Annotated in this window: 56 protein-coding genes (1 of these 56 cut by a window edge); 21 read left to right on the top strand and 35 right to left on the bottom strand. The window is 66.0% G+C overall.

Annotation, left to right across the window (positions count from 1 at the left end):
* Window positions 1–374 precede the first annotated feature (374 nt).
* Window positions 375–1,826, bottom strand: coding sequence for a ribosome biogenesis GTPase Der (der, locus tag C8N44_RS08165; RefSeq protein WP_107975700.1), 1,452 nt, complete (start codon window positions 1,824–1,826; stop codon window positions 375–377).
* Between the two features lie 562 nt (window positions 1,827–2,388).
* Here der and C8N44_RS08160 point away from each other — a divergent pair.
* Window positions 2,389–3,045: an invasion associated locus B family protein gene (locus C8N44_RS08160; RefSeq protein ID WP_107975699.1), complete on the top strand. Its 657-nt coding sequence runs from the start codon at window positions 2,389–2,391 to the stop codon at window positions 3,043–3,045.
* 63 nt (window positions 3,046–3,108) lie between these two features.
* Here C8N44_RS08160 and lpxB read toward each other — a convergent pair whose 3' ends face one another.
* The 12 genes from lpxB to C8N44_RS08100 all read right to left on the bottom strand — a co-directional run bounded on the left by lpxB (window position 3,109) and on the right by C8N44_RS08100 (window position 15,150).
* Window positions 3,109–4,281, bottom strand: coding sequence for a lipid-A-disaccharide synthase (gene lpxB, locus C8N44_RS08155; protein WP_107975698.1), 1,173 nt, complete (start codon window positions 4,279–4,281; stop codon window positions 3,109–3,111).
* Window positions 4,278–5,159, bottom strand: coding sequence for an LpxI family protein (locus tag C8N44_RS08150; protein ID WP_107975697.1), 882 nt, complete (start codon window positions 5,157–5,159; stop codon window positions 4,278–4,280). Before C8N44_RS08150 ends, lpxB begins: the two co-directional genes overlap by 4 nt.
* 4 nt (window positions 5,160–5,163) lie before the next feature.
* Complete coding sequence (lpxA, locus tag C8N44_RS08145) at window positions 5,164–5,949, bottom strand: acyl-ACP--UDP-N-acetylglucosamine O-acyltransferase (RefSeq protein WP_107975696.1); 786 nt, start codon at window positions 5,947–5,949, stop codon at window positions 5,164–5,166.
* Window positions 5,949–6,410, bottom strand: a complete 462-nt coding sequence (gene fabZ / locus C8N44_RS08140) for a 3-hydroxyacyl-ACP dehydratase FabZ (RefSeq protein WP_107975695.1) — start codon at window positions 6,408–6,410, stop codon at window positions 5,949–5,951. Before fabZ ends, lpxA begins: the two co-directional genes overlap by 1 nt.
* A gap of 66 nt (window positions 6,411–6,476) precedes the next feature.
* Window positions 6,477–7,136, bottom strand: coding sequence for an OmpH/Skp family outer membrane protein (locus tag C8N44_RS08135; protein WP_107975694.1), 660 nt, complete (start codon window positions 7,134–7,136; stop codon window positions 6,477–6,479).
* 4 nt (window positions 7,137–7,140) lie between these two features.
* The gene (gene bamA / locus C8N44_RS08130) at window positions 7,141–9,501 is read right to left on the bottom strand and encodes an outer membrane protein assembly factor BamA (RefSeq protein ID WP_107975693.1); all 2,361 of its coding nucleotides are present in this window, start codon (window positions 9,499–9,501) and stop codon (window positions 7,141–7,143) included.
* Between the two features lie 219 nt (window positions 9,502–9,720).
* Entirely contained in the window at window positions 9,721–11,064 is a 1,344-nt protein-coding gene (rseP, locus tag C8N44_RS08125; protein ID WP_107975692.1) for an RIP metalloprotease RseP, read from the bottom strand.
* Between the two features lie 30 nt (window positions 11,065–11,094).
* Complete coding sequence (gene dxr / locus C8N44_RS08120) at window positions 11,095–12,258, bottom strand: 1-deoxy-D-xylulose-5-phosphate reductoisomerase (protein ID WP_107975691.1); 1,164 nt, start codon at window positions 12,256–12,258, stop codon at window positions 11,095–11,097.
* Window positions 12,259–12,280: 22 nt separating this feature from the next.
* On the bottom strand, window positions 12,281–13,069 hold the full coding sequence (locus C8N44_RS08115) for a phosphatidate cytidylyltransferase (protein WP_107975690.1): 789 nt from the start codon (window positions 13,067–13,069) through the stop codon (window positions 12,281–12,283).
* A complete protein-coding gene (locus tag C8N44_RS08110; protein ID WP_107975689.1) occupies window positions 13,066–13,791 on the bottom strand; it encodes an undecaprenyl pyrophosphate synthase in 726 nt (241 codons plus the stop codon). Before C8N44_RS08110 ends, C8N44_RS08115 begins: the two co-directional genes overlap by 4 nt.
* A 130-nt stretch (window positions 13,792–13,921) precedes the next feature.
* The gene (locus tag C8N44_RS08105; RefSeq protein ID WP_107975688.1) at window positions 13,922–14,605 is read right to left on the bottom strand and encodes an anti-sigma factor; all 684 of its coding nucleotides are present in this window, start codon (window positions 14,603–14,605) and stop codon (window positions 13,922–13,924) included.
* The gene (locus C8N44_RS08100) at window positions 14,602–15,150 is read right to left on the bottom strand and encodes a sigma-70 family RNA polymerase sigma factor (RefSeq protein ID WP_107975687.1); all 549 of its coding nucleotides are present in this window, start codon (window positions 15,148–15,150) and stop codon (window positions 14,602–14,604) included. Before C8N44_RS08100 ends, C8N44_RS08105 begins: the two co-directional genes overlap by 4 nt.
* Before the next feature lie 90 nt (window positions 15,151–15,240).
* Between C8N44_RS08100 and cobS the strand changes: the two genes are divergently transcribed.
* The 5 genes from cobS to C8N44_RS08075 all read left to right on the top strand — a co-directional run bounded on the left by cobS (window position 15,241) and on the right by C8N44_RS08075 (window position 18,348).
* The gene (gene cobS / locus C8N44_RS08095) at window positions 15,241–16,227 is read left to right on the top strand and encodes a cobaltochelatase subunit CobS (protein WP_107975686.1); all 987 of its coding nucleotides are present in this window, start codon (window positions 15,241–15,243) and stop codon (window positions 16,225–16,227) included.
* Between the two features lie 391 nt (window positions 16,228–16,618).
* Window positions 16,619–16,870, top strand: coding sequence for a PepSY domain-containing protein (locus C8N44_RS08090; protein WP_107975685.1), 252 nt, complete (start codon window positions 16,619–16,621; stop codon window positions 16,868–16,870).
* A gap of 76 nt (window positions 16,871–16,946) precedes the next feature.
* Window positions 16,947–17,198: a cytochrome b/b6 domain-containing protein gene (locus tag C8N44_RS08085; RefSeq protein WP_107975684.1), complete on the top strand. Its 252-nt coding sequence runs from the start codon at window positions 16,947–16,949 to the stop codon at window positions 17,196–17,198.
* Window positions 17,195–17,614 (top strand): helix-turn-helix transcriptional regulator, encoded by a 420-nt coding sequence (locus C8N44_RS08080; protein WP_107975683.1) that lies wholly within the window; start codon window positions 17,195–17,197, stop codon window positions 17,612–17,614. Before C8N44_RS08085 ends, C8N44_RS08080 begins: the two co-directional genes overlap by 4 nt.
* 95 nt (window positions 17,615–17,709) lie before the next feature.
* Entirely contained in the window at window positions 17,710–18,348 is a 639-nt protein-coding gene (locus C8N44_RS08075; protein ID WP_107975682.1) for an alpha/beta family hydrolase, read from the top strand.
* Window positions 18,349–18,358: 10 nt separating this feature from the next.
* On the opposite strand, the gene C8N44_RS08070 is transcribed toward C8N44_RS08075, so the two are convergent.
* Window positions 18,359–20,200: a cation:proton antiporter gene (locus C8N44_RS08070; protein ID WP_107975681.1), complete on the bottom strand. Its 1,842-nt coding sequence runs from the start codon at window positions 20,198–20,200 to the stop codon at window positions 18,359–18,361.
* A gap of 91 nt (window positions 20,201–20,291) precedes the next feature.
* Window positions 20,292–21,452: a deoxyguanosinetriphosphate triphosphohydrolase gene (locus C8N44_RS08065; RefSeq protein ID WP_107975680.1), complete on the bottom strand. Its 1,161-nt coding sequence runs from the start codon at window positions 21,450–21,452 to the stop codon at window positions 20,292–20,294.
* Window positions 21,453–21,533: 81 nt separating this feature from the next.
* On the opposite strand from C8N44_RS08065, the gene C8N44_RS08060 reads away from it, so the two are divergent.
* Window positions 21,534–21,857, top strand: a complete 324-nt coding sequence (locus C8N44_RS08060) for a HesB/IscA family protein (RefSeq protein ID WP_107975679.1) — start codon at window positions 21,534–21,536, stop codon at window positions 21,855–21,857.
* A gap of 104 nt (window positions 21,858–21,961) precedes the next feature.
* Here C8N44_RS08060 and C8N44_RS08055 read toward each other — a convergent pair whose 3' ends face one another.
* The 3 genes from C8N44_RS08055 to C8N44_RS08045 all read right to left on the bottom strand — a co-directional run bounded on the left by C8N44_RS08055 (window position 21,962) and on the right by C8N44_RS08045 (window position 24,438).
* A complete protein-coding gene (locus tag C8N44_RS08055) occupies window positions 21,962–22,831 on the bottom strand; it encodes a DMT family transporter (protein ID WP_107975678.1) in 870 nt (289 codons plus the stop codon).
* Entirely contained in the window at window positions 22,828–23,883 is a 1,056-nt protein-coding gene (locus C8N44_RS08050; RefSeq protein WP_107975677.1) for a DUF6902 family protein, read from the bottom strand. The genes C8N44_RS08055 and C8N44_RS08050 overlap by 4 nt, the downstream gene beginning before the upstream one ends.
* A 75-nt stretch (window positions 23,884–23,958) precedes the next feature.
* Window positions 23,959–24,438, bottom strand: a complete 480-nt coding sequence (locus C8N44_RS08045) for a DUF6749 family protein (RefSeq protein ID WP_107975676.1) — start codon at window positions 24,436–24,438, stop codon at window positions 23,959–23,961.
* A gap of 328 nt (window positions 24,439–24,766) precedes the next feature.
* On the opposite strand from C8N44_RS08045, the gene xth reads away from it, so the two are divergent.
* From xth to grxD, 4 genes are all read left to right on the top strand, one after another.
* The gene (xth, locus tag C8N44_RS08040; protein ID WP_107975675.1) at window positions 24,767–25,549 is read left to right on the top strand and encodes an exodeoxyribonuclease III; all 783 of its coding nucleotides are present in this window, start codon (window positions 24,767–24,769) and stop codon (window positions 25,547–25,549) included.
* A 91-nt stretch (window positions 25,550–25,640) separates the two neighbouring features.
* Window positions 25,641–25,883, top strand: coding sequence for a BolA/IbaG family iron-sulfur metabolism protein (locus C8N44_RS08035; protein WP_107975674.1), 243 nt, complete (start codon window positions 25,641–25,643; stop codon window positions 25,881–25,883).
* Entirely contained in the window at window positions 25,880–26,128 is a 249-nt protein-coding gene (locus C8N44_RS08030; protein ID WP_107975673.1) for a hypothetical protein, read from the top strand. Before C8N44_RS08035 ends, C8N44_RS08030 begins: the two co-directional genes overlap by 4 nt.
* Window positions 26,125–26,496: a Grx4 family monothiol glutaredoxin gene (gene grxD / locus C8N44_RS08025; RefSeq protein ID WP_107975672.1), complete on the top strand. Its 372-nt coding sequence runs from the start codon at window positions 26,125–26,127 to the stop codon at window positions 26,494–26,496. The genes C8N44_RS08030 and grxD overlap by 4 nt, the downstream gene beginning before the upstream one ends.
* A 296-nt stretch (window positions 26,497–26,792) precedes the next feature.
* On the opposite strand, the gene C8N44_RS08020 is transcribed toward grxD, so the two are convergent.
* From C8N44_RS08020 to C8N44_RS08000, 5 genes are all read right to left on the bottom strand, one after another.
* Window positions 26,793–27,389, bottom strand: a complete 597-nt coding sequence (locus C8N44_RS08020) for an SCO family protein (RefSeq protein WP_107975671.1) — start codon at window positions 27,387–27,389, stop codon at window positions 26,793–26,795.
* A 12-nt stretch (window positions 27,390–27,401) separates the two neighbouring features.
* On the bottom strand, window positions 27,402–28,358 hold the full coding sequence (locus tag C8N44_RS08015; RefSeq protein ID WP_107975670.1) for a copper chaperone PCu(A)C domain-containing protein: 957 nt from the start codon (window positions 28,356–28,358) through the stop codon (window positions 27,402–27,404).
* Between the two features lie 90 nt (window positions 28,359–28,448).
* On the bottom strand, window positions 28,449–28,796 hold the full coding sequence (locus C8N44_RS08010) for a hypothetical protein (protein WP_107975669.1): 348 nt from the start codon (window positions 28,794–28,796) through the stop codon (window positions 28,449–28,451).
* A gap of 57 nt (window positions 28,797–28,853) precedes the next feature.
* Window positions 28,854–29,255 carry a cell division protein ZapA gene (locus tag C8N44_RS08005; RefSeq protein ID WP_107975668.1) on the bottom strand — a complete coding sequence of 134 codons (402 nt, stop codon included), beginning with the start codon at window positions 29,253–29,255 and terminating at the stop codon, window positions 28,854–28,856.
* Window positions 29,252–29,956: a hypothetical protein gene (locus C8N44_RS08000; RefSeq protein WP_107975667.1), complete on the bottom strand. Its 705-nt coding sequence runs from the start codon at window positions 29,954–29,956 to the stop codon at window positions 29,252–29,254. Before C8N44_RS08000 ends, C8N44_RS08005 begins: the two co-directional genes overlap by 4 nt.
* Before the next feature lie 234 nt (window positions 29,957–30,190).
* On the opposite strand from C8N44_RS08000, the gene tkt reads away from it, so the two are divergent.
* Both tkt and C8N44_RS07990 read left to right on the top strand, forming a co-directional pair.
* Window positions 30,191–32,233, top strand: coding sequence for a transketolase (gene tkt / locus C8N44_RS07995; protein ID WP_107975666.1), 2,043 nt, complete (start codon window positions 30,191–30,193; stop codon window positions 32,231–32,233).
* 412 nt (window positions 32,234–32,645) lie between these two features.
* Window positions 32,646–33,842, top strand: coding sequence for a PQQ-dependent sugar dehydrogenase (locus C8N44_RS07990; protein WP_107975665.1), 1,197 nt, complete (start codon window positions 32,646–32,648; stop codon window positions 33,840–33,842).
* A 64-nt stretch (window positions 33,843–33,906) separates the two neighbouring features.
* On the opposite strand, the gene C8N44_RS07985 is transcribed toward C8N44_RS07990, so the two are convergent.
* Window positions 33,907–34,875, bottom strand: a complete 969-nt coding sequence (locus tag C8N44_RS07985) for a DUF808 domain-containing protein (protein ID WP_107975664.1) — start codon at window positions 34,873–34,875, stop codon at window positions 33,907–33,909.
* An 84-nt stretch (window positions 34,876–34,959) separates the two neighbouring features.
* Window positions 34,960–35,862 (bottom strand): LysR family transcriptional regulator, encoded by a 903-nt coding sequence (locus tag C8N44_RS07980; RefSeq protein ID WP_107975663.1) that lies wholly within the window; start codon window positions 35,860–35,862, stop codon window positions 34,960–34,962.
* Between the two features lie 70 nt (window positions 35,863–35,932).
* Between C8N44_RS07980 and C8N44_RS07975 the strand changes: the two genes are divergently transcribed.
* The 3 genes from C8N44_RS07975 to C8N44_RS07965 all read left to right on the top strand — a co-directional run bounded on the left by C8N44_RS07975 (window position 35,933) and on the right by C8N44_RS07965 (window position 40,288).
* Window positions 35,933–36,853, top strand: coding sequence for a DMT family transporter (locus tag C8N44_RS07975; protein ID WP_107975662.1), 921 nt, complete (start codon window positions 35,933–35,935; stop codon window positions 36,851–36,853).
* Between the two features lie 279 nt (window positions 36,854–37,132).
* On the top strand, window positions 37,133–38,137 hold the full coding sequence (gene gap / locus C8N44_RS07970) for a type I glyceraldehyde-3-phosphate dehydrogenase (protein WP_107975661.1): 1,005 nt from the start codon (window positions 37,133–37,135) through the stop codon (window positions 38,135–38,137).
* 63 nt (window positions 38,138–38,200) lie between these two features.
* Window positions 38,201–40,288, top strand: coding sequence for a PAS domain-containing hybrid sensor histidine kinase/response regulator (locus C8N44_RS07965; protein ID WP_158274022.1), 2,088 nt, complete (start codon window positions 38,201–38,203; stop codon window positions 40,286–40,288).
* Window positions 40,289–40,292: 4 nt separating this feature from the next.
* Here C8N44_RS07965 and C8N44_RS07960 read toward each other — a convergent pair whose 3' ends face one another.
* Genes C8N44_RS07960 through purS form a run of 4 tightly spaced genes read right to left on the bottom strand, consistent with a single transcriptional unit; the run spans window position 40,293 to window position 44,383 of the window.
* On the bottom strand, window positions 40,293–41,627 hold the full coding sequence (locus C8N44_RS07960; protein ID WP_107975750.1) for a sigma-54-dependent transcriptional regulator: 1,335 nt from the start codon (window positions 41,625–41,627) through the stop codon (window positions 40,293–40,295).
* Window positions 41,628–41,635: 8 nt separating this feature from the next.
* A complete protein-coding gene (locus C8N44_RS07955) occupies window positions 41,636–43,378 on the bottom strand; it encodes a sensor histidine kinase (RefSeq protein WP_425352936.1) in 1,743 nt (580 codons plus the stop codon).
* A 57-nt stretch (window positions 43,379–43,435) separates the two neighbouring features.
* Complete coding sequence (purQ, locus tag C8N44_RS07950) at window positions 43,436–44,104, bottom strand: phosphoribosylformylglycinamidine synthase subunit PurQ (RefSeq protein WP_107975658.1); 669 nt, start codon at window positions 44,102–44,104, stop codon at window positions 43,436–43,438.
* 48 nt (window positions 44,105–44,152) lie between these two features.
* Window positions 44,153–44,383 (bottom strand): phosphoribosylformylglycinamidine synthase subunit PurS, encoded by a 231-nt coding sequence (purS, locus tag C8N44_RS07945; protein WP_107975657.1) that lies wholly within the window; start codon window positions 44,381–44,383, stop codon window positions 44,153–44,155.
* 144 nt (window positions 44,384–44,527) lie between these two features.
* Here purS and gatB point away from each other — a divergent pair, with 144 nt between their 5' ends.
* Window positions 44,528–46,036: an Asp-tRNA(Asn)/Glu-tRNA(Gln) amidotransferase subunit GatB gene (gene gatB / locus C8N44_RS07940; RefSeq protein WP_107975656.1), complete on the top strand. Its 1,509-nt coding sequence runs from the start codon at window positions 44,528–44,530 to the stop codon at window positions 46,034–46,036.
* A gap of 373 nt (window positions 46,037–46,409) precedes the next feature.
* Here the strand turns inward: gatB and C8N44_RS07935 are convergent, their stop codons facing one another.
* On the bottom strand, window positions 46,410–46,667 hold the full coding sequence (locus C8N44_RS07935; protein ID WP_107975655.1) for a BolA family protein: 258 nt from the start codon (window positions 46,665–46,667) through the stop codon (window positions 46,410–46,412).
* A gap of 75 nt (window positions 46,668–46,742) precedes the next feature.
* On the opposite strand from C8N44_RS07935, the gene C8N44_RS07930 reads away from it, so the two are divergent.
* Complete coding sequence (locus tag C8N44_RS07930) at window positions 46,743–47,381, top strand: J domain-containing protein (protein ID WP_107975654.1); 639 nt, start codon at window positions 46,743–46,745, stop codon at window positions 47,379–47,381.
* 202 nt (window positions 47,382–47,583) lie between these two features.
* Here the strand turns inward: C8N44_RS07930 and msrB are convergent, their stop codons facing one another.
* From msrB to C8N44_RS07915, 3 genes are all read right to left on the bottom strand, one after another.
* Window positions 47,584–48,057, bottom strand: a complete 474-nt coding sequence (gene msrB, locus C8N44_RS07925) for a peptide-methionine (R)-S-oxide reductase MsrB (RefSeq protein WP_107975653.1) — start codon at window positions 48,055–48,057, stop codon at window positions 47,584–47,586.
* Window positions 48,058–48,268: 211 nt separating this feature from the next.
* Window positions 48,269–48,820 (bottom strand): fasciclin domain-containing protein, encoded by a 552-nt coding sequence (locus tag C8N44_RS07920; protein WP_107975749.1) that lies wholly within the window; start codon window positions 48,818–48,820, stop codon window positions 48,269–48,271.
* A 117-nt stretch (window positions 48,821–48,937) separates the two neighbouring features.
* Complete coding sequence (locus C8N44_RS07915; RefSeq protein WP_107975652.1) at window positions 48,938–49,207, bottom strand: usg protein; 270 nt, start codon at window positions 49,205–49,207, stop codon at window positions 48,938–48,940.
* 194 nt (window positions 49,208–49,401) lie between these two features.
* Here C8N44_RS07915 and gyrA point away from each other — a divergent pair, with 194 nt between their 5' ends.
* The 3 genes from gyrA (at window position 49,402) to C8N44_RS07900 (ending at window position 53,115) form a co-directional block, all read left to right on the top strand.
* Window positions 49,402–52,146: a DNA gyrase subunit A gene (gene gyrA, locus C8N44_RS07910; protein ID WP_107975651.1), complete on the top strand. Its 2,745-nt coding sequence runs from the start codon at window positions 49,402–49,404 to the stop codon at window positions 52,144–52,146.
* 157 nt (window positions 52,147–52,303) lie between these two features.
* On the top strand, window positions 52,304–52,696 hold the full coding sequence (locus C8N44_RS07905) for a DoxX family protein (RefSeq protein WP_107975650.1): 393 nt from the start codon (window positions 52,304–52,306) through the stop codon (window positions 52,694–52,696).
* A 68-nt stretch (window positions 52,697–52,764) separates the two neighbouring features.
* Window positions 52,765–53,115, top strand: a complete 351-nt coding sequence (locus C8N44_RS07900; protein ID WP_107975649.1) for a DUF6614 family protein — start codon at window positions 52,765–52,767, stop codon at window positions 53,113–53,115.
* 87 nt (window positions 53,116–53,202) lie between these two features.
* On the opposite strand, the gene aroB is transcribed toward C8N44_RS07900, so the two are convergent.
* Window positions 53,203–54,342: a 3-dehydroquinate synthase gene (aroB, locus tag C8N44_RS07895; protein WP_107975648.1), complete on the bottom strand. Its 1,140-nt coding sequence runs from the start codon at window positions 54,340–54,342 to the stop codon at window positions 53,203–53,205.
* On the bottom strand, window positions 54,339–54,716 hold the 3' portion of the coding sequence (locus C8N44_RS07890; RefSeq protein WP_107975647.1) for a shikimate kinase. 192 nt of this gene lie beyond the right edge of the window; only the last 378 of its 570 coding nucleotides appear in the window; the start codon falls outside the window, past its right edge; it ends in the stop codon at window positions 54,339–54,341. Before C8N44_RS07890 ends, aroB begins: the two co-directional genes overlap by 4 nt.

Below are 54,716 nucleotides of genomic sequence, written 5' to 3'. Positions count from 1 at the left end.
ATGCGCCTCAACATCCGCGACGCCGTTAATGCCCTTCCGGTCAGACCGGGAGAGCGCGACGGCAGGCCCGCGCGGCTTCCACGACAGCTAGACGGGCGCCGGGCTCCGAAAATGCGCAGGGGAAGACAAGTCGGTATGAGCCGCGTTCATGAAACCGGACGCGCGCCGACCTCGGCGACCGCACGCCCCGAAGCACCGACGGGCGTGCCACGGGACGGCACGCCCGTCACGCGCGCCCTGCTTCTTTTCGCCTGAAATACCTCGGGGGAGTCCCGCAGGGACGGGGGCAGAGCCCCCACTTTTGCCTCCCCCTGATACAAGAAGACCGGCGCGGCCCCCGCCGCACCGGTCGCGCGCAGTGCCGGTGCAGCGCGCTATTTCTTCTTCTTGTCGAGGTGCTTGCGCAGGGCGCCCGCGTTCTTCTCGCGCTTGTTCTTGTAGGGGTTCTGCGAGGCCTGCGACCGCATGGTCAGCCGGATCGGCGTGCCCGGCATGTCGAAGTCCTCGCGCAGCCCGTTGACGAGGTAGCGGCGATAGCTCGTCGGCAGCTTGTCGGGGTGCGAGCACATGACGACGAAGCCCGGCGGCCGGGTCTTGGCCTGGGTCATGTAGCGCAGCTTGATCCGCTTGCCCTGCGGCGCCGGCGGCGGGTGCCGCGACACCATCCCCTCGAGCCAGCGATTGAGCTGCCCGGTGGTCACGCGCCGGTTCCAGACTCTATGCGCCTCGAGGATCGCCTGCTGCAGTTTGTCGAGCCCCTTGCCCGTCCGCGCCGAGATCGTCACCAACGGGGCGCCACGCAGCTGCGGCAGCACCTGCTCGAAGGTCGCCCGCATGTCGCGCAGCTTTTCCTGCTTCTCGGTCTCGGCATCCCACTTGTTGACCGCCACCACGACGGCGCGGCCCTCGCGCTCGGCCAAGTCGGCGATCTTCAGATCCTGCACCTCGAAGGGAATGGCCGCATCCAGAAGCACGACCACGACCTCGGCAAAGCGCACCGCACGCAGCCCGTCGGCGACCGATAGCTTCTCGAGCTTCTCCTGAACCCGGGCCTTCTTGCGCATGCCCGCGGTGTCGAAGATCCGCATCGGCACGCCGCCCCACTCGACACCGACCGAGATCGCGTCGCGCGTGATGCCAGCCTCCGGCCCGGTCAGCAGGCGCTCCTCGCCGAGAACCTTGTTCACCAACGTCGATTTGCCCGCGTTCGGCCGGCCAACCACCGCGATCTGCAGCGGCTTGTCGGCCGTGATAGGCCGCGGCGCGTCCTCGTCCTCGTCGCCCACGTCGACATCGACCTCGGGTGCCTCCGAGGCGGCCCGCTCTTCGAACCCCTCGGAAAGGGGCAGCAGCACCGCATAAAGATCCTCGAGGCCTTCTCCATGCTCGGCCGAGATCGCCAGCGGCTCGCCGAGCCCCAGACCCCAGGCCTCGATCAGCCCAGCCTCGCCCGCGCTGCCCTCGGCCTTGTTGCAGGCCAGGATGACGTGCTTCGCGCGCTTGCGCAGGATCTCGGCAAAGACCTCGTCCGTCGGTGTGATCCCGGTACGGGCGTCGATCACGAAAAGGCAGATGTCGGCCTCCTCGACGGCCCGCTCGGTCAGCCTGCGCATCCGCGCCGGCAGCGAATCGTCAGTAGCATCTTCAAGCCCGGCCGTGTCGATCGCTGTGAAATGCAGGTCCCACAGCTTGGCCTCGCCGTCGCGCAGGTCACGTGTGACGCCTGGCTGGTCGTCCACGATCGCGAGCTTCCGGCCGACGAGCCGGTTGAAAAGGGTGGACTTGCCCACGTTGGGCCGCCCGACGATGGCAAGCGAAAAACTCATGACGGCCTCCTGCCGCGGATCAAGAGCGCGTGTCTAGGGAAAAACGTCGTGGCTGTCCAGCAGGTCTCCTTCTTCATGCATCCGATCAGAAGTCCCCGGGAATACGTCGCATTCTACACAGCTAAGTCGCGGCCGCGCACCGCAGCAAACATGGATCCTTAACTCGCCGATGGCAGTGTGCCTGATGTCCGGGGCACATGTCCTCTCCTGCTCCGGGCTGACTTCCTCCCTGTCAGACTGGCCGCGCCCTCGGGCGCGGCTTTTTTGCGTCACGATGTGCTCGAGGCCTTGTGTAAAAGGATGTTGACCAGCAACAGATACTTTCGTAGCGTCGCACCAATGACAAAGTCGGCCGGTCCGACAGGGAGTGAAATCGAGAAGGGGCCATCTGGCCCCTTCTTCAATTCTCGGCCCTGAATTTGTCATCGTCTCCCACAAAATTCGACATCAGCGGCCCTGATTTCATCGCGGCGCCTTGCTGCCACCCGGAAAATTTGCCGACTGACACTGCTTGGCACCCGTGATAGCGATGCCGCTGAACGAATTTTCTCCAGAGGCTCCAATGACCAGAAAGCTCCTTCTTCTGACGACGTTCGCCCTGTTCTCGGCCGGGTCGGCGCTGGCACAGGACACAGGCGAAACCGCCGACACGTCCGATGCCGAGGCCCAGACGGAGACCGAGGCGCCGCACGGCGGTGGGATCGGCGGCGGGCTGGATCTTGGTGAAGACGCAGCTGCGGCCCCGACACAGCCGGGCAACCCGCAGCAGCCGGAAACCTACGTCCGCGACACCTACGATGACTGGGATCTCCAGTGCCTGCCCGTCGAGGACGGTGAGGATGTCTGCCAGATGTACCAGCTGCTGACGGACGGGCAGGGCAATTCCGTCGCCGAGGTGAGTATTTTCCGCCTGGCGGGTGAAGGTCAGGCCGTCGCTGGCGGTACATTTGTCGTGCCGCTCGAAACGCTTCTCACGCAGCAATTGACCGTCTCCGTGGACGGCGGCGCAGCGCGGCGCTATGACTTCGCGTTCTGTAACCGCATCGGCTGCTACGCCCGTGTCGGTCTGACAGCAGAAGATGTGGCGCGTTTCAAGGCAGGTGCCTCAGCACAGGTGCAGATCGTGCCGGCGCTTGCTCCCGATCAGCGCGTGACGCTCGACATGTCACTTGCCGGCTTCACGGCTGCGTATGACGAGGCATCCGAAGTAACGCCCTGAATCAAGCGCAGTTGAGCAAGGTCGGGGGCCCTGCACCGAATTGGAGCCGGGCCCTTTTTGCGTTCAGTGATAACCGCCCTTGCTACCTGCTCGTGCGAGCCCATCAAGGACGGCGCGCGCGGCGCGGTCCCCGGGGTGAGGTCCGCCGCGCCCGAGACTTTCCATGGTCCGACGCATCGCGGCGCGCTGCGCTTCCGGGGCCTCCAGCACCTCGAGAAGCGCCCCCGCCACACGGTCAGGTCGACAGGCGGGACCAATGAACTCGGGGATTGTCCGGGTCTGATCGACGAGGTTGGCGAGGGTCACGCTGTCCACGCGCAACAGCCGTCCGATGACCTGCCGCGAGAGCCAGCCCATGTCGTAGGCAATGACCATTGGCGTGTCCGACGCGGCAAGTTCGAGCGAAACCGTCCCCGAGGCCGCCAGCGCCACATCTGCCGCCCCGAAGGCGGCCCGCTTTTCGGCACCTTCCTGGTCCTCTCGCGGGTCGATCAGGACTGGCGGGTGTTTCCAGCGGGCCACGACCTCGGACACGGCGGACGCGACGGGCCCGGCGGCTGGCAATACCAGCCTCAGATCGGGCCGGGCCTGCCTGAGCTTTTCTGCAGCCGCCTCGAAGATCGGAAGCAGGCGTTGGATTTCGGACCGGCGCGATCCGGGCAGCAAGAGCGCGACCGGGGCCTCTCCGATGCCGTGCCGATCGCGAAAGGCCTGCGCCTCGCACTTTGTCGCCACCGGATCCGTTACCACCGGGTGGCCAACGAAATCGCATTCCATGCCTGCTTCGCGCATGTAGGGCGGCTCGAAGGGCAGAAGCGCCAGGACTTGATCGACATGGGCAGCCATCTTTTTCGCCCGCCTCGGGCGCCAGGCCCAGACGGTTGGCGCGACGTAGTGGACGACCCGTATGTCGCTACGTTCTTTCACCAGCCGCGCAACACGCAAAGAGAACTCCGGAAGATCGACAGTCACCAGCACATCGGGTGCCGCCGCAATGACGGCATCAGCGGTCTGTCGGATGCGCGCCTTGAGATGCCGGTATTCGCGTAGGATCTCGGCGATCCCCATGATCGAGATCTCGTCCATGGGAAAGAGGCTCTGCAGTCCCTGCCCGAGCATCCGTTCACCGCCGACCCCGAGGAACTCGATCTCTGGTACACGGCTCCTGAGGCCACCCATGAGCGCTGCGCCCAGCCGGTCGCCAGAGGGTTCTCCCGCCGTGATGAAGACCTTCATGCGCCCCGCTCGCGCACCCAAAGGAAGCGACCGGCGCGGTTGAGCAACGCCACCGTCTCCTCCCTGTGCAGGACCATCACGCCCCTGTATTCGATGACCACGCCTGCCAGACCGGCAGCGATGACGGCCCGTGCCGTTCCCGGTCCGATCACCGGCAGGTCGGCACGCCGGTCCTGGCCGGGCTTTGGCCCCTTGTAGAGAAAGCCCTGCGGCGGTTCGCCTTGGCCCGACAACCAACCTGCCGCTGCACCGATCAGGTCACCGGCCGCATCGAGAGCCCGACTCAGCCGGTCATGACCGTCCCTGCCCGCCCCACTCAGGTCGGCCAGCATTGCGTCAGTGCCCCGCTCGTCCTCTCGGATGACCACCTCACCTTCCCTGAGCACGCAGGCCTGGCCGAGATCTGCGGTGCCCATCTCGGAAAGCGTTGCCTCGGCGAGCGGCAGATCCGCGGTCACGAACTCATCGGGCCCCTGCCCCGTCAGGACACCCGGCGCGGGCAATAGCGCGGGTGAAGCCTCATGCGCTGCAAGCACAGCAAAACCCGCGTCTTCGAAAAGCTCGAGTACCACCCGCAGGGCGCCATCGTCGCCCATCTGGATCGCGCGCTGGAACTGAGGCACGAGCGGCTGCGTCGCGGTATCGATCAGGCTGATGTCGAGTTCGGGCCGGGTGATCCTGCCGCACAGGCAGACCCGTGTCACTCCACGGGCGGCCAGCTTGGGAAAGAGGCTTCCGAGCTGCTCGAGCCGGAACCGGATATCGACATCGAGCCCGTCAGGCTCGAAGCCCTCCAACGCGCAGACGACCGGCCGGGGCCTGTGTTCCTTGGCGACGGCACGGGGAAGATCCCCGGCGCCACAGATGATAGCCAGCATAGGTTCAACCCGGTGTCAGGTAAGATCTGTCACTTTCGCCGAGGATGAAATCGACGATCTCTCGAACATAGTCGCTGGTGGTCTCGTTGCCCAGACGTCTGGCCCGATCCTGGAAGGCACCCTCGCCCTGCGCAAGCATCTGAAACGCGGCACGCAATGCGGTTATGTCAGCCCTGCTCACACCGCGCCGCTTGAGCCCGACAAGGTTCAGCCCGTCCAGCTTTCCGCGCGGGGCCTGGACAAGGCCATGGGGGATCACGTCGTTGGTCACCATTGTGACAGCGCCGATGATCGCGCCCTTGCCGATACGAACCCACTGGTGCACCCCGGACAGTCCGCCGACGATCACGTCGTCTTCCAAAACGCAGTGACCTGCGACCGCGGAGTTGTTGACGAGGATCACGCGGTTGCCGATCTGGACATCATGCGCAACGTGGCAACCCGCCATGAAGAGACCGTCGTCGCCAACGCGCGTTACGCCACCGCCGCCCTGCGTGCCGGTGTTCATCGTCACATGCTCGCGGATCCGGTTGCGCTTGCCGATGACCAGCGAGGTCTGCTCGCCCCGGAATTTCAGGTCCTGGGGGATTTCCCCGATGACGGCGAAGGAAAAGACCATCGTCTCGTCACCGATCTCGGTGTTGCCGGCGACAACCACGTGCGATTTCAATTCGACGCCACGGCCCAGTACAACGTCCGGGCCTACGTGGCAGAAGGGGCCGATGCGGCAGTCGGGGCCGATCTTGGCGCCGTCCTCGACCACCGCGCTGGGGTGGATGACCGCATCCATCACGCCGGAAGATCCATCATGGCGGAAAACTCCGCCTCGGCTGCGAGTTCACCGGCCACCTCGGCGCGGCCCTCGAACTTCCAGACCTTGCCACCCGGCTTACCGCGCAGGGTCTTGATGCGCATTTCCAGCACGTCGCCGGGAACGACCTTGCGGCGGAACTTGGCCTTGTCGATGCCCATGAAGTAGACAAGCATGTTCTTGTCCGCGAGATCCAGAGCCGCGCCGACCATCACCGCCGAGGTCTGCGCCATCGCCTCGATGATCGTCACACCGGGCATGACCGGCATGCCGGGGAAATGCCCTTGGAAATGCGGCTCGTTTATGCTCACGTTCTTGAGGCCGAGCGCGCTCTGCGTCCCGTCGATCTGTTCCACGCGGTCCACCAGCAGGAAGGGATAGCGGTGTGGAAGGATCCTCTGGATCAGCAGGATGTCCGCGGAAAGCAGAGTATCGGTCATCGGCGGGTTCCCCGTGTGTTGTTATGTCCCCGTGGGTAGCAACCCCTCAGACGGGGGGCAAGACGCTCAAGGGCTGGCCGGTAGCGCATCCCCCGGTTCCGGGGGGGCCGGCAACGCATTCTGGAGCGCCTCTGGGCCAGCTTCGGCGCCGTCTTCCTGGTCGTCAGGAGCGGGCAGTTGGCTGCCATCGCCGATTTCCGCGTCAAGCCGCGAGATTGCGAGGGAAGTCACATCGACACTGTCCGCCGCCACGAAGACGGCACGGCGCTCCAGGATGACGGCCGCTCCGCTCTCGCGCATCAGCTCGGTGAGAACCGGCTCCGCGGCAGTCGCGAAGCGACGCCGAGCGGATTCTCTGCGTTCTCCGATCTCGCGTGCCTTTGAATCCTGTTCATCTCTGAGCCGTGTAACTTTCTCATCAAACGCATTGGCCAGCTCACGAAACTCGTTGGGCGGAAGCTGTGCCCTTTTCTCGGTAAGCTCGCGCTCTTCGTCGATCAGTTCCGCCTCGATTCTGCGGTTCTCTGCCGCCACGGCTTCTCCGGCACTTTCGATTTCCCGAGCGACACGCTGCCCGAAAAGGCTGCGACTGAAGAGACGTTCGAAATCGATCACGAGTATCTCGCTCTGGATGGTGCCCGGATCGAGGTCACCGCCGATCTGCTGCGCCCCTGCGGCAGGCGCAATGGACAGCAGGACAAGACAAATGACAGTGCGGAGGCGCACGCGATCAGAACCGTGTCGAGATCGTCAAATCGAAGCTCTGGTCCTCGTCGTAGTCTTCCTTGACCAGCGCCTCCGAGAAATTGAGCCGAAGTGGCCCGATCACGCTATCCCAGAGGACGGAGAACCCGATCACGTGGCGTGCCGAGAAATCGTCCGAGACGATGCTGTTGCCAGCCGCGACGTTGGAAGTGCTGTCATCGCTCAGCCCCCAGACCGAACCGACGTCATAGAACAGACCGCCGGAGATACCGTATTCTTCGGGAAGACCCAGCGGGAACTCGGCCTCGAAGCGGGCGACAGCGAACATGTTGCCGCCCAACGGGTCGTCCACGCCATCACCGATTTCCCGCGGACCGATACCGCCATACTCGAAGCCCCGCATGATGCTGGGAGACGACTGGAAGCGGTCGATCACCCGCGAGTTTCCGTCGGCGTAGTTCAGAACACCGCCTTCGAGCGTCGCACGAAGCGTCACTTCCTCGTTCCAGACAAGCGTCTGCGCCACGGCCTTGACGCGTGTCTCGACGTAGGTGCTGTCCCCACCCAGACCGCCGAAATCGGTCCCGAACTCAAGAAGGATACCCGCGTTCGGATTCAGACCCGTCTTTCGGCTGTCGTAAGCCAGCGTGAAGCCAAGCGCGCTGTCGTAGCGTTCGCCCTCCTCCGCCTCGGCAGTGATCACGCCACCGACATCGCTTTCGTCGGGCACGGTGATGTCGGAATAGCCGAGCGTGTAGCGAAGCGACAGCGTGCTGCGTTCGGAAACCGGGAAACTCAATGACGGACGAATACGTCCACGCGCGGTATTGAAGTCCGAATTCAGCCGGTCCGTTTCACGGTAGCTGAGATCGATCCCCAGCGCCGTATCACGTCCAAGCACCGCGGGTTCAGTAAAGGAAAAGGCATACTGCGTACTGGACGATGCGGTATTCACGGTAAAGCTCAGCGCTTGCCCACGTCCGAGGAAGTTGCGCTCGGAGAAGGAAACCGCGGCGCCGAACCCGTTGGTCGTGGAGTAGGACCCGCCGAGGCTCAGGGAGCCCGTGGGCTGTTCCTCGACATCGACGTCGACGATGACCTGCTGGTCCGAGGTCCCTTCGCGGGCTTCGACATCCACATTGCTGAAGAAGCCAAGCGCTCGAATGCGTTCGGCCGATTGGCGGATCGCACGCGGGTTGAAAGGATCGCCCTCGACCACGTCGAACTGGCGCCGGATCACCCGGTCAAGCGTCGTCGTGTTGCCCTCGATGTCGATACGCTCAACGAAGACGCGCTCCCCACGGGTTAGCTGAAATTCGACATCCAGCGACAGGTCACGGTCATTGCGGGTGACGCGCGGCTCGACGCGGACAAAGTTCAGGCCCTCCTGCACCGCGAGCCTTTCCAGACGCGCGATATCGTTCTCGACCAGGCTGGGTGAATAGACAGCCCCGGGACGCACCTTGATCGCGTCGCGGAAAAGCGCCTCGTCCACCTCGGGCAGGTCGGACGTGACCGAGATCTGACCGAATTCGAACTGCTGGCCTTCCTCGACGTTGAAGGTGATGAAATAGCCATCGCGTTCCTGCGAAAGCTCCGCGTTCACCCCCGTGATGCGGAAATCGACGTAGCCACGGGAGGCGTAGAAGTCGTTCAGCAACTGACGGTCGAACTGGATTCGGTCCTCGACAAACGTGTCGCTGCGGATGAGACGGCGAAGAAGGCCGGCCTGCTTGGTCTGGAGCACCCTGCGCAGACGACGGTCTGAGTAGGCGTCATTTCCGACGAAGCCAATCCGCTCGATCTCGACGACCCCGCCTTCGAAAACCTCGAACACGAGGTCGACGCGGTTCTCGCTGCGGCGAATGACCTTCGGCTCGACGCGGGCGGCAATCCGGCCCTGCTGGGCGTAAGCCGAACTGATGGCCTGCGCATCGCTCTCTGCCTGCCGCGGGTTGAACACGCGGCGCGACTGGGACTGCACGATCTGCGCCAGTTCCTCGTCGCCGAGACGGCGGTTGCCTTCAAAGGCGATGCGGTTGACCGTCGGATACTCGACGACGTTGATCACAAGCGTTGATCCACGGGGCTCGATCTCGACGGTTTCGAAGAGGCCGGTGCCGAGGATCCGCTGATAGGCGTCATTCAGCTCCGCAGCGGAAACCGTCTCGCCCCGCGCGATGCCAGCGTAACTCAGGATCGTCGCGGGCTCGATCCGCTGCGCACCCTGAATCTCGACCGAGCTGAAGCTGTAGCTCTGTGCCACCGCGGGAAGAGGTATGCTTCCAAAGCCGGCTCCGAGGCCGAGCAGAACCGAGAACGCTGCGGCGCGCGTCCTGACAAGGCGGCCGTCACGACGGCCGGTGCACTGACCCATGGTCGTCATTTTCATTGTCTTTCCCGATGTGACATCCCACGGCATCGTGGTTATCGGGATTGCCCTACCTTGTCAAAAGCACAAGGCCGGCCCTCGCCCCCAATTTAACCATTTATTTTCTGCCTCGAACCGAAGGCACATCGCCGTGCACGAAGCAACCCGAAGTGACCCGAAGACAGGCCAATCCTGCGGAGCGATCATGGACGCGGTTCGAGGGAAATGTCGCGATCAGGGGCAGAAAATGTCGTTGGTCAGCGCAAAGACCATGAGGCCGAGAACGAGCGTCAGACCGATCGACATCAGCACACGCAGGGCGCGGTCGCTCGGGGGACGGCCCGAAACGGCCTCGTAGGCAAAGAACACAAGGTGCCCGCCGTCAAGAACGGGCACTGGAAACAGGTTGAGCATGCCGACGGCGGTCGAGAGCACCGCGATGAACCAGATGAAGCTCGACGCGCCCTGGCTTGCCATGTCGCCGCTTGTCTCGGCGATGCCGATGGGGCCCGACAGGTTGCAGGTGCTGATCGCGCCCGTGATCATGTGCCAGAGACCGGAGATCGATCCTTCCATGATGTTTCCGACCTGCGTGACCGCGCCTCCGACAGCTTGGAACGGGCCAGGGGTTTCGGTCGCCGGATCGAATGCCATGCCGCCGACGATTCCGATCCTGTAGACAGTGCGGAACGTGTTGTCGGCCTGCGGCTCGTCCACCCGCTTTGGGGTGAGCGTCATGGGCGTCTCTTCGCCGTCGCGCCAGACCACGATGTCGAGCGGCCGGCCTTCGGAGGTCTCGACCGCCTGCTTCAGCTGGTCGAAGGCGAAGACCTCTTCACCCTCGACCGATACGATCACGTCGCCGCTGCGAAAACCGGCCTCGGAGGCCGCCGACCGCGGCACGACCTGGGTCGCGACGGGCGGGTAAACATAGGGCCCTTCGACCTCCACAAGCCGGTCGCCGCGTTCGACGGTGTAGTCGAGCTGCGGCTCCTGCGGCAGCGCCTGCAGGAAACTCTCGTAGGCCACGCCGTCGGAGAACGCCGGCGGCGCCTTGCCCTCGATGCGGCGGACGATATCGCCTTCCTGCAGGGACTGGTTCACCGGCAGGGTGCGAAGCTGGCCGACCGTCAGCGGATCCGACACCGTGCCCTGATGCATCATCACGCCGGCGAAAATCAGGATCGACAGAATGAAGTTGAAGACCGGTCCCGCGGCGACGGTCGCGGCGCGCGCCCAGAGCGGCGCACCGGCCATGGTCTGCCGCCTCTCCTGCTCGCTCAGCCCCTCAAGCGCAGCGGTATCGGTATGACCCGACGGATTGTCGTCGCCCCGGAATTTCACGTAGCCGCCCAAGGGCAACAGAGCGAACTGCCACTTCGTCCCGTGGCGATCCATGCGCGAGAATAGCACCGGGCCGAATCCCAGCGAGAAGACATCCGCCTTGATGCCGCTCCAGCGGCCGACGATGTAGTGTCCATACTCGTGGATCGCGACGATGACGGATAGCGCGACGACGAAGGCCAGAAGCGTCCAGAGCGCTCCGCCGAACTGCGGAATCAATGTGGTCAGGTCCAAGCCTCGTGCCCCTCGCTTTTGGCGGTGCCGTCAGGCCGCCAGTGTATCCGTCGCACTGCTCCGTGCGAAATGGTCCGCAGCGCGAACGTTATCAAGTGTGAAGGCCGCATCAATGAGCCCCGGCTGCCCCTCGGCGGCGGCAAGAACCTCTTCCACGATGCCGGCCATCCGGGTGAAACCAATGCGCCGTTCGAGAAAGGCATCGAGCGCCGCTTCCTTGGCCGCGTTGAATATCGCACCCGACAGACCGCCGCGCGTCATCACCTCGCGCGCAAGCCGCAACGCCGGCCAGCGCACCTCGCAGGCCGGTCGAAACGTCAGGCTGCCGAGTGCGGCAAGATCCAGCCGCTCGACTGGCAACTCCCGGCGCTGAGGGTAGTGCAGCGCAAAACCGATAGCGTGGCGCATGTCCGGCGGACCGACATGCGCCATCATTGCGCCGTCGCGGAAGCCTACCAGCGCATGCACCATAGATTCCGGGTGCACCAATGTCTCGATCACCGATGGATCGACGCCGAAATATTCCCGAGTCTCAATGAGTTCCAGCGCCTTGTTGAACATCGACGCGCTGTCGATGGTAATGCGCTGCCCCATCGCCCAGTTGGGATGGGTGGCGGCCTGTTCGGGCGTCGCGTCGGCAAGCGCCTCGATGGGCCAATCGCGAAAGGCCCCGCCGCTCGCCGTGATCACGATCCGCTCGACGGTGGTGATGTCCTCGCCTAGAAGCGCCTGAAACACGGCCGAATGCTCGCTGTCGACGGGGAGGATGCGTCCCCCGTGGCTGGTTGCCGTGCGCAGCATCAGCGGCCCCGCGCAGACCATGCTTTCCTTGTTGGCCAGCGCAAGCGTCGCGCCATGTTCGAGCGCGGCGAGCCCGGGCTCGAGCCCTGCGGCCCCAACGATCGCCGACATCACCCAGTCGGCCGGGCGCTGCGCCGCCTCTATCAGGGCCATCCGGCCCGCCGCCGCCTCGACCCCGCTGCCCGCCAGCGCGACGCGCAGTTCCGAAAGCCGGCTCTCGTCCGCGATCACCGCCACATCGGCCCGCAGATTGCGCGCATCGCTCGCCAGCTGCGCCACGTTGCGCGAGCCGGTAAGCGCCACGACATCGTAGCTGTCGGGATCCCGCGAAATCAGGTCGATGGTGTTCTGACCAATGGAGCCGGTCGCCCCGAGGATCGAGACACGCTTCATGCTGTCCTCACAATAGATCGTCTCAGAAGCCGCTCGGCGGGACGCCGGTCATCTGCGCGGCAATCACGAGGAACACCGCAGCGCCGAGCATTCCGTCGAAACGGTCCATCATGCCGCCGTGACCGGGAATCAAGGAAGAACTATCCTTGACCCCTGCCCTGCGCTTGATGGCGGACTCCGCGATATCTCCGATCTGGCTGGCCATGCTTGCGGCAACGGACACACCGATCAGACCGAAACCGGCCCCCGGCAGACCCGAGAACGCAAGCCCGACCATCGCCGCGCCGACCCAGCCGGCAATCGTGCCGGCCCAGGTCTTGGACGGGCTGACGCGCGGCCAGAACTTCGGACCGCCGATCATGCGCCCGGCGAAGTAACCCAGCACATCCGTCGCGATCACAACCAGCGCCAGCCAGAACATCCAGAGCAGCCCGACGTCATCGCGCAACGCGATAATTCCATAGCCTGCAAGCATGATCATGGCAGTGAAGACCGCGTAGACGACCCCGCCCCGCTCCATCCGACCAAGGCCTGCCAGCGACGGTAGCAGGAGCAGCGGCAGGCCGAGTCCAACCGGCAGGTAAACCGCCCCAATCACCGAGACACCGGTCACAGCGGCGAGAACAAGCGACGACCGCTCGGGGTGCTTGTCCATCATCGTGACAAGCTCCCAGACCATCACGAGACAGACCAGCGCGACGAGTGCGTGGAAAAGAAATCCCCCGAACCAGACGGCCACCAGACCGAGCAGGACCATTACCACCCCGGCCGAGGAACGACGCGCCAGATCGGCCCAGCGGTTCTCACTCATGCCGGAACAGCTCCGTACCGACGCTCGCGCTTGCCGTAGCTCTTGACGAGGCGACCAAATTCCTCGGCGCTGAAGTCGGGCCAGAGCGTGTCGATGAACTCGTACTCGGCATAGGCCGACTGCCAAAGCAGGAAGTTCGAGATCCTCGCCTCTCCGCTTGTGCGAACCACCAGATCCGGATCAGGCAGCACATGGGTATCGAGATAGCGCGGCAATGTTTCCTCATTGACCTCGTCGGGATCGAGACGACCTGCCGCCACATCATGGGCCAAACGACGGGTCGCGCGCGCCACCTCGTCACGACCGCCGTAGTTTAGCGCAATGGTCAGGTTCACACCGTCACAGCAGGCGGTGAGTTGCTCCAGTTCATCCATGAGTGTCAGCAGCTTCTTGTCGAGCCGCGTCCGATCACCAATGAAACGGACGCGCACGTTTTCGGCCTTCAAGGCCTTCGCCTCCTGCGTGATGTACCTCCGAAAGAGGCTCATCAACCCGGCAACTTCGGTCTGCGTCCGTTTCCAGTTTTCGGTCGAGAAGGCGAATATCGTCAGGTACCGGACACCGAGATCCGGGCATGCCTCAACGATTTCGCGGACCCGCTTTGCCCCGGCGTGGTGACCGAAGAGACGCGGCCGCATGCGCTTTTGTGCCCATCGACCGTTTCCGTCCATGATGATCGCCACATGGTCCGGGCCATCAGTGTCGCGGATCGGTTTGAACATGTACCAGGTCCTCTTGTCCGGGCGCGGCGTTCGGAGCGTATAACGCAACGCATCACGAAACCCTAGGCGAAATTCCCTTGTTTATCCGCCTGTCCCTCGCAGGCAACGATATCGCCCAACCCTTCGCATCTCATGCGGACGGCAGTTGGCCGGCAGCCCTGACGGTCCCGGTGGGGGCACCCGTCGGAGACCCACCGGGGGGTTCGTCCGAAATTGCAAGCGTCGCCCCCGGCAAGGCTTGAGCGATCTCCGCGGGCAGCGAGAGCACCGTGCCGTCAGTCGCCTCCAGCAGCCCAAGCGAGCGCGGCGCGCTGTCCGCGTCGGCGATCAGCCAGAGCTCTAGGACGCGTCCCTCGGGCGCCGCGCCTTCAAGCCGGTCGACCCGCAGTACTCCTGTTTCACGCTGGAAGCGGGCTTCGAACGTCAGGGCGCCCTCGGTCGGAGAAAGTTGCGCGACCAGTTCAGACGGCGAGGGGTCCAGCAGCCCGTTTTCGACCACGACCCAGGCGATCAGCGCCGCCGCGAGCGCGCCGCCAAGGTGGGGCAGCAGGCGACGCCGCAGCGACCGCTGCGGGGACTTGAAGAGGCGCGACTCGATCCGGGACCATACGCCCGGCGGCGGCACTTCCGCAGGGACTTCCTCGGCAAGGGTCGAGAAATAGACCTCCCAGGCTTCCACGTCCTGGGCCAGATCGGCGTCTTCCCGCATACGTCGCTCGAAGACACGCTCCTCATCCTCCGGCAGGAGCCGCAGGACATATTCGGCCGCAGTAGCCTCATCGCCACCGGGGAGGGTATCTTCATCGGAACTCATTGGCTCAGACACTCCCGAAGCTGCATCAGGCTGCGCCGCAGCCAGGTGCGCACCGTGTTCAGTTTCGTCTGTGTCGCTGCGGCGAGTTCGGCATAGCTCAGCCCGTCCAGGTAGACCCGCCGCACCATCTCGGCGCGTCCCTCGGGCAGTTCGGCAAGACAGGCCTGCAAGGCGCGCGCCTCATCCCCGGCTTCCAGGATCGCGGAAGGTCCCGGCGCGGTATCCGGCATTGCCTCGGCTTGATCGAGCCCCGCGGTCCCGCCACGCGACGCCAGCTTGCGACGGCGGTCGATGGATGCGTTGCGCGCGAGAGTGATCAGCCAGGTCATCGGGGAATATCCATTCGCACGGTAGAGGCCGGCCTTGTCCCAGACGCGCAGGTAGACCTCCTGCAGCACCTCTTCGGCTACGGCCCTGTCCTGCAAGACACGCAGGCAGACGCCGAAAAGTTTCGCCGAGGTACGATCATAGAGTCGGTGGAAGGCGCGCCTGTCGCCCAGTGCCACGCGACCGATCAGTGCCTCGATTTCCTCCCGTGGTGTCATCGCCACCCGTCGCTTCCCCTTGCCCCTCCCCGAGATATGTTGCACGGAAGAGCGCAATCATTCGGGCTCGATGAAGAGGACAGGCAGACCATGGCGGACGGCACGATCGATATCAACGCGAAACCGACGGAAGAAATCTCGGTCCGCGAAGTGTTCGGAATCGACACCGACATGGTGGTGCACGGCTTCCCCGAACGGACGGATCGCGTTCCGGACGAGGACAGCACCTACAAGTTCGATCCCGACACGACGATGGCGATCCTGGCAGGCTTCCGCAACAACCGTCGCGTGATGATCCAGGGCTACCACGGTACGGGCAAATCCACCCACATCGAGCAGGTTGCGGCGCGGCTGAACTGGCCAACGGTACGGGTGAACCTCGACAGCCACATCAGCCGGATCGACCTCATCGGGAAGGACGCGATCAAGCTCAAGAACGGCGTTCAGGTCACCGAGTTCCAGGAAGGCATCCTGCCCTGGGCGCTGCGCCACCCCGCGGCCATTGTCTTCGACGAATACGACGCGGGTCGGGCGGACGTGATGTTCGTGATCCAGCGGGTGCTCGAGGCGGACGGCAAGCTGACGCTGCTCGACCAGAACGAGGTGATCACCCCCAACCCGAACTTCCGCATCTTCGCCACGGCCAACACCGTGGGTCTTGGGGACACGACGGGGCTTTATCACGGCACCCAGCAGATCAACCAGGGCCAGATGGACCGCTGGTCGCTGGTGGCGACGCTGAACTATCTCAGCATCGACGCCGAGACCTCGATCGTGCTGTCGAAGGCGCCCCACTACAACACCGAGAAGGGTCGCAAGACGATCCGTCAGATGGTGACCGTGGCGGACTTCACGCGCCGGGCCTTCATGAACGGCGAGCTTTCCACGGTGATGTCGCCGCGGACGGTGATTGCCTGGGCCCAGAACGCCGAGATCTTCCGCGACCTCGGCTATGCCTTCCGGGTCTCCTTCCTCAACAAGTGCGACGAGCTCGAGCGGCAGACGGTGGCGGAGTTCTACCAGCGCTGCTTCGACGAGGAACTGCCCGAGAGCGCGGCGACGATCTCGGTCCGCTGAGGCGGTTTCGCGGAGCGTGGAAAGGGTGTCCCGGGCCGGGACATCTTTTCTCTCTTGCAAAATCAATGGGTTACCGAAACGGTTTAACCGTTCTTTAAGAAAGTCCCGGGTCGCAGGGTCCGGGGGCTCTGCCCCCGTCGCGGCATGCCGCGACTCCCCCGGAGTATTTTTGCCAAGAAGAAGCATGGCCGGCGCGCCTGCAATGGCAAAGGTGCGTCCCCTGGGCCGGTCGTGGCCCTGATATCTCCGTTCCTTCTGTGCAGTCCCGAGAGCGGCTGCTTATGCGAGGCCCGGGCAGCGTTTCTCCAATAGCCCGGGCAGATGCGCCGGGGCCATGTCGGGAGCAGGCCGCGGCACGGTGCCCGACTGCCAATCCAGACCGGAGAGACCGATGACCCATCTCGCGATCGCCCTTGCCGCCGTTCCCTTCGCCGTCGCGGCCCTGCCTGCCGTGGGCAACATGGTGGGCACCAACCCCGGTGACGCAACCACCGCGCTCGGAAAGGCCGGTTGCACCGTAGGGTCCTTCGAGGCCGAGGACGGCAAGATCGAGGCCAAGTGCGTCGATCCCGACAACGCAAAGTGGGAAGTCTACATCGATCCCGCCTCGGGAAAGGTGACACGCATCAAGCCTGACGACTGATCATGGTTGCCATCCGGAAGGCCCCCCGGGGGATGTGGCGACGTCCCCCTCCCCCTGAGATCCCGTCGTGCGCATTATGCAATGGGGCATCGTGTTTGCGGTCCAGCTCAACGGCTTCGTCGACGAGGAGGGCGACACGGTGCATGTCTGGGCGGGCTGGATCGTTCTTGCCCTGCTTCTGCTGCGCCTGCTGTGGGGCATCGCCGGCCCCGCCCCGGCCCGCTTTGCCAGCTTTCCGCCGGACCCGGCGGCGGCGCTCCGTCATCTTCGCAGACTGTTTCGCGACAAGGCCCATGCGCATTCCAGCCACAACCCGGTCGGGCCATGATGGTCTACGCGCTCAGGGCGTGCCTCCTGGCGATCACGCTGAGCGGCCTCGTGATGACCGGCGGATGCAGCCCCATCACCATCGTCGAGCAGCGTGCCGCCATAGTTATCGAAACGCTCGTGGCCGCGGCGCAGGTCTGCGGCGTGGTCCTGTCGATCCTGGAGATTCGGGCCGACCACGACCTGATGGCGGGCCAGGAGCGCACCATCCGCACCGCGCGTGGCGAGCTTGCTCGTTCGATCCGGCAGCAGTTCGCGCAGTGGCATCTGACCCCGGCCGAGCAGGACGTGGGATTTCTGGCGCTCAAGGGGCTCGACGTAGCGGAGATCGCGGATCTGAGGGGATCGACCCCCGGCACCGTGCGGGCGCAGTTCGCGCGGATCTATGCCAAGGCGGGTGTCTCGGGCCGGGCGTAGTTCGCGGCCTGGTTCGTCGAGGACCTGCTCGACGGAGGCCTTGCCCCGGAGACCTCGCCGGGGGTAGCGGAGGGTCGAACCAGCGGGAGAGGCTCATGACATTGCTGTTCGACGGCCCCGAGAGGGGCATCACGGTGCTGCTCGCGCATGGCGCGGGTGCGCCGATGGACACGCCCTTCATGGCGGAGATTGCCTCGGAGCTGGGGGCGCAGGGCCTGCGGGTGGCGAGGTTCGAGTTCGCTTACATGGCGCAGCGGCGCGCTGGCGGGCCCAAGCGTCCACCCCCGAAGATCGAGGTGGTCTGCGAGGAATACCGCGCCGCCATCGCGGCCCTGGCACCTGAGGGGCCGCTGATCATCGGCGGCAAGTCCATGGGCGGACGGGCGGCGAGCCTGATCACCGACGAGATGTTCGCCGCCGGGCGCATCGCCGGGCTGCTCTGCCTCGGCTATCCGTTCCACCCGACGGGCAAGCCGGAGAAACTGCGCGTCGAGCACCTTGCCGGAATGCAAACCCCGGCCCTGATCTGCCAGGGGACGCGAGATCCATTCGGCACGCGCGAGGAGGTGGAAGGCTACACGCTCTCGGAGCGTATTCGCCTGCACTGGCTGGAGGACGGCGACCACGATCTGAAACCGCGCAAGCGCGTGACCGGGCTCAGCCATCACGATCACCTGCGCGCCGCCGCAGAGGCGGCCGCGCGGTGGGCGGCAGGTCTGGCCGCCGCGAAATGAGCACCCTGCCCTAGGCTTGTCCGCCCACGCTCTGGATCTCACCCGTCGTGGTCGTCGCCGGAGGCGTTAGGGCCACGAGGCTCGTGCCCCTGGTTCCCTTCGGCTTGTCCTTGGGGCCGAGCAGGCGCAGCGTGCCCTGCGGGCCGAGGTCGGCAAAGACGATGGCCTCGGGGTTGTGTTCGCGCCACTGGGTGAAGCCGAAGCCCTCGGTGAGCTGCGACACCTCGAAGGTGTAGCCCTCCGTGATGCGGGCCTCGAGTTCGAAGAAGGTGTGCCCCTTGCCAACGTGCTGTCCGCCCAGCGTGGGCGGCAGGGCGTGGCGATGGCTCGACTGGCGCACGGGTTCGAGTTGAAAGACGTTCTCGCGGCCGAACTCGGGCGCGAGGTCCGTGGCCACGAGCGTGTTGTAGGCGTCGTTGTCGGTGGCGCAGAGCAATTTCTCGAAGGCGACGCGATCGAGCCGGTCGTCTGCGGCCTCGGAAAGGATATCGCCGAAGAAGGTGTCGATGCCCGCCTTGCGGGCGTTGCGCAGGTGCGCCTGGTTCGGGTCGGCGATCATCACCGGCAGCTTGAGCTGGCGCAGCGCGGCGCCGAGCGCCACCGAGAAGCGCGATCCGCCGAGGATTAGCACGCCGGGTGTCGAGGACGCGGTGAGGCCGAGCGCACGTGCCAGTGGTGTCAGGGTGAAGCCATGCAGCACCACCGTCGCGGCCACGAGCGCGAAGGCGAGCGGGCCGATCCTTGCACCATCCGCGATGCCGAGCGCGGCGAGACGTTCGCCGAATAGGCCCGCAACCGCCACAAGCACCACGCCGCGCGGTCCGGTGAAGGCCACGAGAAAGCGTTCTCGCCACGGCAGGCCCGAGAAGAGAAGCGCTGCCAGAACCGAGACCGGACGCGCCACGAGGATCACGGCGAGCACAGCCAGAAGGTCGCGCAGGTCGAGGCCGGTCAGCGCTTCGAACTCGGTGCTGGCGGCAAGCAGGATGAAAACGGCCGAGACCAGCAGGACCGATGCGTGTTCCTTGAAACGGCGCATCTCGGTGTAGGAGGGCAGCCGGGCGTTGGCGATCCAGATGCCCATGATGGTCACGGCCAGCAGCCCGGATTCGTGTAGCATCGTGTCGGCAAGGGCAAAGACCGAGAGCACGGCCACCACCAGCACCGGGACCTTCATGTACTCGGGCACCTGCCCGCGCCGGAAGGTGTGCGAGATACCCAGGCCGCCTGCGAGGCCGAGCGCCGTGGCCCAGGCGATGCCGAGCGTAACCTGCCAGATCGCCTCGGCGGCGCTGGTGGCCGTCTGAAGGACGATGACGATTTCGAAGGCGAGCACGGCGGCGAGCGCGCCGACCGGGTCATTGACGATGGCCTCCCACTGAAGCAGAGCGGCGGGCCGCTTGGCGAGCCGCGCCTGGCGCAGCAGCGGCGCGATCACGGTGGGGCCGGTGACGATCATGATGCCGCCGAAGACGGTGGAGGCCGGCCAGCCGAGACCGGCCACGAGGTGTAGTGCGAGCGACGAAAGCAGCCAGCCGAGGGGCGCGCCGACGAAAACAAGGCGCCGCACCCCGGTGGCGGCATCCTTGAGCTTGGCGAAGTCGAGCGTGAAACCGCCCTCGAAGAGAATGATCGCCACCGCGATGGCGATCATCGGTTGCAGCAGGTCGCCGATCTGGGCGCGCGGGTCCAGCAGCCCCAAACCGGGGCCGACGATGAGGCCCGCGGCCAGCATCAGCACGATGGCCGGCATGCGCAGGCGCCAGGCCAGCCACTGGCTGCCCACGCCGAGGGCGCCCACCGCCGCGAAGGCCAGGACGGGGCTCAGCCCCGCCGCGTCGGATACTGCCATGACGGCTCACTCCTTGCTCGTCCGTGCTGCACCGCGGCAGCGCGTGAGGGCATCATGTAAGGGGAATGTCGGCCCTGACCAGTCCCGCGGCTCAGCCCGCGCGGGCGAGGATGTCGGTCCCGGTGAATTTCGCGTGCTGTTCAAGCGCGAAACGGTCGGTCATGCCGGCGATGTAGTCGGCCACGTGGCGTGCGATATCGGTCTCGGTCCGGGCTTCGGCGATATCGGCCTGCCAGCGGCGCGGCAGCAGGTCGGGATCGTTCATGTAGATGGGGAAGAGCGCGCGCACGACCTCGGTCACGCGGGCGCGCTGCTCCATCACGCGGGGCGCGCGGTACATGTTCGTGAACAGGAACTGCCGGATCTGCTTTAGGTCGGACCACATGGCATCCGAGAAGGCGATGACCGGGTGGCCGAGATCGCGGATCTCTTGCGGGGTGGCGGCGCCGGCATCGGCGATACGGGCGCGCGAGACGTCGAGCAGGTCGGTCACCATGACGCCGAAAACCCGGCGCAGCCCCTCGTGGCGGCGGCGGTAGGCGTCGAGGCCGGGATAGGTCGCGTCGACTTCGGCATAGGCGTCGCCCACGATAGGAAGCTCCGAGATCTCGTCCTCGGTGAAAAGCCCCGCGCGCAGACCGTCGTGGAGGTCGTGGTTGTTGTAGGCCACGTCGTCGGAGAGCGCGGCCACCTGCGCCTCGGCACTGGCATGGGTGTGAAGTTCGAGGTCGTCGACGGCAATGTACGCCGCGAGCGCGTAAGGAATTTCGCCCATGACAGGCCCGTTGTGCTTGGCGATGCCTTCGAGCGTGTCCCAGGTCAGGTTCAGCCCGTCGAACTCGGCATAATGCCGTTCGAGCGAGGTCACGATCCGCAGGGTCTGGGCGTTGTGATCGAAACCGCCGTAGGGCTGCATCAGCGCGTCGAGCGCGTCTTCGCCGGTGTGGCCAAAGGGGGTGTGGCCCAGATCGTGCGCAAGCGCGACCGCCTCGGTCAGGTCGGTGTCGAGGCCGAGCGTGTTGGAAATCGTCCGGGCGACCTGCGCCACTTCGATGCTGTGGGTGAGACGGGTGCGGTAGAAATCGCCCTCGTGCTCGACGAAGACCTGGGTCTTGTGTTTCAATCGGCGGAATGCCGAGCAATGGATGATGCGGTCCCGGTCGCGCTGGAAGCACGAGCGGTGCGCGCTGCCCGGTTCATCCACCCGGCGGCCCCGGCTGTGCGCCGGTGTACATGCATAGGGTGCGGGCATATGCCCTCCCGTTCTTGTCGCCTGTCCCGGCAAGACATATATTCCGCACTGCCGCAGAAGTAAAACCGCGAGGTGACCCCAATGCAACTGCCCCCCAAAGTGACCGAGCGTGCCTACGAGCGCCTGGCCGAGATCGGCGCCGGCGATCAGGGCAAGGCGCTGCGCGTCGCCGTCGAGGGCGGCGGCTGCTCGGGCTTCCAGTATGACATCACGCTCGACGACCCGGCCGACGATGACCTCGTACTCGAGGGCAAGGGCCAGCGCGTCGTCGTGGACCCGGTGTCCCTGCCTTTCCTCGAGAACGCCGTGATCGATTTCAGCGAAGAGCTGATCGGCGCGCGCTTCGTGATCGAGAACCCCAATGCCGCGAGTTCCTGCGGCTGCGGTGTCTCCTTCGCGATGTAGAGATCGGCCCGGCCTTCCGGACCCTTCAATATGTCAGGATCAATAACTGACGCTCGCGCAATCTCAGCGCGGGCGCTTGTTCTGATTGAAGACCGTGAAAGGCGTCAGGCCCGCGCCTCGGCAAGCCGCGCGCGGTGCTCCTCGAACACCAGCCAGAGCCCCGAGGCGGTGATCAGCGTCACGCCGACGACTGTGCCGGTCGCCGGGATCTCGGCGAAGACGAGCCAACCGATGGCCACCATCCAGAGAAACTGCAGGTTCATCAACGGCGTCACCAGGTGGGCGGGCAGCAGGCGCAGCGCCTCGGCCACGAGATAGCGCGCCGCAAACAATGCCGCGGAATAGGCGGCGATCCACAAGAGATCCGCAACACCCATGGGTTGCCACACGAAAGGAAGCGCCACCCCCATTGCCACGAGAAGCGCCAGATTGGGCCAGAAGACCTGCGCCATTGGTGCCTTTTCGATGCGACCGATATGGCGCCCGGCCAAAAGCGAGCCCGATCCGCAAACGGCGGCGAGCGCGGCCCAGGCATGCCCCCCCTGGAAACCCGTCAGGCCGCCCGGCGCCATGGCCAACAAACCGACTGTGCCCATCATGAGCGCGATCCAGGCCAGCGGCCGGGGCGTCTCGTTCAGGAAGGGTCCGCTAAGCGCAGCCGAGACCAGCGGGATCATCGCGATGAACAGGAAGACATCTGCGAGCGGCAGCACGCGGAAGGCCTGGAAGAAGGCCAGCGATGCCATAACCGTCAATCCGGACCGTAGTCCCATGACGCGCGGACACCTGGTGCGCAGCGCTTCGCGCCCTGCCCGCCCCCGCGCCAGCATGGCCACGAGGATCATCGCGGAGCTGAGCGTGAAGAGTTGCGGGGCCGCGAACTGGCCCGCAATGAACTTGGTTATTCCGTCGCTCGCGGCGATGAACCCCGTCTGACCCAGGACGAGAAGGAGTCCGACCGCGAGCCCTCTCATGCGCGTGCCGCCCGGGCGAAGCCTTCGAAGAAGGCCGGAAAATGCTGCGAGGATTCGAATGCCGCCTGCAGCGTCTCGCGCGTGGCTTCGCTGAGCTGCGGCGCAAGCTGCGGGCGCATGGCATCCCAGTCGCCGCCACGCTGGTCGCACATCATCAGGGCCTGGGACATCTCGCGCAGCGGATAGACCTTGCGCGGCGCGCGCGTGAAATTCATGCGCTCGGGGCTGAGCGCCTTGCGGAAGGTCGGCTCGCCCGCGCAGGCGGCAAACCAGTTGCAGATGAAGAACTCGTGGTAGTCGTCAGCCACTGAGATCCGCTCTCCCCGTTCCACGGCAAATGCTGCCGTTTCCCTCATCAGCCAGCGCGCCCACAGCGCGGGCGGCTCTTCCCCCATGTAGACCAGAGCAATGCAGATCTCTGCAAGAAGGTCCGCGTTCTGATCAATAAACGCGGTGAGTCCGGCAAAATGAAGGCTCTTTACAACTTCCGATGGAAGCTTTGGGGTGACTCTACCGTATTCGCTTAAATAGTAAACGATATGTGTGAGTTCGTACGCGGCCTTTTTGTTCGGCAGCGCGAAGGTTGCGGTTCTCGAGGCAAAGGCCGCGAGACGGTCGTCGAGTCCCGGATCACCAATCGGATCGATGCCGCGACGGATCATCAGGCGCCGTGCCTCGGCGCGCTGGAGATCGGACAATTCCGCGGCCGGAAGGTCCTGGCGCGCGGCAAAACTCACCATCCGCTCGCCCGCGTCGCCCGGCAGACCGAGCTCTTCGAGATCGATCGCCAGCGACAGCAGGAAGCGGTAGTACTGCGGGAAGAACTCCAGCCTTTGCAGCGCGGTGGCGTAGAAGCCCTCATAGGCTTCAAGCGTCCCCGGCCCCACGGGCGTCCCGGTGCATTCCAGGATGTTGAGGAGTTCGGCATTCTCCTTCAGCCAAAACACGTCTTCCTCGCCGCGACGATGCTGGGCGAAGCAACGCGCCAGCGCGGCGGACCGGGTGGCGGCGTCCGCGATGCGCGGGCGATTGAGTGTGACGACGTTCGACATGGCGGAAGGCTCCTTCGTGTGTGGCTTGGGCTGCGCGCAAGCGGGGCGGGTTCACCCCGCTCACGCGGAGCAGTCTCAGGCGCGGACGGGGCCGGACCAGGAGCAGAAGGCCTCGACGTTGTCGCCGGCATCGCGCTCGGCGGTCACGGGTGCGGACCAGCTGCAGAAGGCTTCGACATTGTCGCCACGCCCGGCTTCGGAAGTGGTCGGTGCGGACCAGGAGCAGAACGCTTCGACGTTGTCGCCGCGGTCGGCTTCGGACGTCGTCGGTGCGGACCAGGAGCAGAAGGCTTCGACGTTGTCGCCGGCGTCGCGGCTGGCAGACGTCGGGGCCGACCAAGAACAAAACATTTCCACATTATTGCCGTCTTCCATTCCGCCACGGACGGGATTGGACCACGAACAGAAAGCTTCGGTGGCATCGCCGGCATCAATGCTGGTGGCGGTCGCAGGGCCCGACCAGGAGCAGAACATTTCGACGGCATCACCATCGAGTGCGCTGGGACCGGTGGAAACAAAGTCTTCGGAAATCAGGTGCTTAACTTGTGTCGACATGGGTTTCTCCATTCACGGAAACTGCAGGATTGCCCTGTCAGCGTTTCCGCATAGCGAGAAACTTTGAAAGTTTTTTCTTGCTTCAGTTGATAGGCTTATTCGATTATCCACATGAACTTTTATTGTTATTTATCTAGAACAAATTAACAATTATTGTTATCCACAAGTAAACATTTCTTGGGGATGGAAACATCGAAACGCCGACAACGGGCCACATTTGACGCCGTACGGCGCCGAATCGGTCACGAAACCGGCCAAGCAGACCGACAGGCCGGACGCTTGCGAGTCGGGCCGGGTTGGGCGATGAACAGGTTTCGGAGGGTTCGTCATGAAAATCGCCAGCTTCAACATCAACGGTATCAAGGCACGAATTAACGCTTTGGCGGACTGGCTCGACGAAGCTCAGCCCGATGTCGCCGTCCTCCAGGAGATCAAGTCCGTGGACGAGGCATTCCCCTCCGAGATCTTTGAAGATCGCGGCTATAACGTGGCAACGCATGGTCAGAAGAGCTTCAATGGCGTGGCCATCATTGCCAAATGCCCGCTCGAAGACATCGTGCGCGGCCTGCCGGGCGACGATGCGGACGAGCAGGCGCGGTGGATCGAAGCGACGGTGACGGGCGATCACGGTGCGATCCGGGTCTGCGGTCTTTACCTTCCGAACGGGAATCCGGCCCCCGGACCCAAGTACGACTACAAGCTCGGCTGGATGGCACGGCTTGAGGCGCGAGCCCGCGCCCTGCTCGCCGAGGAGATGCCCGCGCTCATGGCCGGCGACTACAACATCATCCCGCAGCCCGAGGACGCTGCCCGGCCCGAGGCATGGGCGGAGGATGCCCTTTTCCTGCCGCAGAGCCGGGCCGCCTTTCACCGGGTGCTGAACCTCGGCTTCACCGAGGCCTTCCGTGCCCGCCACGCAGGGCCCGGGCACTACAGCTTCTGGGATTACCAGGCCGGCGCCTGGCAGAAGAACAACGGGATCCGGATCGATCACATCCTGCTGACGCCGCAGGCCGCGGACCTGATGCAGGACTGCCGGATCGACCGTGACATCCGCGGCCGCGAGAAACCCTCGGACCACGTGCCGATCTGGGTGGACCTCGCAGTCTGACCTCCGACAGGCAGGCGCGGTCGCCTGCTTGCCCTTGGCCCCTGCCCGTCTTACATTTCGCGTTCAGTGGAGCAAAGCACCGGAGGCACCCATGGCGATGCAGGCCCAGGAGATCGAGGATCTGATCCGCGAGGCCTTTCCCAAGGCCAAGGTCACGATCACCGATCTGGCCGGAGACGGAAATCACTACGCCGCCGAGGTGATCGACGAGAGCTTTCGCGGTCAGAACCGCGTGCAGCAGCAGCGTGCCGTCTATGCGGCCCTGAAGGGCAAGATGGACGGCAACCAGGGCGAGCTGCACGCGCTGGCGCTGACCACCAAGGCGCCGGAATGACCGGGCTCTCCCCGCTTGTCATCGCGCTCTGCGTCGGGATCGTGATCCTGGCGGTGTTGCGCGCCTGGCAGGCGATCCGCGCCGAGCGCGGGACGCAGCGGGGCAGCGCGCCGGGCACCGGTTACCACGTGATAGACGCATCCTACCATTCGGGCGGCGGTGGCGGCGGGCAATCCTACCAGTTCAGGGTGCCCCGCGATCCGCAGGAATACGCCCGGCAATTCATTCCGAGGGGAAGAAAATGACCACCACCGACGACGCCAAGACCCAGATCGACGAGACCGTTAAATCCAACGACGTGGTGCTCTACATGAAGGGCTCCAAGGCCATGCCGCAGTGCGGCTTTTCCAGCCGCGTGGCGGGCGTGCTCAACTACATGGGCGTGGACTACAAGGACGTGGACGTGCTGGCGGACAACGACATCCGGCAGGGCATCAAGGACTATTCCGACTGGCCGACCATCCCGCAGCTCTACGTGAAGGGCGAGTTCGTGGGCGGTTGCGACATCATCACCGAGATGACTCTGTCGGGCGAGCTGGACAAGCTCTTCGAACAGAACGGCGTGACCTACGACAAGGACGCCGCCGACAAGATCCGCGAAGCCAACGGCTGAGGCTGGCGACCCAGCTATCGAAACAAGGGGCGCCTTCGAGCGCCCCTTTTTCGTGCGCGGTCATTTTTCCGGGGCGGAGGTCGCGGCACGCCCGATGTCCCGGGCCGGGACATTTTTGGACCCGAATGAAATCAATCGGTTATCTCTTCGGATTAACCGCCTCTTAGCAATGTCCCGCGCGATGATACTTCCGGAGGTGCGGGTCCGGAGGGTGGCGCGGGGGGCTCTGCCCCCGCGACCCTTCGGGCCGCTCCCCCGGAATATTTCTGCCAAGAAGAAGCCCACGAGGCTGTGCCTCAGCTGCCGGTGAGGGCGCGGAGCTTGGCCAGCGCGCGGTCGGTGTCCTCCTGGTAGGAGATCGGCTGCGTGAAGCGGCCGTCCCTGTCGAAGAGCAGCACGAAGGCCGAGTGGTCCATGGTGTAGCCGCCATCCTCGAGCGGGCGCCGGGTCGCGAAGACGCGGAAGGCCGTGATGGCCTTGTCGATCTCCCCGCGCGGGCCGCTCACCCCCTGCACGCCGGGCGCCCAGGAGGTGTAGTCGTCCATGAGATCCAGCGTGTCACGCTCCGGATCGACGGTGACGAAGTAGACGTCGAGCGGATCGCGCCCCTCGGCGGCGAGCGCCTCCTGCCATTGGGAGATGTCGCCCAGCGTGGTCGGGCAGACCTCGGGACAATGGGTGAAGCCGAAGAAGACGGCGGTGGGGCCGCCCCTGAGGCTCTCGCGGGTGAAGGTGCCGCCACTGGTGGTCTGCAGGGTGTAGTCGCCGTAGCCAAGCTGGCCCGCGAGCTTTGCCTCGATCCGCGGCTGCAGTACGAAAAACCAGCCCGCCGCGAGAAGCGCGAGCGCAAGGCAGGCGCCCGCGAGCCAGCGATAGAGTTTTGATCCGCTCATGGTGCCCCCCCCTCAGTGGCCGGTGTGATCGGCGGTGGGCGCCGTGGCATCGCGGGCGCTGATGGGCAGGGTCAGCGTCACCTCGCCCGCCTGTTCGAAGGTGAGGGTGAGATCGACGCTGTCGCCCTCGGCCAGCGGACCCGCGAGTTCCATGAACATCAGGTGGTAACCGCCGGGGGCGAGCTGCACGGTGCCGCCGGCCGGCAGGGGCAAGCCGTCGGAGAGTTCGCGCATGCGCATGACGTCGCCCTGCATGGACATCTCGTGGATCTCGACCCGGGCCGCGGCGGGAGAGCGGGCCGCGACCAACCTGTCTGCGGCGGCCCCGGCATTGGTGAGTGTCATGAAGCCGCCGGCCACCGGCTGGTTCGGAAGCGTGGCGCGGATGAAGGGCTCGGAGATCGCGATCTCGCCGACTGTGACCGGATCCCCGGCAGAGGACGTGTGTTGGTCATAGCCGCCGCCGGTGGCGACGGCGGTGACATGCGGCGCCGGGTTCGAGACGCCCGCGGCGCCGCTGGTGTCGGTCCAGTCGGCGCTGCCGTCGGCGCAGGTCTGTAGGGCCGGGAAGTAGAGCACGTGGCCCGGCGCCACGTCGGGGCCCACGGTGCCGCGCACGGTGAACTCGTCGTACCAGTCATCCCGGAGGTCTCCGCCGGACCAGATGACGGCGCGGACGCCCTCGGTCATCTCGGTGCCGTGGTTGAGGTAGGGCGTGGCATAGGTGCCGGTTTCCATGTCGAGATCCCAGCCCGCCTTGGGCATGGGCTTCACGGCATAGACGCCCTCGGGGATCTCCAGGCGCACGGTGTGGGTGGCCTGGCCCTCGCAACCATGGGGCACCCGGAGGGTGAATTTCGAGGTGCCGCCGACGGGCACCTCGGCCTGGGCGAGGGTCGAATGGGCCGCCGCGGCGAGCGGCAGGAGCGCCGCGCCGAGCGCGGCGGGCAGAAGCATCTTGGGGAACATGGTCGTCTCCGAAGGATCCGGGTGCGGCGTTGCGCACCGGTCAGGAAAAAGGGCACCGATCGTCCGGGCCCGCGGGTCTGAAAACGGGGTTCAGGCCGCGCGGGGTGGCGCCCGGGAGGAGACGTGGGGGTGAAGATGCTGCGGGCCGAAGACCAGATCGGCGCCAAGCACCGTACAGGTGGCATGACGGATCGCGTGCGTCCGGTCGGGTGGCGCGGGCCGCGCCGCGTCGGGCAGCTTGTGGCAGAAGGGGCAGCGGTGATCCGCGCCTAGATCACCGCAGAGGTCCGCCTCGGTCAGGCCGGTGGCAAAGCTCGTGGCGATGCGGTCGTTGGTGGCGCGGTCGGGCGCCATGTGGAAGGCCGACCACGCCGCGACCCAGGCCATGAGAATGGCCAGTGCCAGGACCGGCAGGAGGCGGAGGGACGGGCGCGTCATGGCGACCTTTGTAGAGCGGCGCGGCGCTGGCGGGAAGACGTCCGCGCGTCGCAGGCGTCAGCTGCGGCCCTTGTCCTCGATTTCGCCGGCAAGCGCTTCGGCGCGCGCGGCGAGTTCGGCCAGCGCGTCCTTGAGGTCGGCGGGGATCACCGGCACCTCGACGCGCTCTGCCTCGGGGGGCGGCGCGCTGCGCAGAGCCTCGATCTCCTGCTGGGCTTCCTGCAGGCGCTGCTCGGCGACCGCGAGGCGTTCCTCGAGACCGGCGGTCTTGTCGGCGAGCATGAGCCCCGCCATGAGCAGCATCCGCGCCTCGGGCATGCGGCCGATCTGGTCGACCAGCACCTGCGCCTCGGTATCGAGAAGCTGGGCGGCGGAAATCAGGTAGGGTTCCTCGCCCTCCTGGCAGGCCACGTCGAAGGTGCGGCCACCGATGTGGATCTGGACCTCGGTCTGGCTCATGTGGCGTGCTCCTCTTCGGTGCCGGGCGTGTCGCCCGCCGCTGCGTCCCCTGCCCCGACGGCCTGGGCCAGGATCGGTTCGATCGCTTCGAGAATGGCGCGGGTTTCGGCGGTCTCGACGGCGCGGGCGGCGTGCAGGGAGTCCAGTTCTGCCCGCAGCGCGGCATCGACCAGTTCGGGATCGCCGAGGCCCTGTTCGTTGGCCTCGCGCAGGGCGGCGCAGGTCTGTTCGAGTTGTGTGTTGGCGGCGCGCAGGCGCTGCAGCTCGGCGTCGAGTTGGCCGAAGGTCTCGCGCTGGCCGGAGAGCTGATCCCGCAGGGAGGCGGTTTCGTCAACCTGGCGGGCCTTGAGGCTGCGCAGGCGTTCCTCGAGCTGGGCGTAGGCGGTGCGCTCGTCCTCGAGCTCGGCGCGCAGGGAGGCGAGTTCCTCGGGGTCGGCGGCGTCCTCCGGGGGCTTCTGCTGTTGCGCGGCCTCGGCCACGGCCTGTTCGAGAGTTGCGATTTCCTGCCGGAGCGCGGCGAGATCGCTCTCGGCCCGGGTGGCGCGCGCCTCGGCCTCGGACAGGGCCTTCGCGGCCTCGGCCCGGGTTTCGGATCGTGCGGCCTCGGCCTCGGTCCGGGCGGCGTCCAGCATGTCGGCGCCGCTGCCGATCCTGTCCAGGGCCCGCGCGATGCGTGCCTGCAACTCCTGCGTATCGCTCATCTACGAGCCCCCGCCCTTGTTCTTGTCCGTGTCACGTCCGGATCGCGCCGAATCGTCGGTGCCATCCGTGATAGCATCAGCGCGCGCAACAGTATCGCCCCTATCCATATTTCCCAAGGCCTTAGCGGCGCCCTTTCACGCATCACGGCAAAATGGGCAAATGTACGCGGCTTGATCTTTGTTTGTTGGCTGCTATGCAGCCCCGGACCCATCCTTACGTACAGGACCAGCCAAGTGGATATCGAGGACCTTCGCAGCCGCCACCCCGATCACTGGATGCGCGCGACCGCACTACGGGCGCTGGCGCTCGACGCCGTGGCCAAGGCCAACTCCGGCCATTCCGGCATGCCGATCGGCATGGCCGATGTCGCCACGGTTCTCTATTCCAAGCACCTGAAGTTCGACGCGACCAAGCCGGACTGGCATGACCGCGACCGGTTCATCCTGTCGGCGGGCCACGGCTCGATGCTGCTTTACGGGCTGCTCTATCTCTGCGGCGATCCCGAGATCACGCTCGACGAGATCAAGAACTTCCGCCAGATGGGCGGCCGGACCGCCGGTCACCCGGAGAACTTCCTCGCCACCGCGATCGAGACCACGACCGGCCCGCTGGGTCAGGGCATCGCCAATTCGGTCGGCTTCGCCATGGCCGAGGAGATGCTGCGCGCGCGCTTCGGCAAGAAGCTGGTGGATCACCATACCTACGTGATCGCCGGTGACGGCTGCCTCATGGAAGGCGTGAGCCACGAGGCCATCGGCCTTGCCGGGCGTTACGGGCTTGGCCGCCTGATCGCCTTCTGGGACAACAACGGCATCACCATCGACGGCAAGGTCGAGATTTCCGACCGTAGCGACCAGGTGAAACGTTTCGAGGCCGCGGGCTGGCACGTGCAGGAGATCGACGGCCACGACCCGGACGCCATCGACGCCGCCATCACCGCCGCCAAGGCCGTGACCGACAAGCCCTCGATGATCGCCTGCAAGACGCATATCGCGCTCGGCCATGCGGCGCAGGACACCTCCAAGGGTCACGGCGCGCTGACCGACGGAGACCAGAACGACGCGGCCAAGGCGCAGTGGGGCTGGACGGCGCCCGATTTCGAGATCCCCTCCGAGATCAAGGATTGGTGGGAAGGCGTCGGCAGCCGCGGCGGTGCCGCGCGCGGCGAGTGGGAAGCGCGGCTGTCGGAAGCCTCCGACAGCCGCCAGAAGGAATTCGCCCGCGTCATGGCCGGCGAAGCCCCGAAAAAGCTTTCCGCCACCATCAAGGCGCTGAAGAAGCAGGCCAGCGAAACGCTGCCCAAAGTCGCCACGCGCAAGGCGTCGGAAATGGTGCTCGAGGTGGTGAACCCGGTGATGCCCGAGACCGTGGGCGGCTCGGCGGACCTGACGGGGTCGAACAACACCAAGACACCCGACATGGGCGTCTTCGACACCGACAACCGCAAGGGCCGCTACGTCTACTGGGGCATCCGCGAACACGGAATGGCCGCCGCCATGAACGGCATCGCGCTGCACGGCGGGCTGCGCCCCTACGGCGGCACCTTCATGTGCTTCACGGACTACGCGCGCCCGGCCATGCGCCTCGCCGCGCTGATGAAGGTCCCGACCGTCTTTGTCATGACCCATGACAGCATCGGCCTGGGCGAGGATGGCCCGACCCACCAGCCGGTCGAGCACCTGGCGATCAGCCGCGCGACGCCCAACACGTTGGTGTTCCGCCCCGCCGACGTGGTCGAGACCGCCGAGGCCTGGGACATCGCGCTGCGCCAGAGCGACACGCCGACAGTGATGTCGCTGACCCGCCAGGGCCTGCCGACGCTGCGCAACAGCCACAAGACCGCGAACCTGTCGGAGAAAGGCGCCTACGTGCTGGCCGAGGCCGAGGGCAAGCGCCAGGCGATCATCATCGCCAGCGGTTCCGAGGTCGAGATCGCCATGAAGGCGCGTGAGGCGCTTCAGGCCGGCGGCATCGGCACGCGCGTCGTGTCCATGCCCTGCATGGAGCTTTTCGCGCAGCAGGACGAGGCCTACCGCAAGCGCGTCCTGCCGGGCGGTCCGGTCCGCGTGGCGGTCGAGGCCGGCGTGCGCATGGGCTGGGAACGCTGGCTTCTGGGCGAGCGTGGCCGTGCCAACAAGGCGGCTTTCGTCGGCATGAACAGCTTCGGCGCCTCGGCCCCGGCGGAGGAGCTTTTCGAGCACTTCGGCATCACGCCCGACGCGGTGGCGACACGCGTGCGCGATCTTCTGGTCGGCACCACGCCCTCCGAGTTCTGATCTTGACGGCCCGGGCGGATGCGCCCGGGCCGTCTCTTGTGGGCCTGAGAGCCTTCCGCCAAGAGGCGCTGCCCGCAACGTAACGGGCACTGACCCGCCCGGGCCAAGGCACAATGCTGCCGGGCGAACGCCGGGCCGTCCAGTCACAGGTGCGCCGAGATGACCCGGACGCTTTCGAGGCGACGGTCTGGCGCTTTTGCAATCTCGTCCTTCGATCCCAAGGTATTCGGAAATGGCTGGCATGACGCGCCTGCCTCGGCCGTTGCAGCGCCACACCACCGTCCGGCGCGCGCCCGTCAACACCCCGTCAGCCACCTCGCACAGGTCACGATTTTGCCAGATGCGCCGCACGCGGGCGCATCCCGCACTAAGTTTCTCGTCAGTGAAACCGGACTCGAGGAGGATTACCGACATGAAACATGCCCTGGCATCCTGCGCCCTGATCGCGCTTGCCGCGCCCGCTGCCGCCCAGACCTTTGAGCGTGGGGAGCGCAACACCGATTTCCAGCCTGCGTTCAACGAACAGTTCCGCGCCCCGCTGGTCGAAAGCGACGTGGCCCTTGCCACCGAGGAAGTGGCCGGGGATCTTGTTCATCCTTGGGGGATCGATGTGCTGCCGGAGGACGGCGGTTACCTCGTGACCGAACGGCCGGGGCGGCTGCGCCACGTGGCCGAAGACGGCACCCTGTCCGATCCGATCGCGGGCGTGCCCGAGGTTCTGGCCGAACGCCAGGGCGGGCTTCTCGACGTCAAGGTGGCCCCCGATTTCGCGGACAGCCGCCGCATCTACATGACCTATGCCAAGCCGCTTGAGGACAACCTGTCGGCCACCGCCGCGGCCTATGCCACGCTGAGCGAGGACATGACCGAACTGACCGACGTGACCGAGATCTTCGTTCAGGCGCCGGGATCGACCGCGCCGATGCACTACGGGTCGCGCGTCGTCTTCGACGGCGAAGGCCATGTCTTCATCACGACGGGCGAGCATTCGACGCAGCAGTACCGCGAGTTCGCGCAGGACCTGGACAAGACCTACGGCAAGGTGATCCGGCTGACGCTCGACGGCGAAGTGCCCGAGGACAATCCCTTCGTGGATGACGAAGAGGCCGTGGACAGCATCTGGTCCTACGGGCACCGCAACATGCAGGGCGCCACGATGATCGACGGTGAGCTCTGGACCATCGAGCATGGCCCCCAGGGCGGCGACGAGCTGAACCTCACGGAGCCGGGCCTGAACTACGGCTGGCCGGTCGTGTCCTACGGCGAGCAGTACGGCGGTGGCATCATCGGGTCGGGCAACGCCTCGGCTGAAGGGATGCAAGAACCCGTCTATTTCTGGGACCCGGTGATCGCGCCGGGCGACATGACCGTCTACGAGGGAGAGATGTTTCCCGAGTGGGAGGGCGACCTGCTGATCGGCGCGCTGGTGCGAGGCGGGCTGGTGCGGCTCTCGCTCGAAGACGGCATGGTCACCGAAGAGGAATCGCTGGTGCGCGATCTCGGGCGCGTCCGCGACGTGACGGTCGACGACGACGGCAGCATCCTGGCGATCACCGATTTCGAGAACGGGCAGATCGTGCGGATCACGCCGGCCGAGACCGACAGCTGAGGCGCGGGGGCGGCGGGGCCTGCCCCGCCGCCAGACCCTGCAAGCAAACCCCGAGAGCGGCGCCCTAGTGCGCCGTTTTCTCTTCCTTCTTGCCGCCCGCGACGGCGCCCCAGAGCGGCATGAGGATCTTGGTGGCCACGGGGATCAGGGTCAGGCCCACAAGGACCCCGAGCACACCGTCGATCAGCGCCGTCGCGATCCATTCCAGCGTCGCGTTTTCGCCCGCCACGGCGACGGCGGCGTGGTGGATCGTCTCTTCGGGCCAATGCCAGCCGATCTGCCCCACCGCGTGCACGATGATCGATCCACCGACCCAGAGCATGGCGGCGGTGCCCACGATGGTCAGCAGCTTCAGGAAATGCGGCATGACCTTCACGATGCCACGCCCGAGGCGGCGGGTGACCCCGGTGCGCCCGTTCTCCGAGAGCCACAGCCCCACGTCGTCGGCCTTCACGATGATGCCGACGGCACCATAGACGAGGAAGGTGATGAAGACCCCCACCAGCGCGAGCGAGGCCGCCCGGATCAGCAGGCTGTCGGTCTCGATGGTGGAAAGCGCGATGGTCATGATCTCGGCCGAGAGGATGAAGTCGGTCTTGATCGCCCCCTTCACCTTCTTCTCCTCGATATGGCCGGGGTCCTTGACCTTGTGGCTGCCGTCGGGGCCGTGGTCGTCGTGGGGCCTGAGCGCATGCACGAGCTTCTCGGCCCCCTCGAAACAGAGGTAGCTGCCGCCCATGACCAGGAGGATGGGCATCAGCCATGGCGCGAAGGCGGACATGAGCAGGGCCGCCGGTAACAACAGGACGAGCTTGTTGAAGAGCGATCCGCGGGCGATGCGCCAGATGATGGGAAGTTCGCGGGCGGGGGCGAGGCCCGCCACGTATTTCGGCGTCACGGCGGCGTCGTCGATCAGAACTCCGGCGGTCTTGGAGCTGGCCTTGGCCGCGTGGGCCGTGATGTCGTCGACCGAGGTGGCCGCCAGCTTGGCCAGGGCCGCCACGTCGTCGAGAAGTGCCAGTAGTCCGCTCATGCCCTGCCCCTTGCGCCTGTTGCCGCCACCCTACCCGAACCCCATGCCTGCGCAACCGTTCCCCCGGGGCGCGCACGCGTGCGCTCAGCCTGCGCCGAGTTCGGCGCGCAGCCAGGCCAGCAGCGCGTCGGTTTCCGCGTGGCCGCCCCGGCGCGTGCCGCGAAAAACCGAGATTTCGGTGGGGCGCGGGACGGCCTCGTCGCAGAGGCGTACCAGCTTGCCCTCCTCGATCAGGCCCGCGACCGTGCGTTCCCAGCCGAGCGCCACGCCCTGCCCGGCAACCGCCGCCTGCAGCACCAGCGGAAAGCTGTCGTAGCCCACCGGGTCAAGCCCGCGCGGCACCGGCAGTCCTAGCGCCGCGAACCAGTCGGGCCAGTCCATCCAGTCCTGCGGCAGCACCCGGTGCGACAGGAGCCGGTATTGCGCCAGATCGCCGGGCGCCAGCGGCAGGCTGTCCGTGGGCACGAGGCCGGGCGCTGCGACGGGAAAGACCGCGTCGGAGGCGGTGAAGGAGAGCCGCGCGCTGCCCGAGGCGCGACCCGTGGTCTGGATCGCCACGTCAAAGGGTTCGGGCGCCTCGGTAAGCGGCGCGAGCGCGCTGACCACGCGCACCTCGATCCCCGGGTGGCGCTCGTGAAAGCGCGAAAGCCGGGGCATGAGCCAGTAGAAGGCCTCGCAAAGCTGGCAGTGCAGGACGAGGCCGCCGGGCTGGCGCGCGCCCCGCAGGCGGGCAGCCTCCGCGGCGATATCCGCGAGCGCAGCGCCAACGACCCGTCCGAAGGCGCGCCCCTCCTCGGTCAGGAACACCGCGCGATTGCGCCGCTCGAAAAGCCGCGTGCCGAGATCCTCCTCGAGCGCGGCCACCTGCTTGGTCACGGCCGTCTGGGTGAGGCCCAGCTCGGCCGCGGCGAGGGTAAAGCTCTCGTGCCGCGCGGCGGCCTCGAAAGGGGCCAGCCGCGAGAGCACTGGCAGGTGGTGTCGTTGCATTCCTCTGCCTCATGCATATGGGCCGCCATTTCATTTTATACCGACACGCGAAGATGGTTTCCATCCCGCCATGGCATGGACATATGATCTTCGTCCCCGCATGGCCGGGGTTGGTACGGGCATCGGCGCGATCCTTGGCGCGGTGCTGCTGCTTTCGCTTTCGGACGCGCTGGTCAAGCTTGCCGGCGACCGGTTCGGGCTGGCGCAGCTGGTGTTGCTGCGCTCGCTGGTGGCGTCGGTATTGCTGGCGGCCGGGCTTTGGGCCATTGGCGGTCGCGCGGCGCTTGTCCTGCGACGGCCCGGCTGGGTCTGGGCGCGCAGCCTGTCGCTGACAGCCATGTGGCTGTGCTACTACGCCGCCCTGCCCACCATTGCGCTGCCGCTGGCGGCGGCCTGCTATTACCTCTCGCCGATCTGGATGGCGCTGATGGCGCGCGGCGTTCTGGGAATTGCCATCGGGCCGCACGGCTGGTGCGCCATCGCGCTGTCGGCGTCGGGTGTCCTGTTGGCCGTGGCCCCGAGCCCGGGGAACCTGACACCGGTCATGTTGCTACCGCTGGCGGCGGGAGGCTTTTACGCGCTGGCGGGCATCCTGACCTGGGGCCGGACGCGCGAGGAAAGCGCGGGCGCCATGGCGCTGAACCTGAACCTCTGCCTCTGCATCGTCGCAGGCGTCGGGCTAGCCTATCTGGCGCTGAGCGATGTGAAGGCGGAGGGCTTCGTGCTGGCATTCTGGCCGCCGCTCGCCTGGAATGATCTGGCGCTGGTGGCCCTGCTCGGCCTGCTGCTGGCCGTGATCGCCACGGGGGTGGCGCTGGCCTATCGGTTGGCCCCGACGCCGGTGGTGGGGCTGTTCGACAGTGCCTACCTCGGCTTTGCCGCGCTCTGGAGCGCGCTGCTGTTTGCCGAACCGCCGGGTCTTCGCGAAGGCGCGGGCATCGCGCTGATCGCCGCGGGGGCGGTGCTGATGGGGTTTCGCGGTCGACGTTAGGCATGCCGTCCGGGCGCGTCGCTCCCCCTCACCCCGGCCCTCTCCCCCGAGGGGAGAGGGAGGCGCCTCTGTTCCCCGCGATGGCGCGGAAAGGCCAGTGTCGGAGGACGCGGAATTGTTAACGCAAACCTTGTGCAGTCGTTAGCGCCACCACGTCCGACATTTCACGTTTATCGCTAACATACTGCCATAGAACGGTTTTTAGTCTTTGAGACGCCGGCATACCTTTGTATGCGAATAGCGACCGTCCCTTCCCTCATTCCCCAGGAGACCGCCCTCATGACCGTCACCCTCGGCATCAACGGGTTCGGCCGGATCGGCCGCTGCACGCTTTCCCACATCGCGGAATCCGCACGCAACGACGTGCAGGTGATGAAGATCAATGCCACCGGCCCGATCGAAAGCGCGGCGCACTTGCTGCGCTACGACAGCGTGCACGGCCGCTTCCCCGGCGAGATCCGGGTGGACGACAACAGCCTCGACCTCGGACGCGGCCCGATCGAGGTGATGTCGAGCTACGACATGGAGACGCTCGACTGGTCGGGCTGCGACGTGGTGCTCGAATGCACGGGCAAGATCAATGACGGCAACAAGGCCGCGGCGCACCTGTCGCGCGGCGCCAAGTCTGTGCTGATCTCGGCGCCGGCGAAGAACGTGCAGCGCACCGTGGTCTACGGCGTGAACCACCGCGACCTGGTGGCGGGCGAAAGCATGATCTCCAACGGCTCCTGCACGACCAACTGCCTAGCGCCCCTGGCCAAGGTCTTGGACGAGGCCATCGGCATCGAGGAAGGGATCATGACGACGATCCATTCCTACACCGGCGACCAGCCGACGCTCGACCGGCGGCACGAAGATCTCTACCGCGCGCGGGCGGCCGCCATGGCGATGATCCCCACCAGCACCGGCGCCGCCAAGGCCATCGGCGAGGTGCTGCCGGGCCTCAAGGGCAAACTCGACGGATCGGCGGTGCGGGTGCCCACGCCCAACGTCTCGGCGGTGGACCTGACCTTCTACGCCGGTCGCGACGTGAGCGTGGACGACGTGAACGAGGTCGTGGCCGAGGCAGCGGCGGGCCGCATGGGCGCGGTTCTTGCCTACGACCCAGAACCCAAGGTGAGCATCGACTTCAACCATACCACGCAAAGCTCGATCTTCGCGCCCGACCAGACGAGGGTCGTGGGGCGGCGCATGGTGCGGGTGCTGGCCTGGTACGACAACGAATGGGGCTTTTCGGCGCGCATGGCCGATGTGGCGGGCGCCATGGGGCGGCTGCTGAACTGAGCGGCTTAACCCGGCGGTGAGACAACGGGGCTAGGGTTGCGGCAGAGCCGCATGGACCCGCCGATGCCCCTGACCGACCCGCCCGCCGCGCCAGAGCGGATCGACGCCCCGTTGCCGTGGCGCGGGGTGCTGGCCGGTGGCTTCGTCGCGCTTGCTTTCTGGTCGCCGCTGGCGCTGCTTGCGGGATCGCTGACCGGGCTGATCGGCGCGCTGTTGCTCTTGCTCGGGGTCACGGTCGGGGCGCTTGCGGACCTGTTGCTGCGGGTGGTGCCCACGGCGCGGCGCCGGGCCGAGGCGCTGCACGAAGGTGCGGCACGGCTGCGAGCGATCATCGACACTTCCATCGACGCAATCATCGTGACCGACCGCGAGGGGCGGATTACCGGCTTCAACCGCGCGGCGGAGGGGCTGTTCGGCTATGGCGCGTCAGAGGTACTGGGCCTGAGGGCGCGCAACCTGCTGGTCGCACCCGAGCGGCTGGGAGATCTGCCGGAAGCCTGGGCGGGCGGGCTACAGGCCGGCGAAAGCGCGAGCTACGAGCTGACCATGGTGGACCGCGGCGGGCGACGCTTTCCGGCGGAGGTCGCGTTGGGGCGCGGAGAGACGGATCGCTCGCTCTACGTGGCATGCCTCCGCGATGTCACCGCGCGCCATGCCGTCGAGGGGGCCCTGCGCGAAGCGCGCGACAGGGCGCTGGCGGGCGAGCGGGCAAAGTCCGATTTCCTGGCCGTGATGAGCCACGAGATGCGCACGCCGCTCAACGGGCTGCTGGGGACGCTCGAACTGATGCGGGACGCGCCCGACGACGCTGCCCGGGCTGCGCTTCTGGCGCGGATGCAGGGATCGGGGGCGCTGCTGCTGGATCTGGTAAACGACACGCTGGCGCTGGCGAGCTACGAATCCGGCACGCTGCGCCCCGAGCCCGTCGCCTTCCAGATGACCGCGCTGATGGAGAGCGTGCTTGCCGCCGCGCGCGCCATGGCCGAGGCCAACGGCAACACCCTGCGCTGGACCTGGGTCGGCCCGCCTGTCGGCGAGGTCGTGGGCGATCTGCGGCGCATGCGGCAGATCCTCGTGAACCTTGCCACCAATGCCAGCAAGTTCACCCGCAATGGCCGGGTCGAGATCGAGGTGGAGCTGGAGGGCGACGGGGACCACGTGGAATTCCGGGTCATCGACAGCGGGATCGGCATCGCGGAGGCGGATCTTGAGCGGATCTTCGAGGATTTCGAGCGCGTCGACAGCACCTATGCGCGACAGTCCGAGGGCACGGGGCTCGGCCTTGGCATCGCGCGGCGGCTCGCACGGCTGGTGGGCGGCGAGATCGGCGCCGAGAGCGAGCCGGGCGACGGCAGCGTCTTCTGGCTGCGCGTGCCCCTGGGCGAAACGGTCGAGACGGTAGCGGCAGCCCCTGCCCCGGTCGCAGCGCCCGTCGAGCGCCGCGAGATCCTGCTGGTCGAGGACAACGAGACCAACCGTTTCATCGCCCGAGCCATGCTCGAAGCGGCAGGCCATCAGGTGACGGAAGCCCGGAACGGGGCCGTGGGCGTGGAGCTGGCCGAGGCACGGCACTTCGACGTGATCCTGATGGACATCAGCATGCCGGTGATGGACGGGATCGAGGCGGCGCGGCGCATCCGATCAGGCAACGGGGCTTCGCGCGATACGCCCATCGTCGCGATCACGGCGCATGCCCTGCCCGAGGAACTGGCCCGCTTCCGGTCGCAGGGTATGGAGGCCTGCCTGACCAAGCCGCTCGACCGCAAGGCCCTGCTGGCCACTCTGGCGCAGGTGTCCGGCGGTATCACAGTGTCCCCTGAAGGGGCGACTGCCCCGAACGACGCGCTGGCCGCGTTCCTCGGACACGCCGATCCGGTCAGGGCGCGGGTGCTGCTGGACCGCTTCACTCAGGAAATGGAGGCGCTGCTGACGAGGCTGGAAACCGAGACCGATGCAGAGGCCCTTCGCGCCGCCGTGCATCGTTGCGCGGGCAGTTGCGGGACCTTCGGTTTGGCGGACCTGCACGCCGCGCTGGCCGGAATCGAGACCGCGCTGAAGCGCGGCGCGCCTCCGCCGCCCGAGATCCTGGGCCGGCTGCCCGGGCTTTGGGAGGACGGCCGCGCGACGCTGAAGGCAGTCCGCGCGGCCTGATTTCTCAGCGGTAGTCGGCCCGCTGGAGACCGTACTTGGTCATCTTTTCGTTGAGCGTCCGCCGCGGCAGACAGAGCTCTTCCATCACGGCCGAGATCGCGCCCTTGTGGCGGCGCATGGTGTTGTCGATCAGCATGCGCTCGAAGGCTTCGACGTATTCCTTGAGCGGCTTGCCCTCGGTCGTCATCACCGGCTGCATCTGGTCGTGGTCGTTCATCAGCAGCGAGGCGATGGTGCCCTGCCCGCGCCGCGATTGCAGCACCGCGCGTTCGGCGAGGTTGATGAGCTGGCGGACGTTGCCCGGCCAGGGCGCCTGCAGCAGCTGCGCCGCCTCCTGCGCGCTGACGTGGGGCGCCTCGCAACCGTATTCATCGGCGAACTGCTCGGTGAAGCGGGTGAAGAGCGTGAGGATATCCTCACCCCGGCCCCGGAGCGGCGGCACGGTGATCTTGAGCGCGGCCAGCCGGTAGTAGAGGTCGCTGCGCAGGGCGGTTTCGCAGGTGCGGCCTTCGTCCTGAAGATTGCAGATGGCGACGATGCGGGTCTCCGACGGGGTGCCCTGATCGTTGATGACCGACAGCAACCGGGCCTGCGAAGCGTCGGAGAGCGCCTCGATATCCTCGAGCACGAGGGTGCCGCCGCGGGCCTCTTCGATGGCGGGCAGGCGCATGTCGTCGGGCAGCATGGGCCCGAAGAGACGGCGCATGAGCGCGTCCTCGTCGTGGGCGGCGCAACTTACCAGCACGAACTTCTTGCCGGCGCGGGCGCCCACGGCGTGCAGGGCGTGGGCGACCAGCGTCTTGCCGGTGCCGGTCTCGCCCTCGATCAGCACGTGGCCGTCGGCCTGGCCGAGATCCAGGATGTCCTCGCGCAGGCGGTGCATGGCCGGGCTGTCGCCGATGAACTTGTTCATGATCTGCTCGCCGCCGGCGAGTTCGCTGCGCAGCGCCCGGTTGTCGAGCGTCAGGCGGCGGGCGTTGGTGGCCTTCTTGGCCAGTTCCGACATGCGGTCGGGGTTGAAGGGCTTTTCGAGGAAATCGAAGGCGCCGATGCGCATGGCCTCGACCGCCATGGGCACGTCGCCATGGCCGGTGATCATGATGACGGGCAGCGCGCTGTCCTGCCCCATGAGCTTGCGCAGCAGCTGGATGCCATCCATGCCGGGCATCTTGATATCGGTGATGACCACCCCGGGATAGTCGGGCCCGAGGGCACCGAGCGCCTCTTCGCCGCTGGCGAAGGTTTCGGTGTCGTAGCCCGACAGGGCCAGCCACTGGCTGATCGACTGGCGCATGTCCTTTTCGTCGTCGACGATGGCGATCTTCATTGCATTGGCCATGGTACGGTTCACTCCGCGGCTTCTTGGTTTTCGTTGAGCACGGGAAGCTGCATCTCGAAGACGGCGCCCCCGTTCTGCCCGTTGCGGGCGGTCAGTCGGCCGCCCAGGTCGCTGACGATCCCCGAGGAGATGGCGAGACCCAGCCCCACCCCGTCCCCGGGTTGTTTCGTGGTATAGAAAGGCTCGAAGAGCGCATCGAGATCCTGAATGCCGTGGCCGTTGTCGCGCACCGAGAGTGTCGCGGTCTCGCCCGCGGCAAGGATGATCTCGATTTCCGGGTCTTCGACGGACTTGGTGGCGTCGAGCGCGTTGCGCAGCAGGTTCACCAGAACCTGTTCGATCCGCATGCGGTCGCCCATGACGCGCACCGGGTCGTCGGGCAGGATCTTGGAGATCCGCACGCGACGCGCCTTGAGTTGCGGCTCCATCATGGAAAGGCTGCTGGCCAGCGCCTCGGCCATGTCGACCGGGCTGAAGGCCTCCTGCCCCTTGCGGGCGTAGGACTTGAGCTGCTGGGTGATGGCGCCCATGCGTTCGATCAGGTCGTCAATACGGTGGAAGGCGCTGAGCGCCTCGTCCGGGCGGTTGCGGTTGAGCAGGAGGCGCGCGCCGGCGAGATAGGTTTTCATCGCGGCCAGCGGCTGGTTCAGCTCGTGGCTGACAGCGGCGGACATCTCGCCCAGAGCGGCGAGCTTGGAGCTTTGCGCCAGCGTCTGCTCTGCAACGGCGAGGTTCTTCTGGACCTTCTCGCGCTCGGCGATCTCGCGGCTGAGACGGGCGTTGAGTGCGCGCATCTCGGCGGCGTCGCGCTGGAAAAGCGTCATGCGCAGCGTGGCTTTACGTGAAAGCGCGTAGAAGGCGAGTGCGGCCAGCAGGGCAAAGCCCATGATCTCGAGCGCGAGGACGGCGTTCACCTTCTCGCGCACGCTGGAATAGGTGGTGAAGGAACTGATCGACCAGCCGCGGAAGGGCACGCGCCCGTCGATGCGCATCACCGCCTCGCCCTCAAGGTAGGCGTCGGCCTCCTGCTTGGTCCAGTCGGCGGTGACCTGGATGGCGCGTTCGATGGCGGTGTCGGGCGGACGTTCGTCGAGCGCCTCGCTGGGCGTCAGCCCGCGCCAGCGCGGTTCGGTCGCGAGGATGATGGTACCCTCGGAATCGGTGACGAAGACGGCGCTGGTGATGCCGGCCCAGGCCCGTTCGAACTTGGCGAGGTCGACCTCGACCACGATCACGCCGATTGGCTGGTTCTGGCTTTCCACCTTGCGCGAATAGGTGAAGGCATAGCCGCCCGCCTCGCGCTGCATGGTCGTGAAGACGGTGGCGTTCGACCGCAACCCGTCGACGAAATAGGGGGCGTTCCGGTGGTTTTCACCCAGCCGGTTGCGGTCGGTGGCCGCGACGGTGCGCCCTTCGCGGTCGAGCAGCATCAGCGAGGCGGCGCCGATCTCGTCGATGTAGGAGATGAGCCGCTGCGAGGTCTGGCTGTAGTCCCCCGAGTTCAGCGCCGCGATCAGCGAGGGATCGCGCGCCAGTAGCTGCGGCACGATGGCGTTGCGGCGCAGCTCGGAGACGAGGTTGCCCGAGTAGAGCGCCAGCCGCAGCTCGGACCGGTTGCGCGTCGTCTCGGTGAACCGGTCGGTCAGCAGATGGTTGGTGATCCAGACGGTCGAAGCCGCGACCACGAACAGTCCCAGCAGGGACAGACGCATGCGCCAGGAGATCGGGCTGCCGCGGCGCGTGCGCAGCATGGAGGTCGGGGGCGTCGCCATTGCGCAAGGATAGGCGTGTGACGCCTGCCTCTCAAGTCAGGCGGCGGTGAGGGCGCCGGGAAGATGAGCGAAAAGGCGCGCACCATCCTCGTTTCCATGGGCATTTTCCGCCGCGCGCTCGGGGTGCGGCATCATCCCGAGGATCCGCCCGTTCCCGGAGACGATGCCGGCGATGTCGCGGGCCGAGCCGTTGGGGTTGGCGAGGTAGCGGAAGGCCACCCTGCCCTCGCCTTCGAGCCGGTCGAGCGTGTCCGCGTCGGCAGTGTAGTTGCCGTCGTGGTGCGAGATCGGGATGTCGATCTCGGCGCCCGCACCATAAGCCTCGGTCCAGGGGGTGCCGGTCCGCTCGACGCGCAGAGGCGTGGTGCGGCAAATGAACTTCAGCCCGGCATTGCGCAGCAGAGCACCCGGCAGGAGCCCGGTTTCGGTCAACACCTGGAAGCCGTTGCAGACGCCGAAGACATAGCCGCCGCGCTCGGCATGGGCCGCGACCGCGCGGGTGATGGGCGACTGCGCGGCGATGGCTCCGCAGCGCAGGTAATCCCCGAAGGAGAACCCACCCGGGATGCCGATCATGTCGATGCCCGAGGGCAGATCGGTGTCCTTGTGCCAGACCATGTCGACGGAAAAGCCCGCGTTCTCGAAGGCGACCTTGAGGTCGCGATCGGCATTGGAGCCGGGAAAGACGATGACTGCGGCTTTCATGGCAGCGTTCCTTGCTGGAATGGATAAAAACCCGGGCGCCCGGAGGGCCTACGGCATCTCGATGCGGTAGCTTTCGATCACGGTGTTGGCGAGCAGCTTCTCGCACATCTCGCGCACCGTGTCCTCGGTCGTGCCGTCGGCGAGGTCGAGCTCGATCACCTTGCCCTGGCGCACGCCCTGCACGCCGTCGAAGCCGAGGCTTCCGAGCGCGTGGCGCACGGCCTCGCCCTGGGGATCGAGAACCCCTTCCTTGAGCATCACATGCACCCGTGCCTTCATGGCCCCTCTCCCGCGATCTGGCGTTTGGTGGGGTGGAACCGCATCGGGGCATCAAATGCAAGGGGGAATCCGGCACGCCGCCTTGCCCCGCAGGACGCGGCGCGCTATCCGGCAGGTCATCGCACGCGGAAAAGGGTGTCTGCCATGCTGGATCTGAGCTTCGAGCCCCCCAAGCCCAAGGTGATCGCCGGGGCAAAACACGACTGGGAACTGGTCATCGGCATGGAGGTGCATGCGCAGGTGTCCAGCAAGGCCAAGCTGTTCTCGGGCGCCTCGACCGAATTCGGCGCCGAACCCAACTCCAACGTCTCGTTCGTGGACGCGGCCATGCCGGGCATGTTGCCGGTCATCAACGAATTCTGCATCGCACAGGCGGTGCGCACGGGGCTGGGCCTGAAGGCGCAGATCAACCTGCGTTCGGCCTTCGATCGCAAGAACTACTTCTATCCCGACCTGCCGCAGGGCTACCAGATCTCGCAACTCTATCACCCGCTGGTCGGTGAAGGCGAAATCATCGTCGACATGGAACCGGGCGTCGCGCGCAAGGTGCGCATCGAGCGCATTCACGTCGAGCAGGACGCCGGCAAGTCGATCCACGACATGGATCCGGCCATGTCCTTCGTGGACCTCAATCGGACTGGCGTGGCGCTGATGGAAATCGTCTCGCGTCCCGACATCCGCGGTCCCGAGGAAGCGGCGGCCTACGTGGTCAAGCTGCGCCAGATCCTGCGCTATCTCGGCACCTGCGATGGCAACATGCAGAACGGCAACCTGCGGGCTGACGTGAACGTGTCGGTCTGCCGTCCCGGCGCCTACGAGAAATACATGGAGACGCAGGATTTCTCCCATCTGGGTACGCGCTGCGAGATCAAGAACATGAACTCCATGCGGTTCATCCAGCAGGCCATCGACTACGAGGCGAAGCGCCAGATCGCCATCCTCGAAGGCGGCGGCGAGATCGTTCAGGAAACCCGTCTCTACGATCCCGACAAGGGCGAGACGCGCTCGATGCGGTCCAAGGAAGAGGCGCACGACTACCGGTACTTCCCCGATCCCGACCTGCTGCCGCTCGAGATCGAGCAGGCTTGGGTGGATGACATCGCAGCCCACCTGCCCGAGCTGCCGGACGAAAAGAAGGCCCGCTTCGTGAAGGATTTCGGCGTGACGGAATACGACGCCGACGTGCTGACCGCCGAGCGTGACCTCGCCGACTACTTCGAGGCCTCGGTTGGTGGCGGCGATGGCAAGAAGACCGCCAACTGGGTCATCAACGAGGTTCTGGGCCGCGCCAACAAGGCCGAGGTCAGCCCTCGCGAGATCGTGGCCCCCGAGGTCAACGCCGCCATCCTCGAGATGGTCGCCAAAGACGAGATCAGCACCAAGATCGCCAAGGACGTGCTCGAGAAGCACATCGAAAGCGGACGCGCGCCGGCGGAGATCGTCGAGAGTGAAGGGCTGAAACAGGTGACCGACACCGGCGCCATCGAGGCCGCGGTCGACCAGATCATCGCCGACAATCCGGAGCAGGTCGAAAAAGCCAAGCAGAACCCGAAGCTTGCGGGCTGGTTCGTGGGCCAGGTGATGAAGGCCACCGGTGGCAAGGCCAACCCCAAGGCCGTGAACGAGCTTGTCAGCTCCAAGCTGAAGGGCTGAGGCACACGACCCGCCGGAGACGGCGGGTCGCCCCGGAACGGCCACGTGCCGACGGGCCTTGCGCACAATTACTCCCCATTTCCACCTCAATCACGCGGTTTCCGCCATAATCTCGCTTTGACGCGTGATTCGTGCGTGCGCGAATCGTTCTGATTGTGTTAAGAAAGAGTTATTGAAGACGTGGGGTAAGGAGTTGAGCCGGAGATTACCGGACGGTGAGTGAGTGAGACTTTTCAAAGACCCTTTTCGATAACGACCAAGACTTTTTTATAGAACCACGAAGACTCTTTTTTAAACGAGCAAATGAGCCAATTTTCGGCTTCGAGGGCGGCCCTTGCCGGGGCCGTCCTTTTTCGCTTTTGCAGCGCTTCTTTTAGGTGTCGATGTCGAGCGAGAGCGCGTGGATCTCGGAGACGAGCTCTTTGCCAAGTGCCTCGTGCACGGCACGATGGCGGGCGATGCGGGACTTGTCTTCGAAAGCCTTGGCGCGGATCACGACCACGAAATGGCTTTCGCCGCCTTCCTGGTATCCGGCATGGCCGCGGTGGCTTTCGCTGTCGTCTCGCACCTCCAGGTGCGCGGGCGAAAACGCCTCGCGAAGGCGTGTCTCGATCCGTTCCGTGCGCGTCATTTTTCGGCTCCCTGCCCCTGTTCAACCGCGCCGGATCGTCTACACTGCCGCGTCCGAGTCGAAAAGAGGTTCGCGATGACTGATAAAGACCCCTTCGGATTCGACATGTCGATCAAGTCGGCCAAGAAGAAGAACCCGCGTGGCCGGCGGGGCATGTCGGGCGAACAGGAAACCTCAACCCGCGTTTGCGACCATCCGGGGTGCGAAAGGCCCGGCAAGTTCCGGGCCCCGAAGGCACCGGACGTGCTCGACGATTTCTACTGGTTCTGCAAGGATCACGTCCGCGAATACAACCTCAAGTGGAACTTCTTCGACGGCAAGACCGAAGCGGAGATGAACGCCCAGAACACGACCGACAAGGTCTGGGAGAGGCGCACCAAGGACTGGCGCGACCCCGAGCAGCGCGCCTGGGCCCGGCTCGGCATCGAAGACGCGCACCAGGTCCTGGGCCAGAACGCGACCCGCAACCCTGGCCGCGGGGCAAACGCGAACGGCTCGGGTCACACCCGCAAGCTGCCGCCTACCGAGCGCAAGGCAATCGAGATTCTCGACGCCAAGGACACCTGGTCGAAGGCGGAAATCCGCCGAGCCTACAAGGCGCTCATCAAGGTGCTGCACCCCGACATGAACGGCGGGGACCGCAGCCAGGAAGAACAGCTGCAGCAGGTGGTCTGGGCTTGGGACCAGCTCAAGGACAGCCGCAGCTTCAAGTGAGGGCAGATCGGTCACAGGTCGGCGAAAATCAACCTGCGATAGAGGATGTCAAAGTTAGCGCGTGACATGTCGTCTGACGCTGTGGCAGCATCGGGTCAGACAGAGCGACATCCACTCACGAACAGGAAGGGCCTTCGGGGGCATATCACGAAGGCCCTTTTTGCTGTCCGGATGTCATCGGAGCGTCCTGCTCCGCGGCCCGTCATGCTGCGGCGTCGCGGAAGGTCAGGCTGACGCCGTTCAGGCAATGGCGCTTGCCCGTCGGATCGGGACCGTCGTCGAAGATGTGCCCAAGATGCGAGCCGCAGCGCGAACAATGTACCTCGGTCCGCGTCATGAAGAGCGTGCGGTCGGGCTTGGTGCCGATCAGGCTGTCGTCGATGGCGCGCCAGTAGCTGGGCCAGCCGGTGCCGCTGTCGTACTTGTGCTCCGAGGAGTAGAGCCGCTGGTCGCAACCGCGGCAGTGGTAGATCCCCTCGGCCTTGAGATCGTGCAGCTCGGAGGAAAAGGCCCGTTCGGTGCCCTCCTCCCGCATCACGCGAAACTCGATATCTGACAGCATCGCGCGCCACTCGGCCTCGGTGCGGGTGACCTCGTAGTCGTCCTCGGCGGCCTGCGCGCTGCGGGTGATGCCGAGCGTGGCGGCCGTGGCGGCCAGGAATGTGCGTCGTTTCATGTCTCGGTCCTCCTTGCCCGCAAGGTGTGCCCCGGCCGCGTCTCCGGCAAGGCAAACCTCTGCACGATGACGCGAGAATGGCGACATGTCGGTGCGGGCGGATGCAGGGAATGGCGGGGCGCGCACCCGGGTGCTCTTGAGGTTGTGACAGATACGCGCCCCTGCGACCGGCCGGGACTGAAGGGGCCCGACCGACCGTCCGGTGCCGGCCTTACTGAGCCGGAAGCAGGACGCGGTCGATCACGTGGATGACCCCGTTCGATTGCGCGACGTCGGCGATCGTCACCGTGGCCTCGCGGCCGTTTTCGTCCGCAAGCGTGATCTCGTCGCCGTCCATCATGGCCTGCAGGGTGCAGCCCCCCACGGTTTCGACCGGGTGCATGCCGCCGTCATCGGCGATCATGCCGGCAATGGCGTCCGACATGGCATTGGCGGCAACCACGTGGCAGGTCAGGATCTTGGTCAGCTGCGCCTTGTAGGGATCGCTCATCAGCGTGGCGAGATCATCCTCCTTGATCCGGTCGAAGGCCGCATCGGTGGGCGCGAAAACGGTGAAGGGCCCCTCCCCGCTGAGCGTTTCGACCAGGCCCGCCTGGGTGACGGCAGCAACGAGCGTCTCGTGGTCGGCGGAGTTCACCGCGTTCTCGACAATGGTGCGGTCGGGGTACATGGCGGCGCCGCCGACCATGGGCAGGTTGCCCTGCGCGAAGGCGCTTCCCGCAATCAGGGTCGCGGCGGCGGTGGCGAAAGCAATGCGTTTCATCTTCTTCTCCCTTTCGATGCCCCGCCGGGTGTCGGCGGGATCTGCGCGAAGACACGGAAGGAAGAAGAGCGCGGTTTCGGAGGCGCCGTTCACGAGGCCGTGAGCGGCGCCGGTCTGTCAGTGGTAGGAGAGTTCGCCCACGACGTTCCGCCATTCGCCGCTCGACAGCTTCTGGCGGTGGGTGAAACGGACCGAGTGCAGCGGCCCCTCGATCTCGGACTGCCAGAACTCGATGAACTTGAAGAGCCGTGGATGATCCGGGGCCAGGTCGTAGTCCTGCCAGATGTAGCTGTTGAGCACGTTCTTGTAGTCGGGCATCCGGTAGAAGAGTTCGGCCGTCGTCAGCCCGTAGCCCTTGAGCAGCAATTCGGTTTCGCTTTCCTGCATCTTGTTACCTCGTTCAACTTGCCGTATCGGAAATCTTGCGAAGCGAGTCGTGAAAAATCAATGAAAACAGGATGTTGTCAGCAGTCCGAGGTGGCTGCCAACATGCAAGAGCCCCGCTGCCATTGCACCCCATATCCTGTCTCTGATAAGGTGCTCTCAACAATATATGGCAGAACAACGGACGGGCGACGAACTTGAACGATACCCCGCAACCCCCTGAAAACGAAGACGAAACACCGAAGCCGCGCAGCGGTCCGGCGATCTCCATCACGTCGGAGATGAAGTCGAGCTACCTCGACTACGCCATGTCGGTGATCGTCAGCCGTGCAATTCCGGACCTGCGCGACGGCCTGAAACCTGTGCACCGGCGCATTCTCTATACGCTTTGGGAGAACGGCCAGACCTCGTCCAAGCCCTACCGCAAGTGCGCCACCGCCGTCGGCGACGTCATGGGCCGCTACCACCCCCACGGCGACAGCGCGGTCTACGACGCGCTGGTGCGGATGGCGCAGGACTTTTCCATGTCGGTGCCGCTGATCGACGGCCAGGGCAACTTCGGCTCCATGGATGGCGACCCGCCAGCCGCCTATCGTTACACCGAGGCGCGGCTTGAAAAGGTCGCCGAGGCGCTGCTCGAGGACATCGACAAGGAAACCGTCGATTTCGTCCCGAACTACGCCAACGAACGCAACGAGCCGCTGGTGCTGCCGGCGCGCTATCCCAACATCCTGGTCAACGGCTCCGAAGGCATCGCCGTCGGCATGGCGACGCGCATCCCGCCGCACAACCTCGGCGAGGTGATCGACGCGACGCTGGCGCTGATCGAGCAGCCGGACCTCAGTTCCGAGCAGCTGATCGAATACATCCCCGCCCCGGACTTCCCCACGGGCGGCGTGATCCTCGGGCGGTCGGGCGCACGCAAGGCCTACCTCGAGGGGCGCGGCAGCGTGCTGATCCGGGCCAAGACCCGCATCGAGGAGCTGCGCAAGGACCGCTTTGCCATCGTCATCGACGAGATCCCGTACCAGGTGAACAAGTCGACCATGATCGAGCGCATCGCCGAGGCGGCGCGCGACAAGAAGATCGAGGGCATCGCCCACGTGCAGGACGAATCCGACCGCGAGGGCGTGCGGGTTGTCGTCGAGTTGCGCCGCGACGCGACGCCCGACGTGGTGCTGAACCAGCTCTACCGCTTCACGCCGATGCAGGTCAGCTTCGGCTGCAACATGCTGGCGCTGAACGGCGGCAAGCCCGAACAGCTGACCCTGCGCGCCTTCCTCACCGCCTTCGTGGATTTCCGCGAGGACGTGGTGGCGCGGCGCACGGCCTACCTGTTGCGCAAGGCGCGCGAGCGGTCGCACATCCTCTGCGGTCTGGCCGTGGCGGTGTCGAACGTGGACGAGGTCGTGGCGACGATCCGGTCGTCCGCGGATGCGTCGGAGGCGCGCGAAAGGCTCATGAACCGCCGCTGGCCGGCGCATGACATCGCGCCCTACATCCGGCTGATCGACGATCCCACGCACACGATCAACGAGGACGGGACCTACTACCTCTCCGAGGCGCAGGCCCGCGCGATCCTGGAGCTGCGCCTGCAGCGCCTGACGCAACTGGGCGTGAAGGAGGTCACCGACGAGCTCGAGGAGCTTGCCGCCAAGATCAAGGACTACCTCGATATCCTGTCGAGCCGCGAGCGCATCATGAGCATCATCGGCGACGAGATGCGCGCCGTGCGCGATGCCTATGCCGTGCCGCGCCGGACCGAGATCGTTGACTACGCCGCCGACCTCGACGACGAGGACCTGATCGAGCGCGAGGACATGGTCGTGACCGTCACCCAGGGCGGCTACATCAAGCGCACGCCGCTGGCCGATTTCCGGTCACAGAAGCGCGGCGGAAAGGGGCTCTCTGGCGGCTCGCTCAAGGACGACGACGTGGTGACCTCGCTCTTCGTGGCCAACACGCACACGCAGCTGCTGTTCTTCACGACGGCGGGCATGGTCTACAAGCTCAAGTGCTGGCGCCTGCCGCTGGGCGGGCGAACGTCGAAGGGCAAGGCCATTGTCAACATCCTGCCGATTCCGCAGGGCGTGTCGATCGCGGCCATCATGCCGGTGGACCGAGAGGAAGAGGACTGGGACGACCTGCAGATCGTCTTTGCCACCTCGGCGGGCGACGTCCGCCGCAACGCGCTGTCGGATTTCACCAACGTCATGCGCAACGGCAAGATCGCCATGGAACTGCCCGAGGGCGTTGAACTTGTTAACGCGCGGATCGCCTCGGAAGACGAGGACGTGATGCTGGTTACCGACTCGGGCCGCGCGATCCGCTTCCCGACCACCGACGTGCGGGTCTTCAAGGGTCGCAAGTCCACCGGCGTGCGCGGCATCCGCCTGCACAACGGCGACCGCGTGGTCTCCATGTCGATCATCCGCCACTTCGAGGCGAGCTCCGACGAACGTGCGGCCTACCTGAAAATGCGCAGGGCTGTCGCGGGTTTGGCGGACGAAGCTGAAGCGACGGACGAAGAAGAGACCGACGCCAATGCCACCATCGGGCAGGAACGCTACGCCGAGATGTCGGCGGCCGAGAACCTGATCCTGACGATCACCTCCAAGGGCTACGGCAAGCTGTCCTCGAGCCACGGCTACCCGGTGCGCGGGCGTGGCGGCCAGGGCGTGATGGCCATGGACAAGGCCATGCGGGGCGGTCCTCTGGTCGCTTCCTTCCCGGTCGAGATGGACGACCAGATCATGCTCGCCACCTCCAAGGGCCAGTCGATCCGGGTGCCGGTCGAGGGCATCAGCTTCCGGTCGCGTAGCGCGGGCGGGGTGCGGGTCTTCAACACCGGCGCGGGCGAGACCGTGGTCAGCGTGGCCTGGATCGCCGAGCAGGCCGAAGACGACGAGACCCCGGGCACCTCCGAGACCCCCGAGGAATGATTTCCCGGCCGGCGCCGCCCGTTTCGGCGCCGGCTGACGCGAAAGTGAGCGCCGCTTCTGCGCGCGAGCGCACCCGAGATGTGAGAAACTCTCGAATTCCGCACAACTTCGTTTGGCGCCATGTTCCGGTCATCCCGTTTCCGAAAGGACTGACCGAATGAACGCTACCACTCACAACACCGCCATGCTCGTCGCCCGCATCCTGATGGGACTCCTGTTCCTGCTGTCCGGCTGGGGCAAGCTCGGCGGCGTCGACGGCTTTGCCCAGTACATGGCCGCCGGCGGCATTCCCGCCTTCCTCGCCTGGCCCGCCGTGCTGTTCGAGATCCTGGGCGGCCTCGCCCTGATCCTGGGCTTCCAGACCCGCATCGTCGCGCTGGCGCTGGCCGCCTTCTGCATCGTGACCGCCGTCATGTACCACGGTTCCGAACAGACCCAGCTTCTGAAGAACCTCGCCATGGCCGGCGGCTACATCGCCATCGCCGTGGCTGGCGCCGGCGCCTGGTCTCTCGACCGCGTCATGGGCCGCAGCACCACCGTCGCGGCCTGACTAGCTTAACTTGCAAGCAAGTTTTCGGGGCGATCCTGCGGGCAACCCGCGCGAAAGGATCGCCCCGAATGAATCTCTACACCTGCTCGATCGAGTTGAAGAAGGAGGCCAAGTCGCTGGTCTTCGCCAAGGCGCTGGCGGAATGGATGGACCTGTTGAAGTCGCGCGACGTCATCGTCGACTGGCATCTCTACCGGCGCAAGCTCGGGCTCTCATCCGACCGTCACACGGATTTCCTGCTCAACATCGAGGTCGAGGACATGGGCCAGCTCGACCGCGCCTTCCGGACGCTGGTGCAGCCCGACGAGGAGATCGAGCAGCTCTACAACGCCGTGCACAACCAGATCGTCACCGCCGACGTCGGGCTCTACCGGCGTTTCCCCGACCCCGAACGCGCCGAGCGGGTCGCCTTCTTCTGAGGTGATGGCGGCCTTGAGACGCGGCAGAGGGGGCTCTGCCCCCGGCCCTTTGGGCCTCCCCCGAGGTATTTCCGGCGAAAAGAAGCCTCAGGCGAGGCGCTCGGCCAGGAGGTCGCGCACCGCATCACGCGGGACGTCCGAGGTAACGAAGGCCTGCCCGATTCCGCGCGCCAGAATGAAGCGCAGCTGACCGTCCACCACCTTCTTGTCCTGCCCCATGAGGTCCAGCAGCGCGTCTGCATCCGGCAGATGCCCGGGGATGTCCGACAGATCTGCCTTCATGTTCATGGCGCGCAGATGTGCCGAGACACGGCTCGGGTCCTCCTGCGGGCAAAGGCCGAGGCGGGCGGAGAGGTCGAAGGCCAGCGCGCAGCCCACCGCGACACCCTCGCCGTGCAGCAGCCGGTCGGAATAGCCGGTCGCCGCCTCGAGCGCGTGGCAGAAGGTGTGGCCGAGGTTCAGCAGCGCGCGGTCCCCCTGCTCGGTCTCGTCGCGCAGCACGATCTCGGCCTTCATCTCGACCGAGCGTTTCACCGCGTGCTGGCGGGCTGCCGCATCGCCGCGGGCGGCAGCGGCGCCGTTGTCCTCGAGCCAGTGGAAGAAATCCGCGTCGCCCAGCAGCCCGTATTTCACCACCTCGCCATAGCCCGCGCGGAAATCGCGCGGCGGCAGCGTGTCGAGCGCGGCGGTGTCGGCCAGCACCAGCGCGGGCTGGTGGAAGGCGCCGATCAGGTTCTTGCCATGGCCCGTGTTGATGCCGGTCTTGCCGCCGACCGAGCTGTCGACCTGCGCCAGCAGGCTGGTGGGCACCTGGACGAAACGCACGCCGCGGCGCAGGACGGCAGCAGCGAAGCCGACAAGATCGCCGATCACGCCACCGCCAAGCGCGATGACCACGTCGCGGCGTTCCACCTTCTGGTCGAGCAGCCAGTCGCAGGTGCGGGTGAGGTTCTCCCAGTTCTTGGTACCCTCGCCGGGCGGCAGGGTCAGCGCCTCGGAGGCGATGCCGACGGTGCGCAAAGCGTCCTGCAGGGCGGACAGATGGGCTGCGGCCACATTGGCGTCGGTGACGATCACCGCACGGGGCCGGGCGAGCAGCGGGGCGATTTCCGCACCCGCACGGGCGATGAGCCCCGGGCCGATGCGAACGTCGTATTCCCGCCCCGGCAGCGGCACGGACACGGTTGCGATTTCGGGGGCGCTGTCAGGGGCGGTCTGGCCGGTCATGGGGTCTGCTCCAGGATGTCGCCGCGCGCGACAAGTGCGGCCTGCACGCGCAGGGCCATGTCGGCGAGGCTGATGTCGCGGTCGGAGGGCACGGTGAGGTCAGCCAGCGCATAGACCGGCGCGCGTTCGGCGTGCAGCGCCGCCAGGGTGGCGTGGGGATCGGCGGTGCGCAAAAGCGGCCGCGTGCCCTTGTGTCGCACTCGCTGCCAGAGCGTCTCGAGATCGGCGTCGAGCCAGACCGAGACACCTTTTTCCGACATGACCCTACGGTTGGCCTCGGAGAGGAACGCCCCGCCGCCGGTCGAGAGCACGCAGGGCGGCCCGTCGAGCAGGCGCGAGATGACCTCGTGTTCGCGCGCGCGGAAGAACGGCTC

The organism is Allosediminivita pacifica (assembly GCF_003054175.1).
Lineage (GTDB): Bacteria > Pseudomonadota > Alphaproteobacteria > Rhodobacterales > Rhodobacteraceae > Allosediminivita > Allosediminivita pacifica.
Note: the sequence above shows the minus strand (reverse complement) of the source record. Positions and strands in the feature narration are given on the sequence as shown.

Excerpts from the sequence above, each read along its gene's own strand:
- C8N44_RS07930 (WP_107975654.1), top strand. The coding sequence starts at position 46,743 with ATGACTGATAAAGACCCCTTCGGATTCGACATGTCGATCAAGTCGGCC.
- grxD (WP_107975672.1), top strand. The coding sequence starts at position 26,125 with ATGACCACCACCGACGACGCCAAGACCCAGATCGACGAGACCGTTAAA.
- C8N44_RS07920 (WP_107975749.1), bottom strand. The coding sequence starts at position 48,820 with ATGAAACGCATTGCTTTCGCCACCGCCGCCGCGACCCTGATTGCGGGA.
- cobS (WP_107975686.1), top strand. The coding sequence starts at position 15,241 with ATGGCGGACGGCACGATCGATATCAACGCGAAACCGACGGAAGAAATC.
- xth (WP_107975675.1), top strand. The coding sequence starts at position 24,767 with ATGAAAATCGCCAGCTTCAACATCAACGGTATCAAGGCACGAATTAAC.
- der (WP_107975700.1), bottom strand. The coding sequence starts at position 1,826 with ATGAGTTTTTCGCTTGCCATCGTCGGGCGGCCCAACGTGGGCAAGTCC.
- C8N44_RS07915 (WP_107975652.1), bottom strand. The coding sequence starts at position 49,207 with ATGCAGGAAAGCGAAACCGAATTGCTGCTCAAGGGCTACGGGCTGACG.
- C8N44_RS08020 (WP_107975671.1), bottom strand. The coding sequence starts at position 27,389 with ATGAGCGGATCAAAACTCTATCGCTGGCTCGCGGGCGCCTGCCTTGCG.
- C8N44_RS08075 (WP_107975682.1), top strand. The coding sequence starts at position 17,710 with ATGACATTGCTGTTCGACGGCCCCGAGAGGGGCATCACGGTGCTGCTC.
- gatB (WP_107975656.1), top strand. The coding sequence starts at position 44,528 with ATGCTGGATCTGAGCTTCGAGCCCCCCAAGCCCAAGGTGATCGCCGGG.
- C8N44_RS07965 (WP_158274022.1), top strand. The coding sequence starts at position 38,201 with ATGCCCCTGACCGACCCGCCCGCCGCGCCAGAGCGGATCGACGCCCCG.
- C8N44_RS08090 (WP_107975685.1), top strand. The coding sequence starts at position 16,619 with ATGACCCATCTCGCGATCGCCCTTGCCGCCGTTCCCTTCGCCGTCGCG.
- C8N44_RS08160 (WP_107975699.1), top strand. The coding sequence starts at position 2,389 with ATGACCAGAAAGCTCCTTCTTCTGACGACGTTCGCCCTGTTCTCGGCC.
- C8N44_RS08110 (WP_107975689.1), bottom strand. The coding sequence starts at position 13,791 with ATGTTCAAACCGATCCGCGACACTGATGGCCCGGACCATGTGGCGATC.
- C8N44_RS07955 (WP_425352936.1), bottom strand. The coding sequence starts at position 43,378 with ATGCTGCGCACGCGCCGCGGCAGCCCGATCTCCTGGCGCATGCGTCTG.
- C8N44_RS08070 (WP_107975681.1), bottom strand. The coding sequence starts at position 20,200 with ATGGCAGTATCCGACGCGGCGGGGCTGAGCCCCGTCCTGGCCTTCGCG.
- C8N44_RS07960 (WP_107975750.1), bottom strand. The coding sequence starts at position 41,627 with ATGGCCAATGCAATGAAGATCGCCATCGTCGACGACGAAAAGGACATG.
- C8N44_RS08060 (WP_107975679.1), top strand. The coding sequence starts at position 21,534 with ATGCAACTGCCCCCCAAAGTGACCGAGCGTGCCTACGAGCGCCTGGCC.
- C8N44_RS08000 (WP_107975667.1), bottom strand. The coding sequence starts at position 29,956 with ATGAGCGATACGCAGGAGTTGCAGGCACGCATCGCGCGGGCCCTGGAC.
- C8N44_RS07975 (WP_107975662.1), top strand. The coding sequence starts at position 35,933 with ATGGCATGGACATATGATCTTCGTCCCCGCATGGCCGGGGTTGGTACG.
- C8N44_RS08050 (WP_107975677.1), bottom strand. The coding sequence starts at position 23,883 with ATGTCGAACGTCGTCACACTCAATCGCCCGCGCATCGCGGACGCCGCC.
- C8N44_RS08080 (WP_107975683.1), top strand. The coding sequence starts at position 17,195 with ATGATGGTCTACGCGCTCAGGGCGTGCCTCCTGGCGATCACGCTGAGC.
- C8N44_RS08035 (WP_107975674.1), top strand. The coding sequence starts at position 25,641 with ATGGCGATGCAGGCCCAGGAGATCGAGGATCTGATCCGCGAGGCCTTT.
- C8N44_RS08105 (WP_107975688.1), bottom strand. The coding sequence starts at position 14,605 with ATGAGTTCCGATGAAGATACCCTCCCCGGTGGCGATGAGGCTACTGCG.
- C8N44_RS08150 (WP_107975697.1), bottom strand. The coding sequence starts at position 5,159 with ATGCTGGCTATCATCTGTGGCGCCGGGGATCTTCCCCGTGCCGTCGCC.
- C8N44_RS07980 (WP_107975663.1), bottom strand. The coding sequence starts at position 35,862 with ATGCAACGACACCACCTGCCAGTGCTCTCGCGGCTGGCCCCTTTCGAG.
- C8N44_RS08010 (WP_107975669.1), bottom strand. The coding sequence starts at position 28,796 with ATGACGCGCCCGTCCCTCCGCCTCCTGCCGGTCCTGGCACTGGCCATT.
- lpxA (WP_107975696.1), bottom strand. The coding sequence starts at position 5,949 with ATGGATGCGGTCATCCACCCCAGCGCGGTGGTCGAGGACGGCGCCAAG.
- msrB (WP_107975653.1), bottom strand. The coding sequence starts at position 48,057 with ATGAAACGACGCACATTCCTGGCCGCCACGGCCGCCACGCTCGGCATC.
- purQ (WP_107975658.1), bottom strand. The coding sequence starts at position 44,104 with ATGAAAGCCGCAGTCATCGTCTTTCCCGGCTCCAATGCCGATCGCGAC.
- C8N44_RS08045 (WP_107975676.1), bottom strand. The coding sequence starts at position 24,438 with ATGTCGACACAAGTTAAGCACCTGATTTCCGAAGACTTTGTTTCCACC.
- C8N44_RS08015 (WP_107975670.1), bottom strand. The coding sequence starts at position 28,358 with ATGTTCCCCAAGATGCTTCTGCCCGCCGCGCTCGGCGCGGCGCTCCTG.
- C8N44_RS08065 (WP_107975680.1), bottom strand. The coding sequence starts at position 21,452 with ATGCCCGCACCCTATGCATGTACACCGGCGCACAGCCGGGGCCGCCGG.
- C8N44_RS07990 (WP_107975665.1), top strand. The coding sequence starts at position 32,646 with ATGAAACATGCCCTGGCATCCTGCGCCCTGATCGCGCTTGCCGCGCCC.
- C8N44_RS08115 (WP_107975690.1), bottom strand. The coding sequence starts at position 13,069 with ATGAGTGAGAACCGCTGGGCCGATCTGGCGCGTCGTTCCTCGGCCGGG.
- bamA (WP_107975693.1), bottom strand. The coding sequence starts at position 9,501 with ATGACGACCATGGGTCAGTGCACCGGCCGTCGTGACGGCCGCCTTGTC.
- dxr (WP_107975691.1), bottom strand. The coding sequence starts at position 12,258 with ATGAAGCGTGTCTCGATCCTCGGGGCGACCGGCTCCATTGGTCAGAAC.
- C8N44_RS08100 (WP_107975687.1), bottom strand. The coding sequence starts at position 15,150 with ATGACACCACGGGAGGAAATCGAGGCACTGATCGGTCGCGTGGCACTG.
- C8N44_RS07905 (WP_107975650.1), top strand. The coding sequence starts at position 52,304 with ATGAACGCTACCACTCACAACACCGCCATGCTCGTCGCCCGCATCCTG.
- fabZ (WP_107975695.1), bottom strand. The coding sequence starts at position 6,410 with ATGACCGATACTCTGCTTTCCGCGGACATCCTGCTGATCCAGAGGATC.
- purS (WP_107975657.1), bottom strand. The coding sequence starts at position 44,383 with ATGAAGGCACGGGTGCATGTGATGCTCAAGGAAGGGGTTCTCGATCCC.
- aroB (WP_107975648.1), bottom strand. The coding sequence starts at position 54,342 with ATGACCGGCCAGACCGCCCCTGACAGCGCCCCCGAAATCGCAACCGTG.
- C8N44_RS08030 (WP_107975673.1), top strand. The coding sequence starts at position 25,880 with ATGACCGGGCTCTCCCCGCTTGTCATCGCGCTCTGCGTCGGGATCGTG.
- C8N44_RS07900 (WP_107975649.1), top strand. The coding sequence starts at position 52,765 with ATGAATCTCTACACCTGCTCGATCGAGTTGAAGAAGGAGGCCAAGTCG.
- gap (WP_107975661.1), top strand. The coding sequence starts at position 37,133 with ATGACCGTCACCCTCGGCATCAACGGGTTCGGCCGGATCGGCCGCTGC.
- C8N44_RS07935 (WP_107975655.1), bottom strand. The coding sequence starts at position 46,667 with ATGACGCGCACGGAACGGATCGAGACACGCCTTCGCGAGGCGTTTTCG.
- lpxB (WP_107975698.1), bottom strand. The coding sequence starts at position 4,281 with ATGAAGGTCTTCATCACGGCGGGAGAACCCTCTGGCGACCGGCTGGGC.
- C8N44_RS08085 (WP_107975684.1), top strand. The coding sequence starts at position 16,947 with ATGCAATGGGGCATCGTGTTTGCGGTCCAGCTCAACGGCTTCGTCGAC.
- C8N44_RS08005 (WP_107975668.1), bottom strand. The coding sequence starts at position 29,255 with ATGAGCCAGACCGAGGTCCAGATCCACATCGGTGGCCGCACCTTCGAC.
- C8N44_RS08055 (WP_107975678.1), bottom strand. The coding sequence starts at position 22,831 with ATGAGAGGGCTCGCGGTCGGACTCCTTCTCGTCCTGGGTCAGACGGGG.
- C8N44_RS07985 (WP_107975664.1), bottom strand. The coding sequence starts at position 34,875 with ATGAGCGGACTACTGGCACTTCTCGACGACGTGGCGGCCCTGGCCAAG.